A 57,671-nucleotide genomic window follows, 5' to 3' on the forward strand; every position below is an offset into this window, starting at 1 on the left:
CACGTGGCTCTTCACGGCGTCGCGATGCTGTTGCTGCTGCGGCGTTGGATGTTGCAGCTGCGTTTTCGCCGCTTCGCGACGCTGCTGTTTGGCAGGCGTCGGCGTGCTGTCGTAGCCACGGTAGCTGCTGCGCTGGGTGGCCTGCTTCAATTGTTGAGAAGCCGCCTGACGCTGCGCATCGCGAGAGGCGTTATTAGCCGCCAGCTTGCCTGCGCTGGCGGCAGGCGCGTTGGGATGCTGGAGCTGCGTCATCGCCGCTTGCCGTTGAGCATTGCGATCGACCGGCGCGTGTTGGGTCGCGCTGAGTCCGCCGGGCACATTGGTCTGATGATAGCGCTGGGCGACATTATTATTCGGATAAGGCACGTTGCCGCGATAGGCGGGGTTATGCTGCCAGTTAACATGGTTACCCGGCAGATTCTGCCCGGTAATGCGGTTGAAATTATTCACATTAATATTGATGTTATCGCCATTGTGCTGGTAGCCGCCGTGATGGTAATCGTCATCATGATGATGGTCATCATCATCCCAGTCGATGCTGCTGAAAAGTGCCCAGGTGGTGGCGACGCCAAGGCTGTAACCAAAACCTTTGACGAAGCTATCGGTGAACTGCTCTCCCGGAGGCGGCGGCAGATAAACCGGGGGATAGGCGCTATTCGGCCAACTGCCGTAGACGGTCGAAGGGTTATAGCTCGGAACGTATACCACTTGCGGGTTAGTCGGTTCAATTTTGATAATCTGCGAAGGCGCTGGCGATGCCGTTGAGCTTGTCGAGGATGATACCGTGCTATTGCTATTCGATGACCTCGAAGAGGCGGGTGCCGAGGCCGTGACGGTCACTTTCTGTTGCGGCGTGGATTTCAATGTTCCAGTTTGTTGGGCAATGGCGCGCAGACGCTGTACGGAATCCATCACATCGTGCGGCTGGGCTAAAAATGCGTCGCCAAGGTTTTCCACCCACGGCGGATTTTCGCCCATCATTGCCAGCAGGGCGGGAAAAGCGACGAGGGATTTGACGCTCGGATCCCACGGTTGGCTGGCAACGGCCTGAACGGCCGCGTCGCCTTTCATCGATGGGTTATCCTGCGACCACTGCACCGCCTGCATAACGTTGTCCGGATAGGTGGAGGCCATCAATACCTGCGAGAGTAAACTGTCCGGGTAGAGCGCAATAGGCGCGACCCATTGGTCGATTTGCGCCTGGGTATAGGTGGCCACGACCGGTTGTCCCGCCGCCGGTGCAGTCGGGGATGCTGGTGCTGGTTCCGTTGTGGGCTGCGCCGTCACCGGCGCTTCAGCGATAGTCTCTGGGGTACGGCTTTTAACATATAGCGTTCCCGCCGCCGCGAGTAAGCCTGCGCTGCAGAGCAGGGCGATAATATGGGGTTTGAACGGTAGTGACATGGAAGCTCCTGACACAGAAATGTTACCCATCTCGCTAAAGTATCGGCGAAAACGGTACGTTACGGGAGTATATGAAGACGATATTGTTTTTTTTGATTTTTGTTGGGATCCTGACATTAAATCTGTAACAGAAATAAATTTATCTACCAGCATTTGAACAGAAAGCCTGCAATATCCTGCCCTTAACGATTCAGCTAAATTTTAATGTTGCTTTTTTGTAAACAGATTAACACCCTTCAAAAATCCTGCTATGCTGCCGTCGCGGTATCGGGCATTTACCCTACAAACTGCTGTCTCACAGGAGCGTGAAGAAAATCGCCTACCGCATTTTACAATGAGAGCGAGGAGAACCGTCGTGCTAGAAGAATACCGTAAGCACGTAGCTGAGCGTGCAGCCATGGGGATTGTTGCCAAACCCTTAGACGCAACCCAAATGGCCGCGCTGGTAGAACTGCTGAAAAACCCGCCAGCGGGTGAAGATGAATTCCTGTTAGATCTGCTTACCAACCGTGTACCGCCGGGCGTCGATGAAGCCGCCTATGTTAAAGCCGGATTCCTTGCCGCTATCGCCAAAGGCGAAGCGACCTCCCCACTGGTTACCCCTGAAAAAGCCGTTGAACTGCTGGGCACCATGCAGGGCGGTTACAATATTCACCCCCTGATTGAAGCGCTGGACGATGCCAAACTGGCGCCGATTGCCGCGAAAGCGCTGTCCCATACCCTGCTGATGTTCGATAACTTCTATGACGTAGAAGAGAAAGCCAAAGCGGGTAATGAGTACGCTAAACAGGTTATGCAATCCTGGGCTGATGCCGAGTGGTTCCTGAACCGTCCGCAACTGGCGGAAAAAATCACCGTTACCGTCTTCAAAGTTACCGGCGAAACCAATACCGATGACTTGTCTCCGGCGCCTGATGCCTGGTCCCGTCCGGATATCCCACTGCACGCTCTGGCGATGCTGAAGAACGCTCGCGAAGGAATTGAACCGGATCAGCCGGGCGCGGTCGGTCCGATTAAACAAATTGAAGCGCTGCAGCAGAAAGGCTTCCCGCTGGCCTACGTTGGCGACGTTGTCGGTACCGGTTCTTCGCGTAAATCCGCCACCAACTCGGTGCTGTGGTTCATGGGCGACGATATCCCGAACGTACCGAACAAGCGCGGCGGCGGCCTGTGCCTGGGCGGCAAAATCGCGCCTATCTTCTTCAACACCATGGAAGATGCGGGCGCGCTGCCTATTGAAGTGGACGTGAGCAACCTCAACATGGGCGACGTCATTGACGTTTACCCGTTCAAAGGTGAAGTGTGTAACCACGAAACCAACGAGCTGTTGGCAAGCTTCGAACTGAAAACCGATGTACTGATCGACGAAGTGCGCGCCGGTGGCCGTATTCCGCTGATCATTGGTCGCGGACTGACGACCAAAGCGCGCGAAGCGCTGGGTCTGCCGCACAGCGACGTCTTCCGTCATGCGAAAGATGTGGCGGAAAGCAACCGCGGCTTCTCTCTGGCGCAGAAAATGGTTGGCCGCGCCTGCGGCGTTGCCGGTATCCGTCCGGGCGCTTATTGCGAGCCGAAAATGACCTCCGTCGGTTCTCAGGACACCACCGGTCCAATGACCCGCGATGAGCTGAAAGACCTGGCGTGCCTGGGCTTCTCCGCTGACCTGGTGATGCAGTCCTTCTGTCACACTGCAGCCTATCCGAAGCCGGTTGACGTCACCACGCACCACACTCTGCCGGACTTCATCATGAACCGCGGCGGTGTTTCACTGCGTCCGGGCGATGGCGTTATCCACTCCTGGCTGAACCGTATGCTGCTGCCTGATACCGTAGGTACCGGCGGCGACTCCCATACCCGATTCCCGATTGGTATCTCATTCCCGGCGGGCTCAGGTCTGGTGGCCTTCGCCGCCGCGACCGGCGTGATGCCGCTGGATATGCCGGAATCAGTACTGGTGCGCTTCAAAGGTAAAATGCAGCCGGGCATTACCCTGCGCGACCTGGTTCACGCCATTCCGCTGTATGCTATCAAGCAGGGCCTGCTGACCGTTGAGAAGAAAGGGAAGAAAAACATCTTCTCTGGCCGCATCCTTGAAATCGAAGGTCTGCCGGATCTGAAAGTCGAGCAGGCATTTGAACTGACCGATGCTTCCGCCGAGCGTTCAGCTGCAGGTTGTACCATCAAGCTGAACAAAGAGCCGATCGTTGAGTATCTGAACTCCAACATCGTCCTGCTGAAGTGGATGATCGCAGAAGGTTACGGCGATCGTCGTACGCTGGAGCGCCGTATCCAGGGCATGGAAAAATGGCTGGCGGATCCGCAACTGCTGGAAGCCGACGCTGATGCGGAATACGCGGCAGTGATCGACATCGATCTGGCGGATATCAAAGAGCCAATCCTGTGCGCACCGAACGATCCGGACGATGCGCGTCTGCTGTCAGACGTGCAGGGCGAGAAGATCGACGAAGTGTTTATCGGTTCCTGCATGACCAACATTGGCCACTTCCGTGCTGCCGGTAAACTGCTGGACAGCCACAAAGGCCAACTGCCGACTCGCCTGTGGGTGGCGCCGCCAACCCGTATGGATGCCGCGCAGTTGACAGAAGAAGGCTACTACAGCGTGTTTGGTAAGAGCGGCGCGCGTATCGAAATCCCTGGCTGTTCCCTGTGTATGGGCAACCAGGCGCGCGTGGCTGACGGCGCGACGGTCGTGTCGACCTCTACTCGTAACTTCCCGAACCGTTTAGGTACCGGCGCCAACGTCTATCTGGCCTCTGCCGAACTGGCGGCGGTTGCTTCTCTGCTGGGCAAACTGCCGACGCCGGAAGAGTATCAGACCTTCGTCGCTCAGGTTGATAAGACGGCGGAAGATACCTATCGCTACCTGAACTTTAACCAGCTGGATCAGTACACTGAAAAAGCTGACGGCGTGATCTTCCAGACCGCCGTGTAATCCGTTCGGTCAGCCCGGCTGACCGTTTGGCTACAAACTCTCCAATGCCCGCTGAACATTGCATCAGCGGGCATTTTTATTTTTAAACCTCCCACCCGTTGCGCTTTTTTTCTTCCTGTCTGCTGCGATAATTAGGTTATGGGTACAGTGCAGCGGTGACGCATTGCCCTTGCAGAGGAAAAGATTATGGATTACGAATTTCTGCGCGATATTACCGGTGTGGTAAAGGTGCGAATGTCGATGGACCACGAGGCGATTGGTCACTGGTTCAACGAAGAGGTGAAAGATAACCTGGCCCTTCTGGATGAAGTGGAACAGGCAGCGCGCACCGTGAAAGGCAGTGAACGTTCCTGGCAGCGGGCCGGCCATGAATATACGTTGTGGCTGGATGGCGAAGAAGTGATGATCCGCGCCAACCAACTGGAATTTTCCGGCGATGAAATGGAAGAGGGGATGAATTACTACGACGAAGAGAGCCTCTCTCTTTGCGGCGTGGAGGATTTCCTGCAGGTGGTTGCCGCATACCGTGAATTTATGCAGCAGCGTTAATCATTCGTTCGGTGCCGGGCGGCGCGGAACCCCGTAGGCCCGGCAAGCAAAAGCGCCGCCGGGCATTTCAGTCATTACACCGTAGGGATATTGCGGGCGTAATAAATTTCCCGCATCTCTTTCCACAGCAGGTCGGTAATCACCTTGCGCTCTTGTTCGCTTAACTCTTCCGGTTTGGTGTGGAACATGTAGTGTTTCAGATCGAACTCTTTCAGCATCATTTTGGTATGGAACATATTTTCCTGATAGACGTTCACGTCCACCATGTCATAGAGCGACTTCATATCTTCTGACATGAAGTTCTGAATAGAGTTGATTTCATGATCGATAAAATGCTTCATGCCGTTGATATCACGGGTGAAACCACGCACGCGATAATCAATGGTTACGATATCGGATTCCAGCTGGTGAATCAGGTAGTTCAGCGCCTTCAGCGGTGAAATCACTCCACAGGTGGAGACTTCAATATCGGCGCGGAAGGTGCACAGACCGCCTTCCGGATGGCTTTCCGGATAGGTATGCACGCAGATATGGCTTTTATCGAGATGTGCGACCACGGTCTCAGGCAGCGGGCCCGGATGCTCGCTCTGATCGATAAGCTGCGGATCGATAGGCTCTTCGCTAACCAAAATGGTGACGCTTGCGCCCTGCGGTTCATAATCCTGGCGTGCGATGTTGAGTATGTTGGCGCCAATGATTGAACAGGTCTCGGAGAGGATTTCCGTCAGGCGGTTGGCATTATAGAGTTCATCGATATAGGCGATATAGCCATCGCGCTCTTCGGCGGTTTTAGCGTAGCAGATATCGTAAATACAAAAACTCAGGCTTTTAGTCAGGTTGTTGAAGCCGTGCAGCTTAAGCTTTTTCAATTTGGTTCACCTCCTCGTTTCAGGTTAGCTGGCGGTCAGCGCATCCAGCAGGTATTGCGGTAGCGCGAAAGCCGCGGTATGAATTGCCGGGTTGTAATAACGGCATTTCAGCCCGGCGCTATGGAAGCGGGCCTGAATAATTTCCGTCGACAAATGACGCAGGGCTTCATTATCGGTCGCCCAGGCAAAGGTCATGATGCCGCCATAGTAGGTCGGGATCGCCGCCTGGTAGAAGCTGACATCGGTGAAATAGTGGCTGAGTTTGCGATGGCTGCCTACCGCTTCATCCTGCTGCAGGAAGCTTACGCCGTTCTGGGCAACGAAAATTCCGCCGGGGTTCAGGCAACGTTTACAGCCAGCATAAAACGCCGAGGTAAACAGGCTCTCACCGGGGCCGATCGGGTCAGTACAGTCGGAGATAATGACATCAAAAGTTTGTGACGTTTGGTTGACGAAGTTCACGCCGTCATCAATCACCAGCGTAAAGCGCGGGTCGTCATAGGCGCCGGCGTTATGGTTTGGGAGGTACTGGCGGCAGAACGATACCACTCCGGCGTCGATTTCCACCATGGTAATGGTTTCGATATGTTGGTGGCGGGAGACTTCACGCAGCATCGCGCCATCGCCGCCGCCGATGATCAGCACGTGCTTTGCGTGACCATGGGCCAGCAGCGGAACGTGGGTCATCATTTCATGGTAAATAAACTCATCGCGCTCGGTGGTTTGCACCACGCCATCAAGCGCCATCACGCGGCCAAATGCCGCATTTTCGAAGATGATTAAATCCTGATGATCGGTCTTCTCATGGTACAGCACGTTATCAACGGTAAAATATTGACCAAAATGGTCGTGCAGCGTCTCATGCCACTGATTACTCTCGGCCATGGCTTACTCCTCCTTTGTTAACTTCTGTGGTGCCCACAAAGCGGGCACCCCATCATAGCCAACTATAGATAGAGATTGATATGGCGAATAGTGAACCTTCTACTGTTTGGCTGAACTCTCGCTAGCGTGAGGTTTTCGGCGCAGGTGTTTTGGGTTGTTGATCGCTGTTGGGCCTGACGTCAACAATTCGCACGGTATACACCATCGTCGCGCCCGGCGGAATTTTTCCAGGGATCCCTTTGCTGCCGTAGGCGCGCTCCGATGGAACCACGATAGTGATGGCGCCATGGTTATTCAGGCGTTTAAGCGGTTCACGGAAGGTCACGGGATACTGACTTAGCGCCTGTGACCAGACCTTATCTTCGGCTTCCATATCGTTTATCACGGTACCGTCGATCAAGCTTTCTTTGATAACGACGGTGACGATATCGTTATCATCAATTTCACCTTTGCCGGGGTAGTCAATGCGGCTATAGATCCCGCCTTTGAGTAGAACGCCTTTCTGCGCGGCAAATTGCTGCTGATACTCTTTACCTTCGCGGAGGGTTTGCTGCTCAATTTTATCAATGTTTTTGTATAACCGCTGCGACACGTCGAAAAGCGCCTTATTGCGCGCTTGTTCATCCAGCGCCAGCTTACCGGCAAAAACATCGTTAATGCCCTTAATAACGGTCTCCTGTTGCAGATTTAACCCTTTCGCTGCCTGGCTGGACAGCGTTTTAAGCGCATCTTGCCCTATTGATACACCGACGGAGTATGCCTGCTGCTGTGGGGCATTACTGAGGTTTAGCGCGGGTGATTTGGTTGCCGCGGTGGTGGTTTTTACTGCGGCGAGTTCGGCGCTCAGCTTCTGCTTCTCCGCTATTGCCGCAGCCAGCTTATCGCTCAGGGCCTGCTTGTCTGTCTCCAGCGCGTTGAGCTTTACCGTTTGCGCCTGCAGAGCGGCGGCAGAGTGTTTGAGATTATCTGCGCCCTCGGTTTTTTCCTGCTGGAAGGTGCGGGCTTGCTGAACAAGCCGCTTGTTTTCCGTATCCAGCGCGGTTATCCGGCCCTGAAGCTGTGCGATGGTTTTATTCAACGCTGAATTATCTACCGGCGCTGGCGTGACGGCGGGAGATTGTGATTTTAGCTGTGCCTGCAGCTGGCGGATGGTCTTATCTTTGTCGGCAATGAGACTTTTTTGCGCGGCCAGTTTTTTTTGCAGCGCTGCCGTGTTGTTGTCGCGGGCCCTGACGGGTTTACTGGCCTCCGGCGCCGGAGGTATTTCTTTCTTCTCTTTTTTCTCCTGCTGCTGGACATAGTTGAGAAACGCAGGCGCGCCGTCATCCGCTTGCGCATGACCAATAAAAAGGGACGCCAGCAAAAGGAAGGCCAGCGTCATTATATTAAGGCGAATTATCATAGCGCCTGTCACTTCACCGCATTATCGCCGCGCATGACCAGACTATCGATCAGCGACTTTTCAATATCGGCGCAAAGCTTGATGGATTTAAATTGATACATGGAATCGATGCCCTGACGGGTGGGATCGGCGACTTTCGTACGCACTGAATTATATTGCGACGCCGCACCTATCAGCGCGGTGAATTCACTACCCAGTCTTGAGGCTTCTTTCGGATTAACCTCTTTTAACGAATCTAAAGCCTGGCGACAGGCATTAAGCCGCTCCTGTTCAGCGGCCAGCCGCAGCTTTTCATTCTGTTGCGCATCGGTGGCGATGGCGATTGGTGGCGTTATGGATGTGTTAGCCTGACGATGTGCCTGGCAGCCAGCTAGCATGATAAACGCGAACGGAAGTAAGCGAAAAAAAGGTGAGATATTCAAAATGTCATTCCATTGCAATAAGAGAGGTTACTGGCGATTTTAATTCGCTTGATGGCCTTTGCAATAAATGACGAGTTGAATTGTTTGCTCTTGAATGTGATTTTTACTGATAAATTAAGCTAACGGTTAATTAATAAAACTAAATAGTATCAGGGGGCGTCAAATATAAATACTGGTTAATGAATTCATATTTCGTCAATGTTGGTGGAGAGGGGGAGGCGTGAATACACAGATGCAGCCGCATCGCCGCGGCTGCAGATAGGCTTACTTCACATAGGCCAGCAGGCTGAGGGAGTCTCGGGCCAGAGCTTTGCATTTTTTGGCTGTTGGGATTTTGATACCGCTGAGATCGCGATAGCTGTCCTCACCTAATGCTTTCATATTAAAGCTGTCGTAGTTGCTGAGGTCCCATTGGTTTTGCTGGGCAAAAAAGACCAACGCGCGGCGAATTTGCGTATTTGGCAAATTTTGATAGCCGCAATCGTTTTTCAGGAATACAAATACCGCCGTTAAATCAGCCATATCTTCCGCTTCGGATTCACTTAATGCATAGCTATTGGCGGAGAGGGCGAGCAGGCTGCCAAACAGCATTGTTCTGAAAAACGTCTTCATTTTTTCTACCATTGAAACACGGACAATCAAAGTTAGCATACTTCTTTACACCACGCAGAGCTTTATTCACAAGCTTCTGCTTGACCTTCCCGTTGCGGGAGGGTTTAAGCTTAAATATTCACCAGCAGAATAAAAGGATGTGAAAATGCAACGTCGTGAGTTTATCAAATTAAGCGCCGCGCTTGGCGCGGTCAGCGCCTTACCGCTCTGGAGCCGTTCGGTATTCGCTGCTGGCCGTCCGGCTTTGCCGGTCCCGGATTTATTGACCGCCGACGCGCGCAATCGCATTACGCTGACGATTCAAGCCGGAAAGACGCAGTTTGGCCCGCATCTTGCGACGACCTGGGGTTATAACGGCAACCTCCTCGGGCCTGCGTTGAAGCTGAAGCAAGGTGAAGCGGTGACGGTAGATATTCATAACCGCCTGGCGGAGGAGACCACGGTCCACTGGCATGGGCTGGAAGTGCCTGGCGAAGTCGATGGCGGCCCGCAGGGCGTCATCGCCGCAGGAGCCTCAAGGACGGTGAGTTTTACGCCGACGCAGCGAGCGGCGACCTGCTGGTTCCATCCCCATCAGCATGGTAAAACCGGCCGTCAGGTCGCGATGGGGCTGGCGGGTTTGGTGCTGATTGAAGATGTCGAGAGCGGGCAATTACTGCTGCCGAAGCAGTGGGGAATTGATGATATTCCGGTGATCGTGCAGGACAAAAGATTCAATGCCAATGGAGAAATAGATTATCAGCTCGATATCATGAGCGCCGCCGTTGGCTGGTTTGGCGATACCCTGTTGACGAACGGCGCGCTGTATCCCGAACACGCTCCACCGCGCGGTTGGCTGCGCCTGCGTCTGCTTAATGGTTGTAATGCCCGCTCGCTGAATTTCGCTACCAGCGATCGCCGCCCAATGTATGTAGTAGCAAGCGACGGCGGCCTGTTGGCGGAACCGGTCAAAGTGAGCGAACTGCCGGTACTGATGGGTGAGCGCTTTGAGGTATTGATTGATACCCGCGACGGAAAGGCATTTGATCTCCTGACGCTGCCGGTGAGCCAGATGGGGATGGCGATTGCGCCATTTGATAAGCCGCAGCCGGTGCTCCGTATACAGCCGCTATTGATCCCGGCATCCGGTAAGCTACCCGATACTTTGGCGGCGATGCCCGCGCTGCCGTCACTGGAGGGACTGACGCAGCGCACGCTGCAGCTGTCGATGGATCCGATGCTCGATATGATGGGAATGCAGGCGCTGATGAAGAAATATGGCGACCAGGCGATGTCCGGTATGAACCATGGGATGATGATGGATCATGGCGACATGGGCAATATGAATCACGGTCAGATGAAGAATATGAACCATGGTGGCGGAATGGGACATGGCGCTTCATCTGATAAGGGCTTCGATTTCCATAACGCCAACCGTATCAACGGTAAAGCCTTTGATATGAATGTGCCGATGTTCGCCGCGGCCAGGGGGCAGTACGAGCGCTGGCTGATCTCCGGCAAGGGTGACATGATGCTGCATCCTTTCCATATTCATGGCACGCAATTCCGCATTCTGAGTGAAAATGGCCAGGCGCCAGCGGCGCATCGTCGCGGCTGGAAGGATACGGTAAGAGTGGAGGGCGGGGTGAGTGAAGTGCTGGTGAAGTTCGATCATCAGGCGCCCAGGGAGTTTGCCTATATGGCGCACTGTCATCTACTGGAGCATGAAGACACCGGGATGATGTTGGGGTTCACCGTTTAGGGCTGTGCGACCTGCCGCCTTCTCCTGTGAGGGGGGCAAATAAAAAAACGGCAACTTTCGTTGCCGTTTTGCATTTTACTTCGCGTCATCCGGTAGCGCGTAGGCAACGATGTAGTCACCCATCTTGGTACCGAACGAGCCATGACCGCCTGCAGAGATGACAACGTACTGCTTGCCATTCACTTCATAGGTCATCGGCGTCGCCTGGCCACCTGCCGGCAGACGCGCCTGCCACAGTTTTTCGCCATTGCTCATGTTGTAAGCGCGCAGGTAGTTATCGGCGGTGGCGGCGATAAACAGCACGTTACCGGCGGTTGAGATCGGACCGCCCAGCATCGGCATACCCATATTGAACGGCAGCGGGACAGGCAGCGGGAACGGCAGACTATCCTGCGGCGTCCCGATGCGTTTTTTCCACACCACTTCATTGGTCTTCAGATCCAGCGCCGAGATATAACCCCATGCCGGTTGTTTACACGGCAGGCCAAACGGCGACAGGAACGGGTTCAGGGTGACGCCGAACGGGACGCCATACTGCGGCTGAACGCCGGACTCGGTACCAGAGCCTTTCGCGTCTTTTGGCGGTTCCATCGGGTTGCCCGGGCCGCGCGGGATTAATTTAGAGACGAAAGGCAGCGCCATCGGGTTGGCGATAGCCACCTGACGGTTTGGATCGACGGAGATACCGCCCCATTCAAACATCCCCAGGTTACCAGGGAACACCAGCGTGCCCTGTTCAGACGGCGGAGTGAAGATACCTTCATAGCGCATCTGATGGAAGATAACGCGGCACACCAGCTGGTCAAACATGGTGGCGCCCCACATGTCTGCGCCGGTCAGGTCTTTCTTCGGACGGAAACTCAGCTCGGAGAACGGCTGGGTTTTAGCGACATAATCGCCTTTCGCCGCACCTTGCGGAACCGGTTTTTCCGGCGCCGGGACCACCAGTTCGCCATTACGGCGATCCAGCACGAAGATGTTGCCGGTCTTGGCCGGAGCGTAAATCACCGGTACGGTTTTACCGTTCACATCAATGTCGGCCAGCGTCGGCTGCGACGGCATATCCATATCCCACAGATCGTGGTGTACGGTTTGGTAGCTCCACGCCAGTTTACCGGTGGTTGCGTTCAGCGCCACGATAGAGCTGGCGTAACGTTCCTGTTCCGGCGTGCGGTTGCCGCCCCAGATATCCGGCGTGGTAACGCCCATCGGCAGATAGACTAAATCCAGCTTAGCGTCATAGGCGGCAGGCGCCCAGGAGTTAGGTGAATTGAGTGTGAAGTGATGCTCATCGCTCGGGATCGCATTAGGGTCTTTCGCGCCCGGGTCGAAGGCCCACAGCAGTTTACCGGTATTCACATCAAAGCCGCGGATCACGCCTGATGGCTCGCGGGTTGAGAAGTTATCGGTTACCGCGCCGGCAATGACGATAGTCTTGTCGGTGATAATCGGCGGCGACGTCGGTTCATACATGCCCGGCGTGGTCACCGGCATGTTGGTCTGCAGGTTGAGAATGCCTTTGTTGGCAAAGGTTTCGCACAGCTTACCGTTGTCGGCGTTCACCGCGAACAGGCGGCCATCGTTGACCGGCAGAATAATACGGCGCGGGCAGTCGGCGACGACGTCGGCAGGGGCGTTATCTACTTTGGCTTCATGATAGGAAACGCCACGGCAGGTCACGTGCTGGAACGACGGATCGGCGTTCAGCTGCGGGTCAAAATGCCACTTCTCTTTACCGGTGGCCGCGTCAAGCGCGAACAGACGCTGGTGCGCGGTACACAGATACAGCGTGTCGCCAACTTTAATCGGCGTCACTTCGTTAGTGATTTCACCCGGATCGTTCGGCTGCTTCAGGTCGCCGGTGCGGAATACCCAGGCTTCCTTCAGGTTCTTCACGTTGTCGGCGTTAATTTGCTTCAGCGGCGAAAAACGCTGGCCTTCCTGGTTACGGCCATAGGCCGGCCAGTCGCTATCGGCGACGGTAGAAATCGGCGCGGCCGGCGTCGCGTCAGCGCTCAGCGTACCGTTCACTTCCTGCGGGTCGTTGAAACCGGCCCAGGTCAGGATCCCGCCGCTAATCAGCAGGGCGATAACCAGACCGCCAACGGCGCCGGCGGAAGGGACCGGCAGACGACGCCAGACAAATGGCAGAATCAGCCAGATGCCAAAGAAGACCAGGATGTCGCTACGCGGCGTCAGCGCCCAGAAGTCGAAACCGACTTCCCATACCCCCCAAATCATGGTTGCCAGCAACAGGGCGGCATACAGCCACAGCGCTGAGCGCTTGCCGCGGAACAGCAGGACGGTGACGGCCAGCATCACCAGGCCTGCGATAGGGTAGTACCATGAACCGCCGATAGCGGCCAGCCATACCCCACCGATTAACAGATACAGGCCACAGAAGGCGGCAAACAGCGCCGTCAGCGTGACAAGTAACCGTGATTGTTGAGATTTTGTTTCTGCCATAGAAAGACACTCTTCAGTTGTTAATTTTTTAACTGCAATTAATTATAGGATTTAACAACTGTGATCGGAATCACAAATATGGCTTTATTATTCACTGCACCGAAGATTTCGTTTTGCTGGTATACTGTATCGCTTGCCGGTCAACGTCGGTGTGAAAGCAGCGGCTTTGAAGATTTATCCTAAGAATCAAATGGTTAGTTTAATGAAACATACTGTAGAAGTGATGATCCCGGAAGCCGAGATCAAAGCGCGTATCGCCGAACTGGGTCGTCAAATTAATGAACGCTACAAAGACAGCGGCAGCGAAATGGTGCTGGTGGGTTTGTTGCGCGGTTCATTTATGTTTATGGCTGACCTGTGCCGTGAGGTTCAGGTACCGCATGAAGTCGACTTTATGACCGCCTCCAGCTATGGCAGCGGCATGTCCACCACACGTGATGTCAAAATCCTTAAAGACCTGGATGAAGACATTCGCGGTAAGGACGTACTGATCGTCGAAGACATCATCGATTCCGGCAACACCCTGTCTAAAGTGCGCGAAATCCTCAGCCTGCGCGAGCCGAAATCGCTGGCTATCTGTACGCTGCTGGATAAACCAAGCCGTCGTGAAGTGAACGTCCCGGTTGAGTTTGTAGGTTTTGCGATTCCGGATGAGTTCGTGGTGGGCTACGGCATCGACTACGCTCAGCGCTATCGCCACCTGCCGTACGTCGGTAAAGTGATCCTGCTGGACGAGTAATTATTGTTGCGGTCCCGGATAGGGTGAGCGCCTTATCCGGGGCGGTGAGCGCGGCGGCTATTTATGGTTGGCGTGCTTGCTCTTGAGATTGGAAATCCCGTGGCGATAGCGCTGCTCGAGGGTTTCCCGGCTGACGGCGGTGACATCAAGATCGCGCAGTAGTCCGTCGTGAATACCATAAGCCCAGCCGTGGATCGTCACTTTTTGTCCACGTTTCCACGCCGACTGCATGATCGTCGAGTGTCCCAGGTTGTATACCTGCTCCATCACGTTCAGTTCGCAAAGTGTATCCAGACGCCGCTCTTCCGGCATTTCACCGAGCAGCGAACTGTGTTTAAACCAGATATCGCGAATGTGTAGCAGCCAGTTATCAATAAGCCCCAATTCCGGGTTTTCGACCGCCGCCTGTACACCGCCGCAGCCGTAGTGGCCGCAGATAATAATGTGTTCGACTTCCAGCACGTCAACGGCGTATTGCACCACCGACAGACAGTTCAGGTCGGTGTGGATCACCAGATTGGCAACGTTACGGTGCACGAACAACTCACCGGGTTCCAGGCCGGTTAAGCGCTCTGCGGGGACGCGGCTATCGGAACAGCCAATCCACAGAAAACGCGGTTTCTGCGCCTGCGACAATTTCGCAAAGAAGCCGGGGTCCTCTTCCACCAGCATTTTTGACCATAGTGCATTATTGCTGATGAGTGTATCTATATCATTCATGGACGTTTACGGCCTGTAACCAAGTAAGTGCGTTGCGCTAATATAGGGTAAGCTCACCTTTTTGAAAACAATCTTTACCCGTCATACTTCATGCTGCAGGTGCGTTGGCTGCACTCGTTCACCCCAGTCACTTACTTATGTAAGCTCCTGGGGATTCGCTCATTTGCCGCCTTCCTGCAACATGAATTATTTGGGTAAATTAGATGTGAAGACACGAGAAGAGACATTTAATGACCATTGCTCTGGAATTAAAACAGCTCAAGAAAACCTATCCCGGCGGGGTTCAGGCGCTGAAAGGCATCGACCTGCAGGTTGAAGCCGGCGACTTTTATGCGCTGCTGGGCCCGAACGGCGCGGGGAAATCCACGACTATCGGTATCATTAGTTCGCTGGTTAATAAAACCTCCGGCCAGGTTAATGTATTTGGCTACGACCTGGAAAAAGATGTGGTGAACGCCAAGCGCCAGCTCGGGCTGGTGCCGCAGGAGTTCAACTTCAACCCATTCGAAACCGTACAGCAAATCGTGGTTAACCAGGCGGGTTACTACGGCGTTGAGCGTAAAGAAGCAATTTTGCGTAGCGAAAAGTATTTGAAACAGCTCGATCTGTGGGAAAAACGCAATGAACGCGCGCGTATGCTCTCCGGCGGGATGAAGCGCCGCCTGATGATTGCCCGCGCGCTGATGCATGAGCCGAAGCTGCTCATTCTTGATGAACCCACCGCTGGCGTTGATATCGAGCTACGTCGCTCGATGTGGGGTTTCCTCAAAGATCTCAACGATAAAGGCACCACCATTATCCTCACGACCCACTATCTGGAAGAAGCGGAAATGCTGTGTCGTAATATCGGCATTATCCAGAGCGGCGAGCTGGTGGAAAATACCTCGATGAAGGCGCTGCTGGCTAAGCTGAAATCTGAAACCTTTATCCTCGATCTGGCGCCGAAAAGCCCGCTGCCAACCCTCGACGGGTATCAGTACCGGCTGGTTGATACCTCGACGCTGGAAGTTGAAGTGCTGCGCGAGCAGGGGATTAACAGCGTTTTCGCCCAGCTAAGCGCCCAGGGCGTGCAGGTATTAAGTATGCGTAACAAGGCCAACCGTCTGGAAGAGCTGTTTGTCACGCTGGTGCACGACAAAAAAGGAGAATCAGCATGATGCAGCTTTACTGGGTCGCGCTGAAAAGCATCTGGACCAAAGAGATCCACCGGTTTATGCGTATCTGGGTACAGACGCTGGTGCCGCCGGTGATCACCATGACCCTCTATTTCGTCATCTTTGGCAATCTGATCGGCTCGCGGATCGGCGAGATGCACGGTTTTACCTATATGCAGTTTATCGTGCCGGGGCTAATTATGATGGCGGTGATCACCAACGCCTACGCCAACGTCGCTTCGTCGTTCTTTAGCGCCAAGTTCCAACGTAACATTGAGGAACTGCTGGTGGCGCCGGTGCCAACCCACGTGGTGATCGCCGGTTACGTCGGCGGCGGGGTGGCGCGTGGGCTGTGTGTCGGCATTCTGGTGACGGCTATCTCGCTGTTCTTCGTCCCGTTCCAGGTTCATTCCTGGCTGTTTGTCGCCCTGACGCTGATTTTGACGGCAATTCTGTTCTCGCTGGCGGGCCTGCTCAATGCGGTGTTTGCGAAAACCTTCGACGACATCAGCCTGATCCCGACTTTCGTGCTGACGCCGCTGACCTACCTGGGCGGGGTGTTCTATTCGCTGACGTTGCTGCCGCCGTTCTGGCAGGCGCTGTCGCATCTCAACCCTATCGTCTACATGATTAGCGGCTTCCGTTTTGGCTTCCTCGGCATTCATGACGTCCCGCTGGCGACCACCTTTGGTGTGCTGGTGGTGTTTATCGTGGCCTTCTATATTCTGTGCTGGTACCTGATCCAGCGTGGGCGTGGCCTGCGTAGCTAATCCTCTCTACAAGCGCCCCCGCTAATTTCACCTTGCCGGGGCGCTAAGCGGTAATTTTTGATACCCATCACCCCACCTCAACGCTTGCCCTGCTAAATTGTTTGCCTGCTAAGGAGGTAGGCGATGTTAGGTTGGGTAATTACCTGCCATGATGAGCTGGCGCAGGAGATGCTGGATCGTCTGGAGAAAAAGTTTGGCCCGCTGGCGCAGTGCCGGGCGGTGAATTACTGGCGTAATCTGAGCGTCAATATGCTGAGCCGCATGATGTGCGATGCGCTACATGCCACGGACTGCGGCGATGGCGTGATTTTTCTCACCGATAAAACCGGTGCCGCGCCATATCGCGCCGCCGCGCTGATGAGTCACAAACACACCCACTGTGAAGTTATTTCCGGCATTCGCTATCCATTGCTGGAGGAAATGTATTTACAGCGCTATACCCTCAGCAGTGATGCCTTCCGTAATGCTATCGTTAGCGCTGGAGGCCCGACGGTGAGCAGTCTTTGGCATCAACAGCAAAAGAATCCGCCTTTTCGTCTACTGCATGATACGTTCGGAAATTAGGCATTAGCATTGATGCCGCTTTTGTTACAATGGCGGCATTCAGGTTTACCGGTTCGATGCGCATGTTTGCCCGAGTCATAACATTATTCCTTTTGCTGACGTCAGTCAGCGTTTCCGCTAGCCTGCTCAGCCAACAGGGCGTCCCCGCACGCTATATGCAAATCACAGAAGATGCCGATATCTGGGCGCAGGTCGGCAACCATGTAGTGAGCGTCGGCAACGTTCGCGCCGGGCAGATCCTCGCCGTGGTGCCGACCACGGCAGACTATTATGAATTCAATTTCGGCTTCGGTACTGGCTTTATTGATAAAGGGCATCTGGGGCCGGTGCAGGGCGCGAAACGGGTTGAGGATAATCTGGGTGATTTACATCAGCCGTTGAGCAACCAGAACCTGCTGACCTGGAAAGACACGCCGGTTTACGATGCGCCGTCAGTGGGCAGCCCGCCGTTTGGCACCCTGGCCAATAACCTGCGCTATCCCATTATCAGCAAGCTGAAAGACCGCCTTAATCAAACCTGGTATCAGATTCGTATCGGTAACCGGTTGGCGTGGGTAAGCAGCCTGGACGCGCAGGAGGATAACGGCATTCCGGTACTGACTTATCACCATATTCTGCGTGATGAAGAAAATAGCCGTTTCCGCCATACCTCGACCACCACCTCGGTGCGCGCTTTCAGTAACCAGATGACCTGGCTGCGTGACCAGGGCTATACCACGCTGACGATGTATCAACTGGAAGGGTATTTACGTAACAAGGTTAATCTGCCTGCGCGCTCGGTGGTGATTACCTTTGATGACGGCCTCAAGTCGGTGAATCGCTACGCTTATCCGATCCTCAAGCAGTACGGCTTCCACGCTACGGCATTTATTATCTCATCGCGGATCAAACGTCATCCGCAAAAGTGGGATCCGAAATCGCTGCAGTTTATGAGTATCTCTGAGCTCAGACAGATTCAGGACGTGTTTGATGTGCAGTCGCATACCCATTTTCTGCACCGGGTCGATGCCGCCCGTCACCCGATATTACTCAGCCGGAATTATCACAACATTCTCTTTGATTTCGAGCGTTCCCGGCGAGCGCTGAGCCAGTTTAATCCGCACGTGCTGTATCTTTCGTATCCGTTCGGCGGCTATAACGCCACGGCGGTTAAGGCGGCGAACGATGCCGGTTTTCATCTGGCGGTAACGACGGTGAGAGGGAAGGTGAAACCGGGGGATAATCCGTTCCTGCTGAAGCGGTTGTATATCCTGCGTACCGATTCGCTGGAGACGATGTCGCGGCTTATCAGCAATCAGCCGCAAGGGTAAACCGGCGCTGCGGCTGAGCGCAGCGCCGTAAGAATCAGGCGACCTGCACCGGAATAGCTTTCGCCTGGCGCTTCATTTCGTTATCGCCTTCGAAATAGGCGATCTTCGGCTGCCAGGTGCGGGCTTCTTCGTCAGACATGGTCACGAAGCTGGCGATAATGAGGATATCGCCGACGCTTGCGCAGTGCGCCGCAGCGCCGTTGACGGAGATAATCTTCGAACCACGCTCGGCGGCGATCGCATAAGTCGAGAAACGGTTACCGTTGGTCACGTTCCACAAATGAATGGCTTCATTTTCCAGAATACCGGCCGCTTCGAGGAAATCCTGGTCAATGGCGCAGGACCCTTCGTAATGCAGGTCAGCCTGCGTGACTTTAACGCGGTGGAGCTTGCCCTGCAGCATATTACGCATCATAACTTCTACCTTCCAACCTTTATGTAGCAAAGCGGACACGGCATCCGCTTTGAGAAAATAACCCGATTTTTCGTTCCAGGCTACTGGCCCAGCTTGACGATTTTGTTATCAATCAGACGCGCCTGGCCCAGCCATGCCGCCATCAGGATCACCGCGCGTTTGCTGGCATCCGTGAGCTCCAGCAGGGTGTCGGCATCACGGATCTGGATATCGTCGGCGCGAAAACCTGATTCGTTGAGCTCCTGCTCGGCGATGGCAATGATTTCCTCGAGGTTACGCTCGCCAGCGGCAAGTTTATCCGCCACCGAACTCAGCACTTTGTACAGACCCGGGGCGATTTTACGCTGCTCGGCGGTCAGATAACCGTTGCGCGAACTTAGCGCCAGGCCGTCTTTCGCGCGGATAATCGGCACGCCGACGATCTCGATGTCGTAGCCCATATCGGCGACCATTTTGCGGATCAGCGCCAGCTGCTGGAAATCTTTCTCGCCGAAGCAGGCGACATCCGGCTGCACCAGGTTGAACAGCTTGCTGACAATGGTCGAGACGCCGCGGAAGTGGCCAGGGCGGCTGGCGCCTTCCAGCATGGTCGACAGGCCAGGAACGTCAACGAAAGTCTGTCCTTCAGTACCCTGCGGATAAATTTCCGCCGGCGCCGGTGCAAAGACAAAATCGACCTTGCGCTTGTTCAGCTTTTCGCAATCTTCCTGCAACGTACGCGGGTAGCGCGCCAGATCGTCCGGGCGGTCAAATTGCATCGGATTCACGAAGATACTGACCACCACGACATCCGCGCAGGCTTTGGCTTCATCGACCAGCTTCATATGGCCATCGTGCAGGTTGCCCATGGTGGGAACCAGCGCAATGCGCTTGCCTTCCTGGCGTAAACGACGGATATGCTGGCGCAGCAGCGGCAGGGTTTCAATTATCAGCACAACAAGACTCCTTAATGGAAACTATGTTCTTCGCCCGGATAGGCCCCGGATTCGACTTCGGCAATATACTGCCGTACCGCGGCGCGGATGTCGCCCGCTTCTGCGAGGAAATTCTTCGCGAATTTAGGAATATGGCCGCCGGTGATCCCGAAAGCGTCATGCATCACCAGGATTTGCCCGTCGGTGACGTTACCTGCGCCGATGCCGATAACCGGGATCGTCAGCGCTTCGGTAATGCGTTTTGCCAGCTCTACCGGCACGCACTCCAGCACCAGCAGCTGCGCGCCAGCCGCTTCCAGGGCTAACGCGTCATCGAACAGCGCCTGCGCCGCATCGCCGCGCCCCTGAACTTTATAGCCGCCAAAAACGTTCACCGACTGCGGCGTCAGGCCGAGATGACCACAAACTGGCACCGCGCGTTCCGCCAGCATCCTGACGGTATCAGCCAGCCACGCGCCGCCTTCAAGTTTGACCATATTGGCGCCGGCGCGCATCACGACGGCGGCATTTTCGAAAGTTTGCTGCGGCGTGGCGTAGGCCATAAACGGCAGGTCGGCGAGCAGCAGACTGTTCGGCGCGCCGCGACGAACCGCGCGGGTGTGGTAAGCGATATCGTCAACGGTCACCGGCAGCGTGGAGTCGTGGCCCTGTACCGTCATCCCCAGCGAATCGCCCACCAGCAGGACGTTAATGCCTTCATCGGCAAAAAGCTTAGCGAAGCTGTAGTCGTAGGCGGTGATAGTGGCGAAGCGCTTTTTCTCCTGTTTGCATTTCTGCAGCAGGGCAATGGTGGTCGGTTTCATAACGTTTCCTGATGATGAAAGTCATATTAACCGGCATTCTAACAGCAGCATTCAGGGGGGCAATGATTTTGGGCAACCGATTACCACTATCGCCGTAAATGCTAAAAAAGGGAGTAGGGGTTACCAGAGAGCGGGTTTTTCGGCGCCCAGATTTTCCAGCGCGGCGCGAAGGGCGAGGCCATCGGGGAAGTGGAGCTGTGGGGCGATTTCAAACAGCGGCCAGAGCATAAAACCGCGATTTTTCATATCGTAGTGCGGCACCGTCAGACGCTCGCTGTTAATGACCGCATCGCCAAACAGCATGATGTCGAGGTCCAGCGTACGCGGCCCCCAGCGTTCGGCTTTGCGCTCCCGTCCCTGCTGCAGCTCAATGCGCTGAGTGTGATCGAGCAGCGCTTCTGGCGCGAGCGAGGTTTCAAGCGCGACGGCGGCATTGAGATAGTCGGGCTGATCCTGCGGCCCCAGCGGCGGCGTACGGTAGAGCGAAGACACGCTCGCCACGCGGCTGTCCGGAATGTCGGCCAGCGCGCGGATAGCGGCATTCACCTGCTCGAGCGGCGAGGCAAGATTACTGCCAATGGCGATATAGACCAGGGTCATGCGTTACCCTGACGCGGCGCGCGTTTACGCGGGCGGCGATGGCGACGGCGCGGAGCGGGATCGTCGCCGAGATCGTTGAGCATATCTTTCTGTTCCGGCGGCGCGGCCACCTGGAACTCACCCCACCATTTGGTCAGGCGCTGCAGTTCGTGGTTGTTCTCGGCGCCTGCGCGCAGTTCAAGCAGGTCATAGGCGGCGCGGAACTTCGGATGCTCCATGAGTTTCCACGCGCGTTTGCCCTGACGGCGGGACATACGTAGCTGCAACTGCCAGATGTCGCGCACCAGGGTGGTGATGCGTTTAGGGATTGCCAGCGTCCGGCAGGCTTCATCCAGTACATCGTTCATCGCCAGCGCGAAGGCGTCGTAATAGGCCAGCCCGCTCTCCTGCGCGATTTTCTGCGCCATTTCCAGCAACGGATACCAGAACATGACCGCGAACAGGAACGCTGGATTGACGCGCATATCGTTATGCAGGCGGTTATCGGTATTCTTCAGCACCTGGATAATGATACGTTCCATCGGGCTATCGCCACGCTCGGTGAAGTAGCGGGTGATTGTCGGGAACAGCGGCTGGAACAGGCTGTATTCGCGCAGCAGTTGATAGGTTTCATAACCATAACCTGCCTGCAGCAACTTCAGCACTTCTTCAAACAGACGCGCTGGCGGTACGTCGTGTAGCAGGGCGGCCAGACGTGGAATTGGCTCGGCGCTTTCGGCGCTGATGCGCATATGGAGTTTGGCGGCGAAGCGTACCGCGCGCAGCATACGCACCGGATCTTCACGGTAACGGGTTTCCGGGTCGCCAATCAGGCGAATTACCCCTTCCTGCAGATCGCGCATTCCACCAACGTAGTCACGTACGGTGAAATCCGCCACGCTGTAATAAAGGCTGTTGATGGTGAAGTCGCGGCGCTGGGCATCTTCTTCGATAGAGCCGAAGATGTTATCGCGCAGCAGCATGCCGTTCTGGCCGCGCTGGGAGGTGACGCGGTCGTTGGTGTGGCCTTCGTGATGGCCGCGGAAGGTAGCGACTTCAATGATTTCCGGCCCGAACATCACGTGCGCCAGGCGGAAGCGACGGCCGACCAGGCGGCAGTTGCGGAACAGTTTACGTACCTGATCCGGGGTCGCGCTGGTGGTGACGTCAAAATCTTTTGGCTTCTTGCCCAGCAGCAGGTCGCGAACGCCGCCGCCGACCAGGTAAGCTTCGTAGCCCGCCTTGTTCAGTCGATAGAGCACCTTGAGCGCGTTTTCACTGATATCTTTGCGGGAAATTGCATGCTGTTCACGCGGGATCACCGTCATATGCGTTTGTTCGACGGCGGCAGCCTCTGCCTCGCGCTCTTCACGGCTTAGCACCTTGCGGCAAAAATTAGCGACTCGGGTAAAAATGGTGCACCTCGTAGTGTCAGACGAACTTCGGATAAAACATTACTCTATGGGCTTCAGGTTGCATTTAAACGGCAAATTCAGGGGCAACCTGAAGGGCGACGAGCAAAAATAGCGGCTAATCATAGCTCAGCGGGAGCCATTTGAGAATGCTGGATTTTTGCAGGCTGCCAGTTGGCTACCGCTTGTTTGAGTAAATCTTCAATACTCAGCGCTTGCCAATCCTCGACGACATCCTGATTCAAAAATGTTAATGCCCGCACAATTTCCGGTCGCGGATCGCCCTCCGGCAGGGCCGGGGCGTGGTTCTGTTTTGAGAGCTTATTACCTTCGGCATTCAGCGCCAGCGGCAGGTGTACGTAATCAGGTACAGGCCAGCCAAAGTGTTGATACAGCGAAATTTGTCGTACCGTTGGCTCGATAAGATCGGCGCCGCGAACGATTTCGCTGACCCCCTGAAAATGGTCGTCAACCACTACCGCCAGGTTATAGGCGAACAGCCCGTCGCGACGATGGATGATGAAATCTTCCCGCGCCAGCGGTTCGTCGGCGACGAGGGTCCCGCGCAACTGGTCATAAAATTCCAGTACCGGACGGGTCTGGCGCAGGCGCAGCGCGGCGTTTTCGGCGCCAAGGCGCAAATCGCGACAGTGACCGTCGTAGATCCCCCCGACGCTGTGAATGCGCGCGCGGGTGCAGGTGCAGTAGTAGCAAAGATCCCGATCGCGCAGCCAGGCGAGGCGTTCGCGATAAGCATCGTGCCGCTGGGATTGCCACAGTACTTCGCCGTCCCAGTGCAGACCGTAGCGATCGAGCTGTCGCAAAATGGTGTCGGCGGCGCCAGGAACTTCCCGCGGCGGGTCGATATCTTCAATGCGTACGCGCCAGATACCGCCTTTCGCCCGCGCTTGTAGATAGCTGCCAAGGGCGGCGATTAATGAGCCGAAGTGGAGTTCGCCGGAAGGTGAGGGAGCAAAGCGCCCTATATAGTCTGAGTCGGTCATGTTAAACACAAGGGGAATCAGGCGGGAGAAACTCCCGCCAGAGAGTGAGGTAGCTGGGATTAACCCGCCATCTGTTTTTCGCGAATTTCCGCCAGCGTCTTGCAGTCGATGCACAGGTCAGCTGTTGGACGCGCTTCCAGACGGCGAATGCCAATCTCCACGCCACAGGATTCGCAGAAGCCGAAGTCTTCGTCTTCGACTTTTTTCAGTGTTTTCTCAATCTTCTTGATGAGTTTACGTTCGCGGTCGCGGTTACGCAGCTCCAGGCTGAACTCTTCTTCCTGCGCGGCACGGTCGACCGGGTCCGGGAAGTTAGCTGCTTCATCCTGCATATGCGTTACGGTGCGATCCACTTCATCCCTGAGTTGATTACGCCATGCTTCAAGAATGCGCTTGAAGTGCGCCAGCTGGGCTTCGTTCATATACTCTTCGCCCGGCTTCTCTTGGTACGGCTCCACCCCAGCGATGGCGAGAATACTCAGGGACGATGTTTTACGGTTTTGCCCTTCTTGCATGTTGCTTCTCCTTAACACGCACTATCGATCCCCATGTGGGGGAAAAATCAGGCCGCTATAAATAGCAGATGCTTTTCCGGATAGCAATTATCTAAACGTTACACTTGACAACGCTGTGAAGAAAAGCGTATTTGCGCTCGCGAACCGGACACAATTTAGCCTTTTAATTACCGGGGGTTAACGCCACGGCAATCGGCTTATTCAGAGTCATCATTTTGGTAGAAAGTTCCGCTTTCCAGGCGAGAATTTCTACCCCCTTTTCCTGCGCCTCTATCAACAGCTGTGCGTATTTGGCATCAATATGATGCGCGGGTGAGAAACGGTCTATCGCCGAATGCAGCACGGCGAATAAAATCACGGCCCGATGGCCCGCGGCCGCGACGCTCATGAGTTCCCGCAGGTGCTTCTGACCGCGTGCGGTAACGGCATCGGGAAAATAACCGTACTCTTTTTCCGCCAACGTAACCGATTTCACTTCAATATAGCAGTTACGGCGGCCTTCTGCCTGTAACATAAGGTCGATTCGGCTATTTTCTTCGCCATATTTTACTTCGCTTTTCAGAATGTTATACCCGGCAAGCTCAGGGATATTTCCGGCGAGTACCGCCTCTTTCGCGAGGGTATTGGCCCGCAGCGTGTTGACGCAGATGACCGCGCCCTGTTGGGTTTCAGTTAATTCCCAGGTATGCGCATATTTACGTTTAGGATTATCGGAAGTGGAATACCAGACGGTATCGCCCGGCGCGGCGCAGCCGGTCATGGCGCCGGTATTCGGGCAGTGCAGCGTCAGCTCCTGGCCCTCCGGCGTGACGACATCGGCCAGAAACCGTTTGTAACGTTTAATTAAAGTGGCGGACTGCAAAGGCGGAGTGAACAGCATCAGAGTTCCCTGGTAAATGGATAACGTTCCAGCACGTTGTAGCGGGTGCGTCCGCGGAGAAAGCTGGACTCATAAAGCACAAATTCGTTGATCGGCACCTGCCAGCAAAAACCCGGCGGCGGGATTGGCACCGCGTGGCGGGCGTCGCGCAGGAGGGTGATATGGGGATGAAACGGCTGCGGGCTTTGATAGCAGCCGCTGCGCGCTGCCTGAGCGCGCAGCATATTTGCCAGCTGCAGCATGCCGCGCGGCGGCTGGCGGGTACCGAGCCACACTACGCGCGAACGCAGCCACTGGCCGGCGTCGTCGAGCGTCAGGGTAAATGGCGGTTGTTGAATGCGTCCGGCCATTGCCGACAGCGCGCGCTGTTTTTCAGCGCTGACGTCGCCGAGAAACGCCAGCGTCAGATGTAGGTTATCGGCGGCGACCGGCCTTCCGGCATCGTCGGCAAAATGGGCGGCGCGCCAGTGAATAATCTGTTTCTGTATTGCTTTCGGCAGTTCAAGAGCGAAAAACAGCCGTTTCGGCTCGGACATGATAGAGACTCGGTAATGAATTACGGGGATGCTACAATGCTTGCCCTCGAATGTTAACCTCCGGAGCCTTTCGTGTCCTCATTGCCGGTTGCCGCAATTCTTCCCGAACTTCTTTCCGCCCTGCAGCAGGCGCCGCAGGTGCTGCTTAACGCGCCTACCGGCGCGGGTAAATCAACCTGGCTGCCGCTACAGATCCTCGCCGATGGCAACATTGATGGCCGGATTATTCTGCTGGAGCCGCGGCGGCTGGCGGCGCGTAACGTCGCTCAGCGTCTGGCGGAGCTGCTGGGAGAAAAACCGGGAGAAACGGTAGGCTACCGGATGCGCGCCGAAAGCTGCATAGGGCCAAATACCCGTCTGGAAGTGGTTACTGAAGGGATCCTAACCCGCACTCTGCAGCACGATCCGGAACTTTCCGGCGTGGGGCTGGTGATCCTCGATGAATTTCATGAACGTAGCCTGCAGGCCGACCTGGCGCTGGCGTTGTTGTTGGACGTTCAGCAGGGGCTGCGTGACGATCTCAAGTTATTGATCATGTCGGCGACGTTGGATAACGATCGTCTGCAGCGCCTGTTGCCGGAAGCGCCGGTGGTAGTTTCCGAAGGGCGTGCATTCCCGGTTGAACGTCGCTTTACGCCGCTGGCGAGCCATCAGCGTTTTGCCGAAGCGGTAGCGATCGCCGCCGCGGATCTGCTGCGTGAGGAGCAGGGATCGATGCTGTTATTCCTGCCGGGCGTTGGCGAAATTCAGCGCGTACAGGAACAATTGAGCGAGCGCGTAGCCAGCGATGTGCTGTTATGCCCGCTGTACGGCGCGCTGCCGCTGAGCGAACAGCGCAAAGCGATTCTCCCGGCGCCCGCCGGGATGCGCAAAGTGGTGCTGGCGACCAATATCGCTGAAACCAGTTTGACGATCGAAGGCATTCGTCTGGTGGTCGACAGCGCTCAGGAACGGGTCGCGCGCTTCGATCCGCGCACCGGCCTGACCCGGCTAATCACCCAGCGGATAAGCCAGGCGTCAATGACCCAGCGCGCCGGTCGCGCCGGGCGTCTGGAGCCGGGGATCTGCTTGCATTTGCTGGCGAAAGAGCAGGCGGAGCGCGCGGCGGCGCAGAGCGATCCGGAAATTCTGCAAAGCGATCTGTCGGGTCTGCTGCTGGAGTTGCTGCAGTGGGGCTGCCGCGATCCGGCCGAGCTTCGCTGGCTGGATCTACCGCCGGCGATAAATCTGGCGGCGGCGCGGCGTCTGTTGACGGCGTTATCGGCGCTGGAGGGCGAACGCCTTTCGGCTCACGGGCGCAAAATGGCGATGCTGGGTAATGACCCGCGTCTGGCGGCCATGTTGACGGCGGCCGATTCCGCGGATGACGCGGCGACGGCGGCGAAACTGGCGGCTATTCTTGAGGAGCCGCCGCGCGGCGGCAGCAGCGATTTAGGCGCCGCGTTTGCCCGCCAGCAGGGCAACTGGCAGCAGCGGGCGCAGCAGTTATTGAAGCGGCTGGCCAGCCGAGGCGGTCAGCCTGATGCTGAGCGGATGGCGGCGTTGCTGGCTCCAGCCTTTGCCGACCGTATCGCCCGTCGACGCGGCCAGGAGGGACGCTATCAGTTGGCTAACGGCATGGGCGCGATGCTGGATGCCGATGATGCGCTCGGCCGTCACGAATGGTTAATTGCGCCGCTGCTGCTGCAGGGCAGTTCGGCGCCCGATGCGCGAATTTTGCTGGCGCTGCCGCTGAACATTGACCAACTCGTCGCGCAGCGCCCTGAGCTGATACAGCGCTCCGATACCGTGGAATGGGATGAAGCGCAGGGGATGTTAAAAGCCTGGCGGCGTAACTGTATTGGCCAACTGGTGATAAAAACCCAGCCGTTGGCGAAGCCGTCGGAAGCGGAGCTGCATCAGGCAATGCTCAACGGTATTCGCGATAAAGGGCTCAGGGTGTTGAACTGGACGCCGGAGGCTGAACAACTGCGCCTGCGTCTGCATTGCGCCGCGCAGTGGTTGCCGGAAGCAGGCTGGCCAGCCGTTGATGATGCATCGCTGTTGGCTGCGCTGGAGGCATGGCTGTTGCCGCAGATGACCGGCGTGCATTCGCTTCGGGCGCTTAACGCGGTGGACCTGCGGCAGGCGCTGCAAAACTGGCTGCCGTGGACGTTACGCCAGAAGCTGGATAGCGAGCTGCCGACCCATTACACGGTGCCGACCGGTAGTCGTATCGCCATTCGCTATCATGAAGATAACCCGCCGGCGCTGGCGGTACGGATGCAGGAGATGTTTGGCGAGGCGACGACGCCGCGCATTGCCGAAGGGCGGGTTCCCTTGGTGCTGGAATTACTTTCGCCGGCGCAGCGACCATTACAAATTACCCGGGATTTAAGCGCCTTCTGGCAGGGGGCATACCGCGAGGTGCAAAAAGAGATGAAGGGGCGCTACCCGAAACATGTCTGGCCGGATGACCCGGCGAATACCGCGCCGACCCGGCGGACGAAAAAATACAGCTGAGGCGCCGCGCCCTTGCTGTGGGCGCGGTTCCGAAAATCGCTGGCCGCAGTCACACGGCGCAATATTTATGTTATTAAAAAACATCATATTTTACCGTTTATCGCGTTTTGCGGTTGTAAAATGCTGGTTAAGAATGTCGCGGATTAGTGCTATTCTCTGTGGCCTGGACAATTCGTGCTATGTCCGGAGATATTCTTCAGCTTAAACAGATAATTATATGATTTGTTTAATGAATTATTCTTCGAAGATGATATGAAAGACGTCGGCCGCGGCAGCGCGGCGGGTGTGAAATTGAGAGATATCTTCTTCCTCCTAAAGGGGGAAGTATTGAGAATCAGGCCTTTACGCCTGAAAGTTGCGGAGAAAAAGCATGGCGGGAGATGACCGCGAGCCTATCGGACGTAAAGGGAGACCTTCACGCCCGGCAAAACAAAAAGTCACCCGTCGCCGGGTCCGGGATGAGGACTACGACGATGATTACGATGACGATTATGAGGATGAACGACCGATGCCGAAGAAAGGAAAGGGCAAAGGCAATAAGCCTCGTCGTAAGCGCAGCTGGCTGTGGCTGCTGGTCAAGCTGGGGATTGTCTTTGCGGTAATTATCGCCGCCTATGGCGTCTACCTCGACCAGAAAATTCGCAGCCGCATTGACGGTAAAGTCTGGGAACTGCCGGCGGCAGTGTATGGCCGGATGGTCAACCTTGAGCCGGATATGCAGATCAGCAAAAACGAGATGGTGCGCCTGCTTAATGCGACCCAGTACCGTCAGGTCAGCGCAATGACGCGTCCTGGCGAATACACCGTACAGGCTAACAGCATCGAGATGATCCGTCGTCCGTTCGATTTCCCGGATAGCAAAGAGGGGCAGGTGCGCGCGCGTCTGACCTTTGATGGCGATCATCTGGATACCATCGAGAATATGGATAACAACCGTCAGTTCGGTTTCTTCCGTCTCGATCCGCGCCTGATCACCATGCTGCAGTCGGCGAACGGCGAGCAGCGCCTGTTCGTTAAGCGTAGCGGTTTCCCGGATCTGCTGGTGGATACCCTGCTGGCGACCGAAGACCGCCACTTCTACGAGCATGACGGCATCAGCCTGTACTCAATGGGCCGCGCGGTGCTGGCAAACCTGACGGCGGGGCGTACGGTGCAGGGGGCGAGTACCCTGACCCAGCAGCTGGTGAAGAACTTGTTCCTTTCCAGCGAGCGTTCCTACTGGCGTAAAGCCAACGAAGCCTATATGGCGCTGATCGTCGATGCCCGCTACAGCAAGGATCGTATCCTTGAGCTGTATATGAACGAAGTGTATCTCGGCCAGAGCGGCGATAACGAAATCCGCGGTTTCCCGCTGGCGAGCCTTTACTACTTTGGCCGCCCGGTGGAAGAGCTGAGCCTTGACCAGCAGGCGCTGCTGGTCGGGATGGTCAAAGGCGCGTCAATCTACAACCCGTGGCGTAACCCGAAACTGGCGCTGGAGCGGCGTAACCTGGTGCTGCGTCTGCTGCAGCAGCAGAATGTTATCGACCAGGAGCTGTACGATATGCTGAGCGCGCGTCCGCTGGGCGTGCAGCCGCGCGGCGGGGTGATTTCTCCGCAGCCGGCGTTCATGCAGATGGTGCGTCAGGAGCTGCAGGCGAAACTGGGCGATAAAGTGAAAGATCTCTCCGGCGTGAAGATCTTTACCACCTTTGACCCGGTGGCTCAGGAGGCGGCGGAAAAAGCGGCCATTGAAGGGATCCCGGTACTGAAGAAACAGCGTAAGCTGCCGGATCTGGAAACCGCCATGGTGGTGGTCGACCGCTTTACCGGTGAAGTCCGGGCGATGGTCGGCGGCGCGGAGCCGCAGTTTGCCGGCTACAACCGCGCGATGCAGGCGCGTCGTTCGATTGGTTCGTTAGCGAAACCGGCCACTTATCTGACCGCGCTGAGCCAGCCGAACCAGTACCGCCTGAATACATGGATTGCCGATGCGCCGGTGACGATCCGCCTGGCTAACGGCCAGACCTGGTCGCCGCAGAACGACGATCGTCGCTTTAGCGGTCAGGTGATGCTGGTGGATGCGCTGACCCGTTCGATGAACGTGCCGACGGTTAACCTCGGGATGTCGCTGGGTCTGCCGGCGATCACCGATACCTGGCAGAAGCTGGGCGTACCGAAAGACCAGCTGAATGCGGTTCCAGCGATGATCCTTGGCGCCCTTAACCTGACGCCAATCGAAGTGGCGCAGGCATTCCAGACCATCGCCAGCGGCGGTAACCGCGCGACGCTGTCGGCGCTGCGTTCCGTGATTGCTGAAGATGGTACGGTGCTGTACCAGAGCTACCCGCAGGCGGAACGCGCCGTTCCGGCGCAGGCGGCCTATATGACCCTGTGGACCATGCAGCAGGTGGTGCAGCGCGGTACCGGCCGTCAGCTTGGCGCCAAGTATCCTGGCCTGCATCTGGCGGGTAAAACCGGGACCACCAACAACAACGTGGATACCTGGTTTGCCGGTATCGATGGCAGCCAGGTGACGATTACCTGGGTTGGCCGCGATAACAACCAGCCAACCAAGCTGTACGGGGCCAGCGGCGCGATGTCGATTTATCAGCGCTATCTGGCTAACCAGACCCCGACGCCGCTGGCGCTAACGCCGCCGGAAGACGTGGTGGATATGGGCGTGGACAGTAATGGTTACTTCCAGTGCAGCGGCGGTATGCGTACCCTGCCGGTGTGGACCACCTCGCCGGATGCGCTGTGCCGTCAGGGCGAAGCCCTGCAGCAGCAACAGCAGCAACAACAGGAAGCCAATAACCCGTTCAACCAATCCGGGCAGCAGCAGCCTGCTAACCAACCGCAGCAGCAACAGCAGCAACCTGCGAAGCAGGAGAAGAGCGATGGCGTGGCCGGTTGGATTAAAGATATGTTTGGCGGCAACTAAAACCGTTTAAGCTGAACGTCTGAACAGCCCCTTAATACGAAACTATTAAGGGGCTTTTTTATTGTGGGCATCTGCGTAACACCGTGATAACTCCCTAGTAACCGTCTGGTTATTTATTAATCCCTTGGCATTTCGTTCCCGGCATAGCGCTTGCCTTAGATTCCGCGTTTCGCCTATTATGTCACCCGTCATAATAATAATTCTCGTTTACGTTATCATTCACTTTCATCAGAGATATACCAATGGCGCGTCTTAAAACTGCTCAGCCAAATCACTCGCTGCGTAAAATCGCAGTCGTAGTAGCCACGGCGGTTAGCGGCATGTCTGTCTATGCACAGGCTGCGGAACAACCGAAAGAAGAAACCCTCGTCGTTACCGCGGCGCCCGCCAGCCAGGAAAGCGCCTGGGGACCGGCTCCGACTATCGCGGCGAAGCGTTCCGCCACGGCGACCAAAACCGATACTCCCATTGAAAAAACGCCGCAGTCTATCTCCGTGGTGACCCGCGAAGAGATGGACATGAAGCAGCCGACAACGGTTAAAGAAGCGCTCTCATACACCCCGAGCGTATTCTCTACCCGCGGTAGCTCGACCACCTATGATGTAGTCACCATTCGTGGATTCACCACATCCAGCACGGTGAACACCAACCAGTATCTGGATGGCATGAAGCTGCAGGGTAACAACTACTCTGAAGTCTCCATGGATCCGTATTTCCTGGAACGCGTGGAAGTGATGCGCGGGCCAACTTCGGTGCTGTACGGCAACAGCAACCCGGGCGGTATCGTCAGCATGGTCAGCAAGCGTCCGACCACCGAGCCGCTGAAAGAAGTACAGTTTAAGATGGGCACCGATAACCTGTGGCAAACCGGTTTCGACTTCAGCGACGCCATCGATGATGACGGCGTGTGGTCTTACCGCCTGACCGGATTAGGCCGCAGCCAGGATGCGCAGCAGCAGATGGCGAAATCGACCCGTTACGCCGTCGCTCCGTCTTTCAGCTGGCGTCCGGATGATAAAACCGATTTCACCTTCCTCAGCAACTTCCAGAATGACCCGTATGCCGGCTATTACGGTTGGCTGCCGCGTGAAGGCACCGTGGTGCCGTATTACGATGCCAACGGTAAGGCCCACAAGCTGCCGACCGATTTCAACGAAGGCGAGTCCGATAACAAGATGGCGCGTCGCCAGCAGATGGTTGGCTATAGTTTCTCCCACCAGTTCGATGACACCTTTACCGTGCGTCAGAACCTGCGCTATGCCGACGTGCATACGCTGTATCGTTCGGTCTACGGCAATGGTTACCAGGAGCCGGGAAAAATCAATCGTGCCTACGTGCGTTCCGATGAGCACCTGAATACCTTTACCGTTGATACGCAACTGCAGTCTGATTTCGCCACCGGCGCGGTGAATCACACGCTGCTGACCGGCGTCGACTACTCGCGGATGCGTAACGACGTTGATGCAGATTACGGTACGGCCGATGCCATTAGCATGACCAATCCGCAGTACGGCAATCCAAACGTGAACGTCAACTTCCCGTATGCGGTCCTTAACCGTATGGAGCAGACGGGGCTGTACGCGCAGGATCAGATGGAGTGGGATAAGTGGGTGATGACCTTAGGCGGTCGTTACGATTACGCCACCACGTCTACCTTCACCCGTTCCACCAGCAGCATGGCGGAGAATCACGACCAGCAGTTCAGCTGGCGCGGCGGTATCAACTATCTATTTGATAACGGCATCTCCCCGTACTTCAGCTACAGCGAATCGTTCGAACCGGTATCGGGTTCCAATAGCACCGGCAAGCCGTTCGATCCGTCGCGCGGAAAGCAGTATGAAGCCGGCGTGAAGTATGTGCCGAAAGATATGCCGGTGGTGGTAACCGCGGCGGTCTATCAGCTGACTAAAGATAAGAACCTGACGGCAGACCCGAACGATCCGACCGGACTGTTCAGCGTACAAACCGGTGAAATCCGCTCCCGCGGCTTTGAGCTGGAGGCGAAAGCGGCGGTCAATGCCAATATCAACCTGACCGCGGCGTATAGCTACACCGATGCCGAGTACACCCACGACACCGTCTTCGAAGGCAAGCGCCCGGCGGAAGTGCCGCGTAATATGGCCTCGCTGTGGGCGGATTACACCTTCCACGAAACTGCGCTCAGCGGGTTGACCATTGGCGCGGGCGCGCGTTATATCGGTTCGACGGTCAGCTACTACAAAAATGACACCAGCACCGGTAAGAAAAATGACTCCTTCAATGTGGCCGGTTATGCGCTGATGGATGCGACGGTGAAATACGATCTGGCGCGCTTTGGTCTGCCGGGGTCTTCGGTCGGCGTCAACGTCAACAACCTGTTTGACCGCGAATATGTCTCCAGCTGCTATAGCGAGTACGCATGCTACTGGGGAGCGGAACGTCAGGTTGTTGCTACCGCAACCTTCCGCTTCTAACTACTCACGGGCGCGGTTCGCCGCGCCCAATATCAGGTTGTTGCTATGCAGGAACAGACTCCGCACTCTGAGACGACGTTTGCGTTAAATCGCGTGACCTTTCGCGTGCCTGGCCGCACGCTGCTTCATCCCCTTTCGTTGACCTTCCCGGCAGGAAAAGTCACTGGCCTGATAGGCCATAACGGTTCCGGCAAATCCACGTTACTGAAAATGCTTGGCCGCCATCAGCCGCCTTCCGAAGGCGATGTGCTGCTGGACGGCCAGCCGCTGGACAGCTGGAGCAGCAAGGCGTTTGCCCGCAAAGTGGCCTATCTGCCGCAACAACTGCCGGCGGCGGAAGGGATGACGGTGCGCGAGCTGGTGGCGATTGGCCGCTATCCGTGGCACGGCGCGCTGGGGCGCTTCGGCGTGGCGGATCGCGAAAAAGTAGAAGAGGCGATTGCGCTGGTGGGGCTGAAACCGCTGGCGCATCGGCTGGTGGACAGTCTTTCCGGCGGCGAGCGCCAGCGCGCGTGGATCGCCATGCTGGTGGCGCAGGACAGCCGCTGTTTGCTGCTTGATGAACCGACGTCGGCGCTGGATATCGCCCACCAGGTCGATGTGCTGGCGCTGGTGCATCGTCTCAGCCAGCAGCGCGGCCTGACGGTGATCGCGGTCCTGCACGATATTAATATGGCCGCCCGCTATTGCGATTATCTGGTCGCGCTGCGCGGCGGTGAAATGATCGCCCAGGGGACGCCCGCGGAGCTGATGCGCAGCGAAACGCTGGAGCAAATCTACGGCATCCCGATGGGGATCCTGCCGCACCCGGCGGGCGCAGCGCCGGTAAGTTTTGTCTATTGATGGAAAATTCGAACTTCTTCTCACGCCGGCGCCTGTTGACGGCAATGGCGCTGTCGCCGCTGCTGTGGCAGATGCGCGGCGCGCAGGCGGCGAACGTTGACCCGCAGCGCGTCGTCGCGCTGGAGTGGCTGCCGGCCGAACTGCTGCTGGCGCTCGGCGTTACGCCCTACGGCGTGGCAGACATTCCCAACTATAACCTGTGGGTCAATGAGCCGGCGTTACCCGCCTCGGTGATTGATGTCGGCCTGCGCACTGAACCCAATCTTGAATTACTGACGCAGATGAAACCGTCGTTTATCGTCTGGTCGGCAGGCTATGGCCCGTCGCCGGAAAAGCTGGCGCGTATCGCGCCCGGTCGCGGTTTCACCTTCAGCGACGGCAAACGGCCGCTGGCGATGGCTCAGCGTTCGCTGCTGGAAATGGCCGATCTGCTGGGTAAACAGCAGCAGGCGAAGCGCCATCTGGCGGAGTTCGACGCGTTGATGGAAAGCCTGCGTCCGCGATTTGCCGACCGTGGCGATCGCCCGCTGCTGATGATTTCGCTACTTGATGCCCGACATGTGCTGGTATTCGGCGAGAACTGCCTGTTCCAGGAAGTGCTCGATCGTTTTGGCATCAAAAACGCCTGGCGCGGTGAAGCGGCATTCTGGGGCAGTATCACCGTAGGCATCGATCGGCTGGCGGAATTTAAAGAGGCCGATGTTATCTGTTTCGATCACGGCAACGAACGGGAGATGGCCCAACTGATGGCGACCCCGCTGTGGCAGGCGATGCCTTTCGTGCGCGCGGGGCGTTTCCAGCGTCTTCCAGCGGTGTGGTTCTATGGCGCGACGCTGTCGGCGATGCATTTCGCCCGCGTACTGGCCGATGCGCAGGGGAGGGCGGTATGAAGGCGCGTTTCTCGCCGTTAGCCATTATCCTGTTGGTCGTGTTGCTGGTTGCCGCTTTCGCGCTGAGCATCATCAACCTTCAGGTTGCTTTACCTTACGCGCAGTGGCGTCAGGCGCTGTGGCAGCCGGATAGCGATAATATCGCCCAGATGCTGTTCCATTACAGCTTGCTGCCGAGGCTGGCTGTATCGCTGCTGGTCGGCGCCGGACTGGGGCTCGTTGGCGTACTGTTCCAGCAGGTGCTGCGTAACCCGCTGGCGGAGCCGACCACGCTCGGCGTCGCCACCGGCGCGCAGCTTGGAATGACGGTGACGACGCTATGGGCGATCCCCGGCGTGCTGGCGTCGCAGTTTGCCGCGCTGGCAGGCGCTTGCCTGGTCGGCGCGCTGGTGTTCGGCGTCTCGTGGGGCAAACGTCTGTCGCCGGTGACGCTGATTCTGGCCGGCCTGGTGGTGAGTCTCTATTGCGGCGCGGTCAATCAGCTGATGGTGATTTTCCATCACGACCAGCTGCAAAGCATGTTCCTGTGGAGTACCGGTACGCTGACGCAGACCGACTGGAGCGTGGCGCAGCGCCTGTGGCCGCAGCTGCTTGGCGGCGCGATGTTGACGCTGCTGTTGCTACGCCCGTTAACGTTGATGGGGCTGGATGATGGCGTGGCGCGGAATCTCGGGCTGGCGCTCTCTCTGGCACGCCTTGGCGTCTTGACCCTGGCGATAGTAATAAGCGCGCTGCTGGTCAACGCGGTCGGTATTATCGGCTTTATCGGTCTGTTCGCGCCGCTGCTGGCGAAAATGCTCGGCGCCCGCCGCCTGCTATCGCGGCTGGTGCTGGCGGCGCTACTTGGCGCGTTGATCCTGTGGCTTTCCGACCAAATTATTCTCTGGCTCAGCCGGGTATGGCGGGAGGTGTCGACCGGGTCAGTCACCGCGCTGATTGGCGCGCCTTTATTACTGTGGCTGCTGCCGCGGCTGCGTAGCATCAGCGCGCCGGTTATGAATGGCGGCGATAAAGCGCTGGTTGAGCGCCGCAACGTGCAGTGGTTCGCGCTGGGCGGATTGGCGCTGATGTTGTTGGCGGTAACCGCCGCGCTGACCTTTGGCCGCGATGCGCAGGGGTGGCAGTGGGCCAGCGGCGATCTGCTGGAGCAATTGATGCCCTGGCGCTGGCCGCGGGTGTTCTCGGCGCTGTTCGCCGGGGTGATGCTGGCCGTCGCGGGTTGCATTATTCAACGCCTGACCGGTAACCCGATGGCCAGCCCGGAAGTGCTGGGTATCAGTTCTGGCGCGGCGTTTGGCGTGGTATTGATGCTGTTCTTTGTGCCGGGCAACGCCTTTATCTGGCTGCTGCCAGCCGGCAGTCTTGGCGCGGCGGCGACGCTGCTGGTTATCCTGGTTGCCGCCGGGCGCGGCGGATTCTCGCCGCACCGGATGTTGCTGGCGGGGATGGCGTTGAGTACCGCCTTCACCATGCTATTGATGATGTTGCAGGCCAGCGGCGATCCGCGAATGGCGCAGATCCTGACGTGGATGTCCGGTTCGACCTATAGCGCGACGCCGGAGATGGTGCTGCGTAGCGGGGTGGTAATGCTGGCGCTATTGGCGCTGACGCCGCTCTGCCGCCGCTGGCTGACCATCCTGCCGCTCGGCGGCGAGGCGGCGCGAGCGGTGGGAATGGCGTTGACGCCATCGCGTATTGGGTTGCTGCTGCTGGCGGCGAGCCTGACGGCAACGGCGACGCTAACCATTGGGCCGTTAAGTTTCGTTGGTTTAATGGCGCCGCACATTGCGAGGATGATGGGATTCCGCCGGACGATGCCGCATATGGTGATTTCAGGGCTGATTGGCGGGATGCTGCTGGTGTTCGCCGACTGGTGCGGGCGAATGATAATGTTCCCCTACCAAATCCCGGCAGGTTTGTTATCGACGTTTATCGGCGCGCCGTATTTTATCTATTTGCTGAGAAAGCAGAGCCGCTAACGATCCCGATAGCCTCAACATCCCCGGTGGCGCTAGCGCCACCGGGGCTACAGTGCTGCTCGATTTGCTAGCCCGGACAAGGCGCAATGCGCCGCCTCCGGGAAAATCCCCGGTGGCGCTAGCGCTTACCGGGGCTACGGCTCTGTGCGATTTGGTAGCCCGGACAAGGCGCAATGCGCCGCCTTCGGGAAAATCCCTGCCCCACCAGGTATTCAAGTACCTTACAGCTTGGCAAACACCCGACGCGCGGCGTCGATAGTGTTGTTGATATCCTCTTCGCTATGGGCGACGGACATAAAGCCGGCTTCAAACGCCGACGGGGCGAGGTAAACCCCTTCTTCCAGCATCAGGTGGAAGAAACGCTTGAAACGTTCAACATCGCACTTCACCACGTCCTGATAGCAGGTGACGGTTTCGGCATCGGTAAAGAAGATACCGAACATGCCGCCGACATTATTCACCACCAGCGGGATCCCGGTTTCGCGCGCCGCGTTCAGCAGGCCATCCGCCAGTTGATTGGTCAGCTCGGTCAGGGTTTCATGCACGCCCGGCTGCGCCACTTCGCTTAAGCAGGCGAAGCCTGCGGCCATGGCGATAGGGTTGCCTGACAGCGTACCGGCCTGGTATACCGGACCGGTCGGCGCCAGCGCGTCCATGACCTCGCGGCGGCCGCCGAAAGCGCCCACCGGCATACCGCCGCCGATGATTTTACCCAGACAGGTCAGATCCGGCTCCACGCCGTAATAAGACTGGGCGCCGGCCAGCGCGACGCGGAAGCCGGTCATCACTTCGTCAATAATCAGCAACGCGCCGAATTCGTCACACAGCGCGCGCAGGCCTGGCAGGAACTCCGGCTGCGGCGGAATGCAGTTCATATTGCCGGCCACCGGTTCAACGATGATACAGGCGATATCCTGCGGATACTGTTCAAACGCCGCGCGAACCGAAGCAAGATCGTTATAGGTGCAGGTCAGGGTATGCTTCGCGAAATCGGCCGGTACGCCCGGCGAGTTCGGCTGGCCGAGGGTCAGCGCACCGGAGCCGGCTTTCACCAGCAGGCAGTCGGCATGGCCGTGGTAGCATCCTTCAAACTTGATGATTTTGTCGCGGCCGGTGAAGCCGCGCGCCAGGCGAATGGCGCTCATGGTGGCTTCGGTGCCGGAGTTTACCATGCGCACCATATCCATGGTCGGTACCAGTTCAGTAACCAGTTCCGCCATTTTGACTTCCATTTCGGTTGGCGCGCCGAAGCTTAACCCGCGCTCTGCCGCTTCAATCACCGCGTTACGAATGGCCGGGTGGTTGTGACCCAGCACCATTGGGCCCCAGGAACCGACATAATCGATATAAGCTTTACCATCGACATCGTACAGGTAGGCGCCATCCGCACGTTCAATAAACAGCGGGGTGCCGCCGACGCCAGTAAAGGCGCGGACCGGCGAGTTGACGCCGCCGGGGATAAGTTCGCGGGCGGCGTTATACAGATTTTCAGATTTGCTCATGGCCAGGATCCTGGTTCGTGAATAAAGTTATCGGGCTATTCTAAGTTATTCCATGAAGGTTATGAAAGTTTTGCCCAATTGAAACATTAAGTAGACGAAACAATTTTTTGGCGACGCGCGGCGCGGAGGCGGCTAGAATGCCTCTCTTCTCATTTGTATTACCAATAAATGATAATGGCATGAAAGCAGAAACTCCCTCTTTTGAAGCACATCAGTTTGTTCGCGTGCGCCGTAGCGATGCGGTCCGCCGGTTAATTCAACGCGACAAAACGCCGTTGGCGGTATTGTTGATGGCGGCGGTAGTCGGCACGCTGGCCGGACTGGTGGGCGTGGCGTTTGAAAAGAGCGTGAACTGGGTACAGAACCAGCGAATTGGCGCCCTGGTGCAGGTGGCGGACCACTGGTACCTCGTCTGGCCGCTGGCCTTTATCCTGTCGGCGCTGCTGGCGATGGTCGGTTATTTTCTGGTGCGCCGCTTTGCGCCGGAAGCCGGCGGTTCCGGGATCCCGGAAATCGAAGGCGCGCTGGAAGAGTTGCGCCCGGTACGCTGGTGGCGCGTGCTACCGGTAAAATTCATCGGCGGCATGGGAACCCTGGGCGCCGGGATGGTGCTGGGGCGCGAAGGGCCGATGGTGCAGCTTGGTGGTAATATTGGGCGCATGGTGGTGGATGTGTTTCGTCTGCGCAGCCCGGAAGCGCGGCACACGCTGTTGGCTACCGGTGCGGCATCGGGCCTCTCCGCGGCCTTCAACGCGCCGCTGGCGGGGATCCTGTTTATCATCGAAGAGATGCGCCCGCAGTTCCGCTACAATCTGATTTCGATTAAAGCCGTGTTTACCGGCGTGATCATGTCGAGCATTGTATTTCGCATTTTTAACGGCGAAGGGGCGATTATCGAAGTCGGCAAACTCAGCAATGCGCCGGTGAATACCCTGTGGTTGTATCTGGTGCTGGGCATGATTTTCGGCTGTTTCGGGCCATTGTTTAATACCCTGGTGCTGCGAACGCAGGATATGTTCCAGCGCCTCCATGGCGGCAATATCAAAAAATGGGTGTTGATTGGCGGGCTTATCGGCGGGCTGTGCGGTCTGCTGGGCCTGATGCAGCCGACCGCGGTGGGCGGCGGTTTTAACCTTATCCCGATCGCCGCTGCCGGCAACTTCTCGGTTGGGCTGCTGCTGTTCATTTTTATTGCGCGTGTCATCACCACGTTGCTGTGCTTCTCTTCCGGCGCGCCGGGGGGGATTTTCGCTCCGATGCTGGCGCTCGGCACGCTGCTGGGGACGGCATTCGGCATGGCTGCCATCCCGCTGTTTCCGTCCTATCATCTGGATGCCGGTACCTTCGCTATCGCCGGGATGGGGGCGTTGCTGGCGGCTTCGGTACGCGCCCCGCTTACCGGGATTGTGCTGGTGCTGGAGATGACCGATAACTATCAGCTCATTTTGCCAATGATTATTACTTGCCTTGGGGCAACACTATTGGCGCAGTTCCTCGGCGGTAAACCTTTGTATTCGACCATTCTGCAGCGTACTCTGGCGAAACAGAAGGCCGAAGAGGCGGCGAAAGCGCAGCAGGTACCCCGGGAGAATACTTGAACGATTTACCAGGGTATTAGATAATGGCTCAAAAGGTCCGGTTATTCTTTAATCGGCCGGAAGTATTAATGGGAGCAAAAAATGAGTGATGACGTAGCGTTGCCGCTGGAGTTCACCGAAGCCGCAGCGAACAAAGTAAAACATCTGATTGCGGATGAAGACAATCCGAACCTGAAACTGCGCGTGTACATCACCGGCGGCGGTTGCAGCGGTTTCCAGTATGGCTTCACCTTTGACGATCAGGTCAACGAAGGCGATATGACTATCGAGAAACAGGGTGTCGGCCTGGTGGTTGACCCAATGAGCCTGCAGTATCTGGTTGGCGGCGCCGTCGACTATACCGAAGGTCTGGAAGGTTCGCGTTTCATCGTGACCAACCCGAATGCGAAAAGCACCTGCGGCTGCGGCTCCTCGTTCAGCGTTTAAAGGTAGTCACACTAGCTCTTTGCCACAGAGAGCAACGAATACGAAAAACGGTAACCATGAGGTTACCGTTTTGCTTTTATTACCGTCCGTTATCATCCAACGCAAAGGTCGGCAGCTTGAGGTGCCAGCGAATCGCCGCCAGGCGTATTACCAGCGTCACCACCATCCCTAACATCGCCGAGTTTTCCAGCGACAGCTGAAAGGTGTAGTGCGCCGTCGCGTGCACGATACCGCCGACAATGCAGGCGGTGGCATAGATTTCGGTGCGCAGAATCATCGGAATTTCTCGCGCCAGCACGTCGCGGATAATCCCGCCGCCGACGCCGGTGACCACGCCCATGCAAATAGCTACCAGCGGGCCGGTATGGGCAATAAAGGCTTTATTCACGCCGATGCCGACAAACACCGCCAGGCCGACGGCATCTAATACCGGCAGTACCCATTTCGGCATGCGCCGTGGCTGGCGTACCAGCAGAATCGTTAACATACTGGTGACCATCGCCACGACCAGATCGGTAGGGTCCTTAACCCAGAACACCGGGCCATTGGCCAGCGCCATATCGCGGATCGTCCCGCCGCCCACGGCGGTAACCACGCCTAATACCAGCACGCCGAAAGGGTCCATGCGTAATTTTCCCGCCAGCAATACGCCGGAGATAGCAAATACGGCTGTGCCAATAATATCCAGCCAATAGACAAGCATCGTCAGTTCCCGCTATAAGCCTGCTGCCAGGCGGTTATTTTACCTGCTCAAGCGCAGTACAGAGTTGTTTTGCGGCAAGGATAATACGTGGGCCCGCGCGTTCAAACCAGTCGCTATGTAAGGCGATGAGCGAAATTGTGAGCTGATTTTGCCAATAGCGATCCACGGCGGGGATTTTACTGGCGTCGCCGGTGATGACGATAGCCTGCGGATGCCGTGACAGCACCTGTTCGCGGCTGACCTGCGGCCAGGGAACGCGGCTGGCGGCAAAAATATTTTCTCCGCCGCACAGGCTCAATACTTGATTCTGGATCGAGGCGCTATTGCTGGTGAACAGCGGGTTGGCGCCGAACTGTAAAAATACGCGCTTTTTCGGCACGGTGGCATAGCGGGCTTTTAGCGCCTGGTAATCGTCTTGCATCGCCTGCGCGGCCTGACGGGCTTTTTCCGGCTGCGGGCTCCACGGCGCCAGCATCCGCAGAGCGCTAATGATTTGCTCAATCGAACCCGTTTCGACCCAGATAACCTTGATTCCCAGTGAACTGAGCTGATTGACCTGGCGTTCGGCATTGCCGCCGCGCCACGCCAGCACCAGATCGGGCTTCAGAGCGACAATACGTTCAAGGTTCATTCCCTGCCAGCTGGCGACTTGTTCGATTTTAGCCGCGGCGGGAGGGTAGTCGGAATAACTGCTGACGCCGACCGGCGTAATGCCGGCAGCAAAGGCCAATTCGGTGTTGGCCGGGGAGAGCGTCACCACCCGCGGCGCGGCGAAAAGCCACGCCGGGGCGAGTAACAGCAGGGCGGTTAACGCCTTCTGTAGCGACTTAGCCACGCGCCAGGTTCTGCACCAGATTTTCCACCATCAGGGTGGACTGCTTGGCGGCAACGGCGAGGAACTCGTCGAAGCTGAGATGCGACTGCTGGTCAGCGACGTCAGAGATTGCTCGTACCACCACAAATGGAATACTGAAGTTATGGCAGACGTGGGCGATGGCGGTCGCTTCCATCTCTACGGCAACGGCCTGCGGGAAGTTGTGGCGGATTTTCGCCAGCCCTACCGAGCCGTTGATGAATGCGTCACCGCTGACGATCAACCCGCGAACGGCGTTGAGATTCAGCGCTTTGATGCAGGTTTCCGCGGCGGCAATCAGTTTGTCATCAGCTTTGAAACCCGCCGGACAGCCCGGCAGTTGGCCGTATTCATAGCCAAACGCGGTGACGTCGGCATCGTGATAACGCGCTTCGTCAGAGACCACGATGTCGCCGACTTTCAGCGTCGGCGCCAGACCGCCCGCGGAACCGGTATTGATAATCACATCCGGCTTGCAGCGCTCCAGCAACAGGGTCGCACCCATGGCGGCTGCCACTTTACCAATGCCGGATTTCAGCAGAGCAACCTCGGTACCGTGAAGTTGGCCGGTGTAGATTTCGCTACCGCCGATAGAGATAGTCTGGCGGTTCTCGATTTTGTCGCGCAGAAGAGTAACTTCCTCTTCCATGGCGCCAATAATGCCAATTTTCATAGATTTACTCGCGATATGTCAGGATTAGCTGCATAGTCTATCATGCGCTTAAGGGGAAGCGTATTGCTCGCGCGGGAGAGGCTATGGCAAATATTGATTTTCGCAACAAGATTCACTGGCGTCGGCGCTACCGTTCGCCGCAGGGGGTAGAGACGGAACGCGAGATCCTGCGGGTGTTTGAAAGCGATCGCGGGCGCATTATCAATTCTCCGGCTATCCGGCGGCTGCAGCAAAAAACCCAGGTCTTTCCACTTGAGCGCAACGCGGCGGTCCGCACACGTCTCACCCATTCGCTCGAAGTCCAGCAGGTCGGGCGCTACATCGCCAAAGAGGTGCTAAGCCGCCTGAAGGAGCAAAAGCTGCTGGAACGCTACGGTCTGGATGAACTGAGCGGCCCGTTTGAAAGCGTGGTGGAGATGGCCTGCCTGATGCACGATATCGGCAATCCACCATTTGGCCATTTTGGCGAAGCGGCAATTAACGATTGGTTCAGCAAACGGCTAGCGCCGAAAGATGCCGCCAGCCAGCCGTTAAGCCAGGATCGCTGCCAGGTTGACGCGCTGCGTCTGCACGACGGCGAAGGGTTGCTCAATGAACTGCGGCGTAAAGTGCGTCAGGATTTGTGCTGCTTTGAAGGTAATGCGCAAGGGATCCGGCTGGTGCACACGCTGATGCGTATGAATCTGACCTGGACCCAGGTCGGCTGTATCCTCAAATATACGCGACCGGCGTGGTGGCGGGGAGAGACGCCAGCCAGCCATAGCTATTTAATGAAAAAGCCTGGTTATTATTTAGCCGAAGAAGAGTATATCGCACGGCTGCGTAAAGAATTGGATCTGGCGCCTTACAATCGTTTCCCATTAACGTGGATTATGGAAGCTGCCGATGATATCTCATATTGTGTTGCTGACCTCGAAGATGCGGTGGAAAAAAGGATATTCAGCGCGGAGCAATTGTATCAGCATCTGTATGACGCATGGGGCGTTCATGAAAAAGGATCGCTGTTCGCACAAGTCGTAGAAAACGCGTGGGAGAAATCGCGTGCTAATTCACTCAGCCGCAGCACTGAAGATCAGTTCTTTATGTATTTACGGGTCAATACGCTGAATAAACTGGTGCCTTATGCGGCGCATCGATTTATCGAAAACTTACCGGCAATTTTTAGCGGCGACTTTAATCATGCGCTGTTAGAGGACGATAGCGATTGTAGTCAGCTACTTGAACTTTATAAAAACGTCGCCATAAAACAGGTGTTTAGCCATCCTGATGTTGAACAGCTGGAATTACAGGGCTACCGCGTTATCAGCGGGCTGTTGGATATCTACGAGCCACTGCTGAAATTATCGCTGGAGGAGTTCAGCCAATTGGTGGAACAAGAGCGGGTACGCAGTTTGCCTATTGCTTCGAGATTGTTCCAGAAACTCTCAACCCGACATCGGTTGGCTTATGTGGAGGCGGTAAATAAGCTTTCGCGCGATACCGAAGAATATCCCGTGCTGGAGTATTATTACCGTTGTCGATTGATTCAGGACTATATCAGCGGAATGACGGATTTGTATGCGTGGGATGAATATCGTCGTCTGATGGCGGTGGAATAAGTCTGAGTTTTGTAAAGACGGACAATAAATTTTTACTTTTACCGAAACTTAACTCTGGAACTTCGCGCTATAAAATGACTCTGAGAGTGCGTACACAGCAACTTTTTCGTTATCCGAAATTTGAAATTGAGATTGAAACCTATGAAAAAAACCACGTTAGCAATGAGTGCTCTGGCTCTGAGTTTAGGTCTGGCGTTGTCCCCGCTCTCTGCGAGCGCGGCTGAAACGGCTTCCTCGGCGACCACTGCGCAGCAGATGCCGAGCCTGGCGCCGATGCTGGAAAAAGTGATGCCGTCTGTGGTGAGCATCAACGTTGAAGGCAGCACGACTGTTAACACGCCGCGGATGCCGCGTAACTTCCAGCAGTTCTTCGGTGACAACTCGCCGTTCTGCCAGGACGGTTCGCCATTCCAGAGCTCCCCATTCTGTCAGGGCGGCGGCCAGGGCGCGCCTGGCGATAACGCGCAGCAGCAGAAATTTATGGCGCTCGGTTCCGGGGTCATCATTGATGCGGCCAAAGGCTATGTGGTGACCAACAACCATGTGGTCGATAATGCCACCACGATTAAAGTTCAGTTGAGCGATGGCCGTAAATTCGATGCGAAAGTCGTTGGTAAAGATCCGCGCTCCGACATCGCGCTGATTCAAATTCAGGATCCGAAGAACCTGACGGCGATTAAGCTTGCCGACTCTGACGCGCTGCGCGTCGGCGATTACACCGTGGCTATCGGTAACCCGTTTGGCCTCGGCGAAACCGTGACCTCCGGTATCGTCTCCGCATTGGGCCGTAGCGGCCTGAACGTGGAAAACTATGAAAACTTCATCCAGACCGATGCGGCTATTAACCGCGGTAACTCCGGCGGCGCGCTGGTGAATCTCAACGGTGAGCTGATCGGTATCAACACCGCGATCCTTGCACCGGACGGCGGCAACATCGGTATCGGCTTTGCTATCCCGAGCAACATGGTGAAAAACCTGACCGAGCAGATGGTCAAGTTTGGCCAGGTGAAACGCGGCGAACTGGGGATCATGGGTACCGAGCTGAACTCCGAGCTGGCGAAGGCGATGAAAGTTGATGCCCAGCGCGGCGCGTTCGTAAGCCAGGTGATGCCGGGCTCTGCGGCGGCGAAAGCGGGTATTAAAGCCGGCGACGTGATTACTACCCTGAACGGCAAGCCGATCAGCAGCTTCGCGGCGCTGCGTGCGCAGGTCGGTACGATGCCTATCGGCAGCAAAGTCGAGCTGGGCCTGCTGCGCGACGGCAAGCCGGTCAACGTTACCGTTGAACTCCAGCAGAGCAACCAGAACCAGGTTGACTCCAGCAGCATCTTTAACGGTATTGAAGGCGCGGAAATGAGCAACAAGGGCCAGGATAAAGGCGTGGTGGTGAGCAACGTGAAAGCGGGCACCCCGGCGGCGCAGATTGGTCTGAAGAAAGGCGACATCATTGTCGGCGCTAACCAGCAGCCGGTGAAAAACATCGCCGACCTGCGCAAAATCTTCGACGCGAAACCGTCTGTTCTGGCGCTCAATATTCAGCGTGGTGATACCTCTATCTACCTGCTGATGCAGTAACTGATACTAGCGTGAATGCCCCTTTCCCGGTAAGGGAAGGGGGCTTTTTTATTCTGCCCGCCGGTTCTGTGATTCCCGCCACAACTCCATACTTCTTTGTCATGCTTTGTGCATATGCACAGTGCGTCCTCTTCGTCACTCTTTTATGCTGATGCCCTGCTCAGGGGAGGGTTACATGGCTGGCTGGCATCTTGATACCAAAATGGCGCAGGATATCGTGGCGCGAACGATGCGCATCATTGATACCAATATTAACGTAATGGATGCCCGCGGGCGCATTATCGGCAGCGGCGATCGCGAGCGTATTGGTGAATTGCACGAAGGCGCGCTGCTGGTGCTATCGCAGGGACGGGTGGTTGATATTGATGATGCGGTTGCTCGCCATCTGCACGGCGTACGTCAGGGGATTAATTTGCCGCTGCGTCTTGAAGGGGAGATCGTCGGCGTAATTGGATTAACCGGCGAGCCCGAATCGCTGCGCAAGTATGGTGAGCTGGTGTGTATGACCGCGGAGATGATGCTCGAACAGTCGCGACTGATGCATTTGCTGGCGCAGGACAGCCGCCTGCGTGAAGAACTGGTCATGAACCTGATTCAGGCGGAAGAAAATACCCCGGCGCTCAACGAGTGGGCGCAGCGACTGGGCATCGACCTCAATCAGCCGCGGGTGGTGGCGATGATTGAAGTTGATAGCGGCCAGCTTGGCGTCGATAGCGCGATGGCGGAATTGCAGCAGCTGCAGACGGCGCTGACCACGCCGGATCGCAACAACCTGGTGGCGATTGTTTCGCTGACCGAGATGGTGGTATTGAAACCAGCGTTAAATGCCTTTGGCCGCTGGGACGCCGATGACCACTGCAGGCGCGTTGAGCAACTAATTGCCCGTATGAAAGAGAATGGCCAGCTGCAATTCCGCGTTGCGTTAGGTAACTTCTTTACCGGACCCGGCAGTATCGCACGTTCTTATCGGACCGCGCGCACGACGATGATGGTGGGTAAGCAGCGAATGCCGGAGAGCCGCAGCTATTTTTATCAGGATCTGATGCTGCCGGTGCTGCTGGATAGCCTGCGCGGCGGCTGGCAGGCCAATGAGCTGGCGCGCCCGCTGACGCGGCTGAAGGCGATGGATAACAACGGCCTGCTGCGCCGCACCCTGCAGGCATGGTTTCGTCATAACGTGCAGCCGCTGGCCACGTCAAAGGCGCTGTTTATTCATCGTAATACCCTGGAATATCGGCTCAATCGGATTTCGGAATTGACCGGGTTGGATCTCGGGAGTTTTGACGACCGTCTGCTGTTGTACATTGCATTGCAGCTGGATGAACAACGCTAAAAACACTCCCGCCTGAGGCGGGAGTGGAAATGACGGACTACAGGCGCTGTAGCCCGCGAGCGGTCACTTGCCAGGTGACGGTATTGGACTGTTGCCAGCTATTGCCATTGAGCGGGTTAATAATAACGGAACGATTTCCCGCTTCGGCATGGAAGACTTCAATGGTATAGCCTTCCTCCAGCATAGCGGTATCAACATAGTCGCCCAGCTGCGACGATCCTTTGATCGACTGACGATACACCACCGAACCGCGCGTATTGTAGACATTGACCGTGGCGTATGTGGTCGTAAAGTGCTTGTTCGGCACCACTGGACTCGCGGTAAAGGTTAGCAGACTGTTACCAATATCCAGCTCCATCGCGGCAAAGCATACGTCATCATCGCCAAGCAGCTGCCAGCTGAAGCAATCGCCATACAGCGCGGTGGCCTCCTGAGTTTCCTCTTCTGTACCAGCGGCTTCCTCATCCGGCACATCATGTGCGAGCGCAAAGGCTTCGAGACCCGTTTTCACCACGCGCCAGCGGTTATGTTGCTTAAGGGGGACGGCGTTTTGGGTTGTGCCATTCGTGGCGCTGGAGCGGAATGCTTCATCATGGAAAATATCGATGATCATCCCTTCCGCGAGAGCGATAGTTTCACTGTTTGCCAGATTGTTAGTTGCGCCGGCATAGCTGCGTTGATAAACGACCGTATCGTTCTCGTCGCTGACCGTAATGCTGGCATAAGTATGGGCGACGTAATACGAGTGCGGCGTACCGGCCCGCGTGGCGACCGTCATCGCGCGCTGTTTATTATCAATAACGATCTGGCAAAACTCGTTATTGCCCTGACCGCGGAGATTGAGCGTCACGCTTTTGCCCGTCAGCTCGCCAGGATCGTCATTAGCCAGGGGCAGGACATCGGCATAGGCTTTCAGCAAGCGGCTGCGTTGGGGTTCTTCAATATGAGGGAGCATCAGCCAGAGGTCGTTTTTACAGACGCACTCTTCCTGCGCTAGCAGCGAGGGCTGGCTCCGGATCGCCTGGGCGTTGTGCTCGAAAATAGCCTGTAAATCATCCGCCGGATTATTATTGAGGATAAAGTTATACAGACCATTATCATCAATGCGTATCAGCTGGTATTTCTCGCGTGCGACCAGCGTTAAATATCCGAGAGAAGCTTTCAGCCGCCCAGGTTCCACGTGAGTAATGTACAGGTGATAGTGAGGACTGAATGGAATAACGACTTTTCCGGTGGCGCAATTGGTACCGGTCATGTTGCGTTCGAATACTTTTTCCCCACTGGCGGAAAGTACGTTTACCGCAGCATACAATGCCCCAGGGTAGTAGCTGTGCGGCGTAGAGCTGGTGACATTAAGAATAAGCTGCTGATTTTCGTAATCGATATCAAGGCGGGCGAAAGGCGCGTCACTAAGCCCTAAAAAGGTTATTCTCACGTTACGTTCGCTGGTATCGTTTTGTGGAATGTAGTTAACGGTAACCGCGTTGGCGCCTTCTTTTACGGTGAGATAGCTGATGTCCGGGCGATATTTTTGTGACCGACCTTTTGGAAGCTCAATCTGATACACGCCAATTGGCATCTCTTTCAGGGTCAGGGCGTCCCCATCAATAACCAGTGAATAATGGTTACCGCAATTATCCTTGATAGTCAGCGTCTGACCGTAAATTTGCTCCGGATGATCGATATTCAGCGTCAGGGTTAGCGTCCCCGTTTTACCTAATATTGCCAGCTCGCTGTTATCCACCAGCCAGAAGAAGGAATCCAGCCCTAACTGCTGGCGCGCGCTATCCCACTCGCTTTGCGGCAGAAAACGATACAGTGGATAGAGCGGTTTTGTCGCCAGTGAAACGATATTTTCCCGGGTGGCGTGCTTCAGCGTTAAACCGCAGAGATCGATAAACGGCGTCACATCATATCCCGCAGAGGTAGCAATGGCGGTTGCCAGCATATCGGCAAGCTGATGATCGGTCGGCTGGAAGCCATCGCTGTTGGCGAATTGGCGATAATTCTGGTTAAAGACGCGGAAAGCGTTGGCGCCTGCTTTGAATAACATCAGCATCAGGAATTGCAGGCGAGGACGCAAACCCCAACTGGTGACCGGCGTCTTATCGGTAATATAGTTTATCAGCTGTGCTTCCTGCACGGCCAGCTGCCCATAGTTGTATAACCAGCCATCGGTATAGAGATGATTATCCTGACTCAGCGTGAGCTGTTGATAAAAGGAGGCGTAAATATTGTTCCACACTTCGCTGACGGACAGCGTGGGATCTTGCATAAATTTACCCTGATAGCCGTGGCCAATTTCATGCAGGATAACCCACTGCGTGGCGACGTTATCCAGCCAGCCTTCGCCCACCGTTGCGGCGGTTTGCGCGCACCAGCTGCTATTATAATAGGCCGCGCCGACGCCATGTTTATCCGCCCGCAGAAAATAGCGGTTAGCAACATCCTGATTCCATTGTGAATCTGGATTATTGCTTAGCCCGGCCCACTCGTTATAGCAGGTGAAAAGGTGATTATAGAAACGGTGTAATGCCGCTAATCCCGCTTTCAGCGCATTATCGCGGTCGGCATAGGGTAGCAGCAGGTTGATAACATCCAAATCAATCAGCGCGAAGGATGATTTATTATTCTCCCAGCCAAGGAAAAACGCCTCTTCAGATTGCCCTGATTTCCAGCTGGGGAGCGGTTTCGTCGTCGCGGGTTGCTGGTAAACCACGGAGAACTCGCAGGGGCTGTCGGTAAATAATGTATCGATAAAAGGGACGGAATCGACGGTGGTGCTGATCGTTTTCCAATTGGTGGTCAGGGCGCAGGTTTTCTCCAGCGCGGTATCGTCGCAGAGCAGGAGCAGGGTCGAGATGCCGTTGCTGAGATCGGTTTGTCGAATTTGCAGTACGGTATTGGCGGGTAGAATAAACCCCAGCGCCTGACGATCGTGCTGCCGCCCTTTTTCAAAACCGGCTTTATCCAGCCAGGGGGCCGATGGCAGGGTATAACATTTTTGTTCAATTTCCTGTGTCATAGAGCTATCTCCTTTTAAGCGGAAACTGAACATAAACGAAATGAAATTTTAAGTAATTCATATGGATAGGGTTGTGATGTGAAATGATGTCAGTGAGGGATAACTGAGGTTTGCTGATGGCGAAGATGATCTACGGCTAAGGAAACAGGGGATGGGGCAGGGGAAGAGGGCCAGTCGCTGGCCCTATCAGGCTGATTTATTTACGCGTCAGCTTTTCCAGATCGGCTTCAATTTCGCTGATCTTATTGGTGACCACGCTTTCCAGATGGCGTAAATCGTCAAGGATCTTACGCTTGAGGTCGATTTCTGTGCGATCGCGCTGGCAGAGCTGGTCCAGCTCGTCGATCACATATCGCAGGTTCGGGCTTATCTCCTGCACCTCTTTGTAGCCCTGACCGACGCCGTCGGCGACCACGGTTTTACGCTGGCGTGGGTATTTAAACTTCACGCTTTTGGCGAAGAATTCGCCTTTATCTTTCTGGAAATAGATCTTCAGGATGTCGTTGTTAGCTTCCTGGCGCAGGCTATAGCGATCGATTTCATCAGGATTGGTAATGCCAAGACTTTTCAGATTATCGTACATAACGGTACCTTTGATATCATCATAACCATTGAATAATTAACGAAAAAATCCATCTTCGCCAGCGTCAGATATAAAAAAAGCGGGATATCTCCCGCTTTTTGTTCTGCTTAGTCGATGGTGCGCAGCAGTTCGTTGATGCCGACCTTACCGCGGGTCTTCGCATCAACCTTTTTCACGATCACCGCACAGTACAGGCTGTATTTGCCATCTTTCGACGGCAGGTTGCCGGAAACGACAACCGAGCCCGCCGGCACGCGGCCGTAATGGACTTCACCGGTTTCACGGTCGTAGATTTTGGTGCTCTGGCCGATGTACACGCCCATGGAGATTACCGCGCCTTCTTCAACGATAACGCCTTCAACGATTTCAGAACGCGCGCCGATGAAGCAGTTATCTTCGATGATGGTCGGGTTAGCCTGCAGCGGTTCGAGAACGCCGCCGATGCCAACGCCGCCGGACAGGTGAACGTTTTTACCGATCTGCGCGCAAGAGCCGACGGTGGCCCAGGTATCAACCATGGTGCCTTCATCAACGTAAGCGCCGATGTTGACGTAGGACGGCATCAGCACGGTATTGCGTGCGATGAACGCGCCCTGGCGGACGGCCGCTGGCGGCACTACGCGGAAGCCTTCTTTCTGGAAGCGCGCTTCGTCGTAGTCGGCGAATTTCATCGGAACTTTATCGAAGTAGCGGCTTTCCGCACCATCGATAACCTGGTTATCGTTAATACGGAAAGAGAGCAGTACCGCTTTCTTCAGCCATTGATGCGTTACCCACTGACCATCGATCTTCTCAGCGACGCGCAGCGCACCGGAATCCAGCAGGGCAATAACCTGGTTAACCGCTTCGCGGGTTACGGTATCCACATTTGCCGGCGTGATGTCGGCGCGACGCTCAAAGGCGGACTCAATAACGTTCTGTAACTGCTGCATTGTTTCTTTCCATTCACTTAAAAAAAATACGTTACCCTTTATCGTTTGGATTGAGGGCCTCTGTCAACCGTTGTTGCACTTCTTGTTGCAGCTCATTATTAAGGGCACGCCGGTCGGCGGTGGCGATTATAAATAAATCTTCTACTCGCTCACCAATTGTCGTAATTCGCGCTCCGTGAAGCGATATTCCGAGGTCGGCAAACACCTGGCCGACGCGGGCGAGCAGCCCTGGCTGATCGAGCGCAATGAGCTCAAGAAATGATTTTCTGTCGGTATGGGTCGGCAGAAAGTTCACTTCAGTGGCGACGGAAAAGTGGCGTAGTTTCGCCGCCTGACGACGCGGGGCCGGCGGCTCCCAGCTGCGTTGGGTTATCGTCTGCTCCAGACCGTGACGAATCGCTTCGTGGCGATCGGCGGAAAGCGGGCTGCCGTCGGGTTCGAGGACGATAAAGGTATCCATCGCCATGCCATCGCGGGTGGTGAAGATCTGCGCATCGTGAACGCTGAGGTTGCGCCGATCCAGCTCGCCGCAGACGGCGGCGAACAGGTAAGGGCGGTCCGGACTCCAGATGAAGATCTCGGTGCCGCCGCGGGTGGCCCGTGAACTCAGCAGGATCATCGGCTTATTGAGATCGTGCTTCAGCAGGTTGCGGGCGTGCCAGGCGAGCTGATTCGGCGTGTGCCGCACAAAGTAGTTCGCCCGGCAGCGGTTCCAGATTTGGTGTAGCGCCTCTTCATTGATATTGTCCATGCGCAACAGCGCCAGCGCCTGCAGCTGATGGTGGCGTACCCGTTCGCGCATATCCGGCGTACTTTGCATACCGCGGCGCAGCTGTTTTTCGGTGGCGAAATAGAGCTCGCGTAGCAGGCTTTGCTTCCAGCTATTCCACAGCGTTTCGTTGGTGGCGCAGATATCGGCGACGGTCAGGCATACCAGATAGCGCAGTCGGTTTTCTGTCTGCACTTCTTCGGCAAACTGTTTAATGACCTCCGGGTCCTGAATATCGCGGCGCTGGGCGGTTACCGACATCAAGAGATGCTGGCGTACCAGCCAGGCGACCAGCTGCGTCTCCCGTGAATTGAGCCCGTGGAGCTCGGCGAATTTCAGCACGTCTTCGGCGCCGAGAATCGAATGGTCGCCGCCGCGGCCTTTAGCGATATCGTGAAACAGGGCGGCGATGAGGATAAGTTCAGGATGGGCCAGCCGCGGCCACAACTCTACGCACAGCGGATGGCGGCTGCGGGTCTCTTCTTTCGCGAAGCTTTCCAGCTTTAACAAGACGCGTATGGTGTGTTCGTCGACGGTATAGGCGTGAAACAGGTCGAACTGCATCTGGCCGACAATATGCGACCACTGCGGCATATAGGCCCACAGCACGCTGTGGCGATGCATCGGCAGCAGACCGCGACTCACCGCGCCCTGATGGCGCAGCATGCTGAGGAAGAGGGTTCGCGCCTCCGGGATATAGCACAGCGGCTGCGTCAGGTGGCGGCGCGCGTGGCGCAGATGACGCAGGGTGGTGGAGTAAATACCGGTGATGCTGCTGTTACGCACCATAATAAAGAACATCCGCAGAATCGCCTGCGGCTCGCGCATAAACAGGGTATCGTCACGCAGGTCTATCAGGGTGCCGCGCAGTTGGAAATCATCATCAATAGGCCGCGGCTTTTCGTTCTCGGTTAGCGCGAGGATCGCCTCGTCAAACAGCTGCAGCAGCATGTTGTTGAGTTCGCTCACCCGGCGCGTAACGCGGAAGAAATCTTTCATCATGTGTTCGATCGGCTGATTACCTTCGCCTTCATAGCCGAGGCGGTGGGCGACATTCAGCTGGCGATCGAAAAGCAGGCGGTTATCGTAGCGATTCACTTCAAGGTGCAAAGCAAAACGGATGCGCCAGAGCTGGTGCAGGCACTCGTTAAGCTCGTTGCGCTCGGCTTCGGTGAGGAAGCCGAAACCGACCATTTCATCAAGCGAGGTAGCGCCGAAGTGGCGGCGGGCCACCCACTGCAGGGTATGTATATCGCGCAGGCCGCCGGGGCTGCTTTTGACGTCAGGCTCCAGGTTGTAACTGGTGCCGTGGTAGCGCTGATGACGGACATTCTGCTCGTCAACCTTGGCGGCGAAGAACTTTTCCGACGGCCAGAAGCCGTCGCTAAAAATATGTTTTTGCAGTTCAAGGAACAGCGCGACGTCGCCGATCAGCAGGCGGGATTCAATTAAATTGGTGGCGACGGTGAGATCCGAAAGTCCTTCCAGCAAACACTCTTCGAGAGTGCGCACGCTGTGACCCACCTCCAGCTTGACGTCCCACAATAGCGTCAGCAGTTCGCCGACCTTTTGCGCCTGGTCGTCCGGCAGCTTTTTACGGCTGAGGATCAGTAGATCGACATCGGAGAGCGGATGCAACTCGCCGCGACCATAGCCGCCGACGGCCACCAGCGCCAGGTCGCAGACGGAGTCAAAACCGTAGTCGACCCACAGCCGCTGCAGCAACTGGTCGATAAACTCGGTGCGCGCCGCGATGAGCCGCTCTGCGGCGATGCCGTTATCAAACGCCTCTCCGAGCCAGTGCTGGAAGGTATCGATGTGCGCCTTGATTGCGGCACAGTTCAGATCGCCCTGCGGCCAGCTCACGGGATGTTCCGGCGGGATGGGCAGAAGGGGGGAAGCTGTGTCAGGGAAAGAGTTGCTCATCGCGTCACCATAAGAAAAAGCTATCTAATAAAAAAGCCGGCGGGCGCCGGCTTTTCATTATGCATCGTGCGAGATTATCGCCGGGATGGTGTCATCCTTGCGTAGCGTCAGAATTTCGCAGCCGTTATCGGTTACCACAATAGTATGCTCGTACTGCGCAGACAAGCTACGGTCTTTGGTTTTCACCGTCCAGCCGTCCTTCATGCTGCGGATCTCTTTCTTACCGGCATTGACCATCGGTTCGATAGTGAAGGTCATACCCGGCTTGAGCACCACGTCGGTTTCCGGCGAGTCATAGTGCAGTACCTGTGGTTCCTCGTGGAAGCCGCGGCCGATACCGTGCCCGCAGTATTCACGTACCACGGAGAAACCTTCCGCTTCGACGAATTTCTGGATCGCCGCGCCGATCGCGCGCAGGTTAATACCCGGTTTGACCATCTTCAGCGCCAGATAGAGGCTTTCCTGAGTGATGCGGCACAGGCGCTCGCCGAGGATAGTCGGCTTGCCGACGATGAACATTTTTGAGGTATCGCCGTGGAACTCATCTTTAATCACGGTCACGTCGATATTGACGATGTCGCCGTCTTTCAGCAGCTTGCCGTCATCCGGGATGCCGTGGCACACCACTTCATTAATAGAGATACAGACCGATTTCGGGAAGCCGTGATAGCCGAGGCAGGCGGAGACCGCTTTCTGTTCATTAACAATGTAGTCGTTGCAGATGCGATCCAGTTCGCCGGTGCTGACGCCCGGTTTGACGTAGGGTTCGATCATTTCCAGCACTTCGGCGGCCAGACGGCCGGCAACGCGCATTTTTTCGATGTCTTCAGATGTCTTGATAGAGATAGCCATGGAATATGTCCAGCAGTGTCGATTTTTTCGACAATAATAGATTAAGTCCTGTCAATGGTAACAGTCCGGGTACGTTGGCGCCAAATTGAGAATCATTAACAGCACGCGACGTCAACAAGAGTTGGTGTCTGGCCAGGTTTTGTGGTATAAAGCGCGCCGGACTTCCGTTCCATCTCAGATACACAAGGATGGGCGTAAGCGACATACTCATATTGTGTAAATAACACACACGTATCGGCACATATTCCGGGGTGCCCTTTGGGGTCGGTAATATGGGATACGTGGAGGCATAACCCCAATTTAATCTATAGAGGTTTTAAACATGGCAACTGTTTCCATGCGCGACATGCTCAAGGCTGGTGTTCACTTTGGTCACCAGACCCGTTACTGGAACCCGAAAATGAAGCCTTTCATCTTCGGCGCGCGTAACAAAGTTCACATCATCAACCTTGAGAAAACTGTACCGATGTTCAACGAAGCTCTGGCTGAGCTGAACAAAATCTCTGCCCGTAAAGGCAAGATCCTGTTCGTTGGTACTAAGCGCGCTGCAAGCGAAGCGGTAAAAGAAGCTGCTAACAGCTGCGACCAGTTCTTCGTGAACCATCGCTGGCTGGGCGGTATGCTGACTAACTGGAAAACCGTTCGTCAGTCCATCAAACGTCTGAAAGACCTGGAAACTCAGTCCCAGGACGGTACTTTCGAGAAGCTGACCAAGAAAGAAGCGCTGATGCGCACTCGTGAGCTGGACAAGCTGGAAAACAGCCTGGGCGGTATCAAAGACATGGGCGGCCTGCCGGACGCACTGTTCGTTATCGACGCTGACCACGAGCACATCGCTATCAAAGAAGCAAACAACCTGGGTATCCCGGTATTTGCTATCGTTGATACCAACTCTGATCCGGACGGCGTAGACTTCGTTATCCCGGGTAACGACGATGCAATCCGCGCAGTTAGCCTGTACCTGGGCGCTGTTGCAGCTACCGTTCGTGAAGGTCGCTCTCAGGACCTGGCTTCTCAGGCGGAAGAAAGCTTCGTAGAAGCTGAATAATAAGGTTTAAGCCCTTATTAGTACCGTGTATGAATAGGGGCCAATTTTAGGCCCCTTTTTTCAATTTATGCTGTTTGGCCGCAGGCCGGGCAGTTTCCACATCTCCCGAGGATTTTAGAATGGCTGAAATTACCGCTTCCCTGGTAAAAGAGCTGCGCGAACGTACTGGCGCAGGCATGATGGATTGCAAAAAAGCACTGACTGAAGCTAATGGCGACATCGAGCTGGCAATCGAAAACATGCGTAAATCCGGCGCGATCAAAGCGGCGAAAAAAGCAGGCAACGTTGCTGCTGACGGCGTGATCAAAACCAAAATCGACGGCAACTACGGTTACATTCTGGAAGTTAACTGCCAGACTGACTTCGTTGCTAAAGATGGTGGTTTCCAGGCATTTGCTGACAAAGTACTGGACGCCGCTGTTGCTGGTAAAATCTCCGACGTTGAAGTTCTGAAAGCGCAGTTCGAAGAAGAACGTGTTGCCCTGGTTGCTAAAATCGGCGAGAACATCAACATCCGTCGTATCGCTATCCTGGAAGGCGACGTTCTGGGCAGCTACCAGCACGGTGCTCGCATCGGCGTTCTGGTTGCCGCTAAAGGCGCTGACGAAGAGCTGGTTAAGCAGCTGGCAATGCACGTTGCTGCAAGCAAGCCGGAATTCGTTAAGCCGGAAGACGTTTCTGCTGAAGTAGTAGAAAAAGAGTACCAGGTTCAGCTGGACATCGCGATGCAGTCCGGTAAGCCGAAAGAAATCGCAGAGAAAATGGTTGAAGGCCGCATGAAGAAATTCACCGGCGAAGTTTCTCTGACTGGTCAGCCTTTCGTTATGGAACCGAGCAAATCTGTTGGTCAGCTGCTGAAAGAGCACAACGCCGACGTTACTGGCTTCATCCGCTTTGAAGTGGGCGAAGGCATCGAGAAAGTTGAGACTGACTTTGCAGCAGAAGTTGCTGCGATGTCCAAGCAGTCTTAATTTTTAAAAAAAGGAGCCGCCTGAGGGCGGCTTCTTTTTGCGCCTCTCTTGTAAAATCAGCCAATCGCTTATAGT

General features: G+C 56.1%; 48 protein-coding genes (1 of these 48 only partly in view). 22 read left to right on the forward strand and 26 right to left on the reverse strand.

Translation table 11 applies throughout. The features are described from left to right. On the reverse strand, positions 1 to 1,404 hold the 5' portion of the coding sequence (locus PGQ95_RS16755) for a DUF3300 domain-containing protein (RefSeq protein ID WP_430918790.1). Its footprint begins 246 nt before the window's first position; 1,404 of the gene's 1,650 nt are visible here — the first part of the coding sequence; the start codon lies at positions 1,402 to 1,404; its stop codon lies off the left edge, out of view. Positions 1,405 to 1,759: 355 nt separating this feature from the next. Here PGQ95_RS16755 and acnB point away from each other — a divergent pair, with 355 nt between their 5' ends. Together acnB and yacL are read left to right on the forward strand one after the other, a co-directional pair. Next, positions 1,760 to 4,357: a bifunctional aconitate hydratase 2/2-methylisocitrate dehydratase gene (gene acnB / locus PGQ95_RS16760; protein ID WP_430918792.1), complete on the forward strand. Its 2,598-nt coding sequence runs from the start codon at positions 1,760 to 1,762 to the stop codon at positions 4,355 to 4,357. A 186-nt stretch (positions 4,358 to 4,543) separates the two neighbouring features. Further along, on the forward strand, positions 4,544 to 4,906 hold the full coding sequence (gene yacL, locus PGQ95_RS16765; RefSeq protein WP_015368214.1) for a protein YacL: 363 nt from the start codon (positions 4,544 to 4,546) through the stop codon (positions 4,904 to 4,906). 74 nt (positions 4,907 to 4,980) lie between these two features. On the opposite strand, the gene speD is transcribed toward yacL, so the two are convergent. From speD to PGQ95_RS16790, 5 genes are all read right to left on the reverse strand, one after another. Then, on the reverse strand, positions 4,981 to 5,775 hold the full coding sequence (speD, locus tag PGQ95_RS16770) for an adenosylmethionine decarboxylase (RefSeq protein WP_032709898.1): 795 nt from the start codon (positions 5,773 to 5,775) through the stop codon (positions 4,981 to 4,983). A gap of 24 nt (positions 5,776 to 5,799) precedes the next feature. Next, positions 5,800 to 6,660, reverse strand: coding sequence for a polyamine aminopropyltransferase (gene speE, locus PGQ95_RS16775; protein ID WP_032716034.1), 861 nt, complete (start codon positions 6,658 to 6,660; stop codon positions 5,800 to 5,802). Positions 6,661 to 6,781: 121 nt separating this feature from the next. Then, complete coding sequence (locus PGQ95_RS16780) at positions 6,782 to 8,062, reverse strand: FKBP-type peptidyl-prolyl cis-trans isomerase N-terminal domain-containing protein (protein ID WP_045359057.1); 1,281 nt, start codon at positions 8,060 to 8,062, stop codon at positions 6,782 to 6,784. Positions 8,063 to 8,070: 8 nt separating this feature from the next. Further along, entirely contained in the window at positions 8,071 to 8,484 is a 414-nt protein-coding gene (locus tag PGQ95_RS16785; protein WP_045359055.1) for a hypothetical protein, read from the reverse strand. Between the two features lie 264 nt (positions 8,485 to 8,748). Beyond that, positions 8,749 to 9,096: a YacC family pilotin-like protein gene (locus PGQ95_RS16790; RefSeq protein ID WP_015704423.1), complete on the reverse strand. Its 348-nt coding sequence runs from the start codon at positions 9,094 to 9,096 to the stop codon at positions 8,749 to 8,751. Between the two features lie 145 nt (positions 9,097 to 9,241). On the opposite strand from PGQ95_RS16790, the gene cueO reads away from it, so the two are divergent. Continuing rightward, positions 9,242 to 10,837 carry a multicopper oxidase CueO gene (gene cueO / locus PGQ95_RS16795; protein WP_032716038.1) on the forward strand — a complete coding sequence of 532 codons (1,596 nt, stop codon included), beginning with the start codon at positions 9,242 to 9,244 and terminating at the stop codon, positions 10,835 to 10,837. A gap of 75 nt (positions 10,838 to 10,912) precedes the next feature. Here cueO and PGQ95_RS16800 read toward each other — a convergent pair whose 3' ends face one another. Further along, positions 10,913 to 13,303, reverse strand: coding sequence for a glucose/quinate/shikimate family membrane-bound PQQ-dependent dehydrogenase (locus tag PGQ95_RS16800; protein WP_430918796.1), 2,391 nt, complete (start codon positions 13,301 to 13,303; stop codon positions 10,913 to 10,915). Between the two features lie 78 nt (positions 13,304 to 13,381). Between PGQ95_RS16800 and PGQ95_RS16805 the strand changes: the two genes are divergently transcribed. Together PGQ95_RS16805 and hpt are read left to right on the forward strand one after the other, a co-directional pair. Then, positions 13,382 to 13,486, forward strand: a complete 105-nt coding sequence (locus tag PGQ95_RS16805; RefSeq protein WP_161801955.1) for a hypothetical protein — start codon at positions 13,382 to 13,384, stop codon at positions 13,484 to 13,486. Between the two features lie 19 nt (positions 13,487 to 13,505). Continuing rightward, entirely contained in the window at positions 13,506 to 14,042 is a 537-nt protein-coding gene (gene hpt, locus PGQ95_RS16810) for a hypoxanthine phosphoribosyltransferase (protein WP_015368206.1), read from the forward strand. Between the two features lie 57 nt (positions 14,043 to 14,099). Here hpt and can read toward each other — a convergent pair whose 3' ends face one another. Continuing rightward, positions 14,100 to 14,762, reverse strand: a complete 663-nt coding sequence (can, locus tag PGQ95_RS16815) for a carbonate dehydratase (RefSeq protein ID WP_015368205.1) — start codon at positions 14,760 to 14,762, stop codon at positions 14,100 to 14,102. Between the two features lie 230 nt (positions 14,763 to 14,992). Between can and PGQ95_RS16820 the strand changes: the two genes are divergently transcribed. From PGQ95_RS16820 to PGQ95_RS16835, 4 genes are all read left to right on the forward strand, one after another. Beyond that, positions 14,993 to 15,919, forward strand: coding sequence for an ABC transporter ATP-binding protein (locus PGQ95_RS16820; RefSeq protein ID WP_015368204.1), 927 nt, complete (start codon positions 14,993 to 14,995; stop codon positions 15,917 to 15,919). Then, on the forward strand, positions 15,916 to 16,686 hold the full coding sequence (locus PGQ95_RS16825; protein WP_015368203.1) for an ABC transporter permease: 771 nt from the start codon (positions 15,916 to 15,918) through the stop codon (positions 16,684 to 16,686). The genes PGQ95_RS16820 and PGQ95_RS16825 overlap by 4 nt, the downstream gene beginning before the upstream one ends. 123 nt (positions 16,687 to 16,809) lie before the next feature. Next, positions 16,810 to 17,250: a PTS sugar transporter subunit IIA gene (locus PGQ95_RS16830; RefSeq protein ID WP_015368202.1), complete on the forward strand. Its 441-nt coding sequence runs from the start codon at positions 16,810 to 16,812 to the stop codon at positions 17,248 to 17,250. Between the two features lie 56 nt (positions 17,251 to 17,306). Further along, positions 17,307 to 18,560, forward strand: a complete 1,254-nt coding sequence (locus tag PGQ95_RS16835) for a polysaccharide deacetylase family protein (protein ID WP_213317268.1) — start codon at positions 17,307 to 17,309, stop codon at positions 18,558 to 18,560. A gap of 34 nt (positions 18,561 to 18,594) precedes the next feature. Here PGQ95_RS16835 and panD read toward each other — a convergent pair whose 3' ends face one another. From panD to thpR, 9 genes are all read right to left on the reverse strand, one after another. Next, a complete protein-coding gene (panD, locus tag PGQ95_RS16840; RefSeq protein WP_087860863.1) occupies positions 18,595 to 18,975 on the reverse strand; it encodes an aspartate 1-decarboxylase in 381 nt (126 codons plus the stop codon). A gap of 80 nt (positions 18,976 to 19,055) precedes the next feature. Continuing rightward, the gene (gene panC / locus PGQ95_RS16845; RefSeq protein ID WP_213794589.1) at positions 19,056 to 19,910 is read right to left on the reverse strand and encodes a pantoate--beta-alanine ligase; all 855 of its coding nucleotides are present in this window, start codon (positions 19,908 to 19,910) and stop codon (positions 19,056 to 19,058) included. A gap of 11 nt (positions 19,911 to 19,921) precedes the next feature. After that, positions 19,922 to 20,713 carry a 3-methyl-2-oxobutanoate hydroxymethyltransferase gene (gene panB, locus PGQ95_RS16850; RefSeq protein WP_087860861.1) on the reverse strand — a complete coding sequence of 264 codons (792 nt, stop codon included), beginning with the start codon at positions 20,711 to 20,713 and terminating at the stop codon, positions 19,922 to 19,924. A gap of 120 nt (positions 20,714 to 20,833) precedes the next feature. Continuing rightward, positions 20,834 to 21,313, reverse strand: coding sequence for a 2-amino-4-hydroxy-6-hydroxymethyldihydropteridine diphosphokinase (gene folK, locus PGQ95_RS16855; protein ID WP_047065193.1), 480 nt, complete (start codon positions 21,311 to 21,313; stop codon positions 20,834 to 20,836). Continuing rightward, on the reverse strand, positions 21,310 to 22,707 hold the full coding sequence (gene pcnB, locus PGQ95_RS16860; RefSeq protein ID WP_087860859.1) for a polynucleotide adenylyltransferase PcnB: 1,398 nt from the start codon (positions 22,705 to 22,707) through the stop codon (positions 21,310 to 21,312). Before pcnB ends, folK begins: the two co-directional genes overlap by 4 nt. 119 nt (positions 22,708 to 22,826) lie before the next feature. Continuing rightward, the gene (gluQRS, locus tag PGQ95_RS16865; protein ID WP_087860858.1) at positions 22,827 to 23,708 is read right to left on the reverse strand and encodes a tRNA glutamyl-Q(34) synthetase GluQRS; all 882 of its coding nucleotides are present in this window, start codon (positions 23,706 to 23,708) and stop codon (positions 22,827 to 22,829) included. A 59-nt stretch (positions 23,709 to 23,767) separates the two neighbouring features. Then, on the reverse strand, positions 23,768 to 24,223 hold the full coding sequence (gene dksA / locus PGQ95_RS16870; protein ID WP_007373199.1) for an RNA polymerase-binding protein DksA: 456 nt from the start codon (positions 24,221 to 24,223) through the stop codon (positions 23,768 to 23,770). 163 nt (positions 24,224 to 24,386) lie between these two features. Next, on the reverse strand, positions 24,387 to 25,103 hold the full coding sequence (gene sfsA / locus PGQ95_RS16875) for a DNA/RNA nuclease SfsA (protein WP_045390098.1): 717 nt from the start codon (positions 25,101 to 25,103) through the stop codon (positions 24,387 to 24,389). Next, positions 25,103 to 25,639 (reverse strand): RNA 2',3'-cyclic phosphodiesterase, encoded by a 537-nt coding sequence (gene thpR / locus PGQ95_RS16880; RefSeq protein WP_047042632.1) that lies wholly within the window; start codon positions 25,637 to 25,639, stop codon positions 25,103 to 25,105. Before thpR ends, sfsA begins: the two co-directional genes overlap by 1 nt. Before the next feature lie 72 nt (positions 25,640 to 25,711). Here thpR and hrpB point away from each other — a divergent pair, with 72 nt between their 5' ends. From hrpB to fhuB, 6 genes are all read left to right on the forward strand, one after another. Beyond that, positions 25,712 to 28,141: an ATP-dependent helicase HrpB gene (gene hrpB / locus PGQ95_RS16885; protein WP_430918800.1), complete on the forward strand. Its 2,430-nt coding sequence runs from the start codon at positions 25,712 to 25,714 to the stop codon at positions 28,139 to 28,141. Between the two features lie 370 nt (positions 28,142 to 28,511). Then, positions 28,512 to 31,064: a bifunctional glycosyl transferase/transpeptidase gene (gene mrcB, locus PGQ95_RS16890; protein ID WP_113374431.1), complete on the forward strand. Its 2,553-nt coding sequence runs from the start codon at positions 28,512 to 28,514 to the stop codon at positions 31,062 to 31,064. Between the two features lie 242 nt (positions 31,065 to 31,306). Continuing rightward, positions 31,307 to 33,517 (forward strand): ferrichrome porin FhuA, encoded by a 2,211-nt coding sequence (gene fhuA / locus PGQ95_RS16895; protein ID WP_087860853.1) that lies wholly within the window; start codon positions 31,307 to 31,309, stop codon positions 33,515 to 33,517. Positions 33,518 to 33,562: 45 nt separating this feature from the next. After that, positions 33,563 to 34,360: a Fe3+-hydroxamate ABC transporter ATP-binding protein FhuC gene (gene fhuC / locus PGQ95_RS16900; protein ID WP_045390112.1), complete on the forward strand. Its 798-nt coding sequence runs from the start codon at positions 33,563 to 33,565 to the stop codon at positions 34,358 to 34,360. After that, positions 34,360 to 35,250: a Fe(3+)-hydroxamate ABC transporter substrate-binding protein FhuD gene (gene fhuD, locus PGQ95_RS16905; RefSeq protein ID WP_213794585.1), complete on the forward strand. Its 891-nt coding sequence runs from the start codon at positions 34,360 to 34,362 to the stop codon at positions 35,248 to 35,250. Before fhuC ends, fhuD begins: the two co-directional genes overlap by 1 nt. Further along, entirely contained in the window at positions 35,247 to 37,229 is a 1,983-nt protein-coding gene (gene fhuB, locus PGQ95_RS16910) for a Fe(3+)-hydroxamate ABC transporter permease FhuB (protein ID WP_430918803.1), read from the forward strand. Before fhuD ends, fhuB begins: the two co-directional genes overlap by 4 nt. Before the next feature lie 221 nt (positions 37,230 to 37,450). Here fhuB and hemL read toward each other — a convergent pair whose 3' ends face one another. After that, on the reverse strand, positions 37,451 to 38,731 hold the full coding sequence (gene hemL, locus PGQ95_RS16915; RefSeq protein ID WP_045376565.1) for a glutamate-1-semialdehyde 2,1-aminomutase: 1,281 nt from the start codon (positions 38,729 to 38,731) through the stop codon (positions 37,451 to 37,453). Between the two features lie 179 nt (positions 38,732 to 38,910). Between hemL and clcA the strand changes: the two genes are divergently transcribed. Together clcA and erpA are read left to right on the forward strand one after the other, a co-directional pair. Beyond that, positions 38,911 to 40,329 (forward strand): H(+)/Cl(-) exchange transporter ClcA, encoded by a 1,419-nt coding sequence (gene clcA / locus PGQ95_RS16920; RefSeq protein WP_075052432.1) that lies wholly within the window; start codon positions 38,911 to 38,913, stop codon positions 40,327 to 40,329. An 81-nt stretch (positions 40,330 to 40,410) separates the two neighbouring features. Then, on the forward strand, positions 40,411 to 40,755 hold the full coding sequence (gene erpA, locus PGQ95_RS16925) for an iron-sulfur cluster insertion protein ErpA (protein ID WP_008807363.1): 345 nt from the start codon (positions 40,411 to 40,413) through the stop codon (positions 40,753 to 40,755). A gap of 79 nt (positions 40,756 to 40,834) precedes the next feature. On the opposite strand, the gene PGQ95_RS16930 is transcribed toward erpA, so the two are convergent. From PGQ95_RS16930 to mtnN, 3 genes are read right to left on the reverse strand one after another with little or no spacing between them, the layout of a single operon-like run. Then, positions 40,835 to 41,458, reverse strand: coding sequence for a TRIC cation channel family protein (locus PGQ95_RS16930; RefSeq protein ID WP_087860849.1), 624 nt, complete (start codon positions 41,456 to 41,458; stop codon positions 40,835 to 40,837). A gap of 34 nt (positions 41,459 to 41,492) precedes the next feature. Continuing rightward, on the reverse strand, positions 41,493 to 42,293 hold the full coding sequence (btuF, locus tag PGQ95_RS16935; RefSeq protein WP_087860848.1) for a vitamin B12 ABC transporter substrate-binding protein BtuF: 801 nt from the start codon (positions 42,291 to 42,293) through the stop codon (positions 41,493 to 41,495). After that, entirely contained in the window at positions 42,286 to 42,984 is a 699-nt protein-coding gene (gene mtnN, locus PGQ95_RS16940; RefSeq protein ID WP_015704439.1) for a 5'-methylthioadenosine/S-adenosylhomocysteine nucleosidase, read from the reverse strand. Before mtnN ends, btuF begins: the two co-directional genes overlap by 8 nt. 83 nt (positions 42,985 to 43,067) lie before the next feature. Here mtnN and dgt point away from each other — a divergent pair, with 83 nt between their 5' ends. The 3 genes from dgt (at position 43,068) to PGQ95_RS16955 (ending at position 47,490) form a co-directional block, all read left to right on the forward strand. Beyond that, complete coding sequence (gene dgt, locus PGQ95_RS16945) at positions 43,068 to 44,582, forward strand: dGTPase (RefSeq protein WP_113374437.1); 1,515 nt, start codon at positions 43,068 to 43,070, stop codon at positions 44,580 to 44,582. A gap of 141 nt (positions 44,583 to 44,723) precedes the next feature. Further along, positions 44,724 to 46,157: a serine endoprotease DegP gene (gene degP, locus PGQ95_RS16950; protein WP_087860846.1), complete on the forward strand. Its 1,434-nt coding sequence runs from the start codon at positions 44,724 to 44,726 to the stop codon at positions 46,155 to 46,157. 175 nt (positions 46,158 to 46,332) lie between these two features. Further along, positions 46,333 to 47,490 carry a CdaR family transcriptional regulator gene (locus PGQ95_RS16955; protein WP_087860845.1) on the forward strand — a complete coding sequence of 386 codons (1,158 nt, stop codon included), beginning with the start codon at positions 46,333 to 46,335 and terminating at the stop codon, positions 47,488 to 47,490. Between the two features lie 37 nt (positions 47,491 to 47,527). Here PGQ95_RS16955 and PGQ95_RS16960 read toward each other — a convergent pair whose 3' ends face one another. From PGQ95_RS16960 to map, 5 genes are all read right to left on the reverse strand, one after another. Further along, complete coding sequence (locus PGQ95_RS16960) at positions 47,528 to 50,515, reverse strand: putative mucin/carbohydrate-binding domain-containing protein (protein ID WP_430918806.1); 2,988 nt, start codon at positions 50,513 to 50,515, stop codon at positions 47,528 to 47,530. A 196-nt stretch (positions 50,516 to 50,711) separates the two neighbouring features. Continuing rightward, positions 50,712 to 51,098, reverse strand: a complete 387-nt coding sequence (locus PGQ95_RS16965) for a DUF3461 family protein (protein WP_015368173.1) — start codon at positions 51,096 to 51,098, stop codon at positions 50,712 to 50,714. Positions 51,099 to 51,205: 107 nt separating this feature from the next. Then, positions 51,206 to 52,030, reverse strand: coding sequence for a 2,3,4,5-tetrahydropyridine-2,6-dicarboxylate N-succinyltransferase (dapD, locus tag PGQ95_RS16970; protein WP_015368172.1), 825 nt, complete (start codon positions 52,028 to 52,030; stop codon positions 51,206 to 51,208). 31 nt (positions 52,031 to 52,061) lie between these two features. Continuing rightward, positions 52,062 to 54,725 carry a bifunctional uridylyltransferase/uridylyl-removing protein GlnD gene (gene glnD, locus PGQ95_RS16975; RefSeq protein ID WP_430918808.1) on the reverse strand — a complete coding sequence of 888 codons (2,664 nt, stop codon included), beginning with the start codon at positions 54,723 to 54,725 and terminating at the stop codon, positions 52,062 to 52,064. 57 nt (positions 54,726 to 54,782) lie between these two features. Further along, positions 54,783 to 55,577, reverse strand: coding sequence for a type I methionyl aminopeptidase (gene map / locus PGQ95_RS16980; RefSeq protein WP_045376596.1), 795 nt, complete (start codon positions 55,575 to 55,577; stop codon positions 54,783 to 54,785). A 322-nt stretch (positions 55,578 to 55,899) separates the two neighbouring features. Between map and rpsB the strand changes: the two genes are divergently transcribed. Next, positions 55,900 to 56,625, forward strand: a complete 726-nt coding sequence (gene rpsB / locus PGQ95_RS16985) for a 30S ribosomal protein S2 (protein WP_004858107.1) — start codon at positions 55,900 to 55,902, stop codon at positions 56,623 to 56,625. Positions 56,626 to 56,744: 119 nt separating this feature from the next. After that, entirely contained in the window at positions 56,745 to 57,596 is an 852-nt protein-coding gene (tsf, locus tag PGQ95_RS16990; protein ID WP_015368168.1) for a translation elongation factor Ts, read from the forward strand. Positions 57,597 to 57,671: the final 75 nt, after the last annotated feature.

The organism is Klebsiella sp. 141240, from assembly GCF_050600805.1.
Lineage (GTDB): Bacteria > Pseudomonadota > Gammaproteobacteria > Enterobacterales > Enterobacteriaceae > Klebsiella > Klebsiella aerogenes.

What these genes read in the sequence shown, in the direction of transcription:
- yacL (WP_015368214.1), top strand. Translation starts at nt 4,544, where the DNA reads ATGGATTACGAATTTCTGCGCGATATTACCGGTGTGGTAAAGGTGCGA.
- speE (WP_032716034.1), bottom strand. Translation starts at nt 6,660, where the DNA reads ATGGCCGAGAGTAATCAGTGGCATGAGACGCTGCACGACCATTTTGGT.
- PGQ95_RS16780 (WP_045359057.1), bottom strand. Translation starts at nt 8,062, where the DNA reads ATGATAATTCGCCTTAATATAATGACGCTGGCCTTCCTTTTGCTGGCG.
- PGQ95_RS16790 (WP_015704423.1), bottom strand. Translation starts at nt 9,096, where the DNA reads ATGAAGACGTTTTTCAGAACAATGCTGTTTGGCAGCCTGCTCGCCCTC.
- cueO (WP_032716038.1), top strand. Translation starts at nt 9,242, where the DNA reads ATGCAACGTCGTGAGTTTATCAAATTAAGCGCCGCGCTTGGCGCGGTC.
- PGQ95_RS16800 (WP_430918796.1), bottom strand. Translation starts at nt 13,303, where the DNA reads ATGGCAGAAACAAAATCTCAACAATCACGGTTACTTGTCACGCTGACG.
- PGQ95_RS16805 (WP_161801955.1), top strand. Translation starts at nt 13,382, where the DNA reads ATGGCTTTATTATTCACTGCACCGAAGATTTCGTTTTGCTGGTATACT.
- hpt (WP_015368206.1), top strand. Translation starts at nt 13,506, where the DNA reads ATGAAACATACTGTAGAAGTGATGATCCCGGAAGCCGAGATCAAAGCG.
- can (WP_015368205.1), bottom strand. Translation starts at nt 14,762, where the DNA reads ATGAATGATATAGATACACTCATCAGCAATAATGCACTATGGTCAAAA.
- PGQ95_RS16820 (WP_015368204.1), top strand. Translation starts at nt 14,993, where the DNA reads ATGACCATTGCTCTGGAATTAAAACAGCTCAAGAAAACCTATCCCGGC.
- PGQ95_RS16825 (WP_015368203.1), top strand. Translation starts at nt 15,916, where the DNA reads ATGATGCAGCTTTACTGGGTCGCGCTGAAAAGCATCTGGACCAAAGAG.
- PGQ95_RS16830 (WP_015368202.1), top strand. Translation starts at nt 16,810, where the DNA reads ATGTTAGGTTGGGTAATTACCTGCCATGATGAGCTGGCGCAGGAGATG.
- PGQ95_RS16835 (WP_213317268.1), top strand. Translation starts at nt 17,307, where the DNA reads ATGCGCATGTTTGCCCGAGTCATAACATTATTCCTTTTGCTGACGTCA.
- panD (WP_087860863.1), bottom strand. Translation starts at nt 18,975, where the DNA reads ATGATGCGTAATATGCTGCAGGGCAAGCTCCACCGCGTTAAAGTCACG.
- panB (WP_087860861.1), bottom strand. Translation starts at nt 20,713, where the DNA reads ATGAAACCGACCACCATTGCCCTGCTGCAGAAATGCAAACAGGAGAAA.
- folK (WP_047065193.1), bottom strand. Translation starts at nt 21,313, where the DNA reads ATGACCCTGGTCTATATCGCCATTGGCAGTAATCTTGCCTCGCCGCTC.
- gluQRS (WP_087860858.1), bottom strand. Translation starts at nt 23,708, where the DNA reads ATGACCGACTCAGACTATATAGGGCGCTTTGCTCCCTCACCTTCCGGC.
- dksA (WP_007373199.1), bottom strand. Translation starts at nt 24,223, where the DNA reads ATGCAAGAAGGGCAAAACCGTAAAACATCGTCCCTGAGTATTCTCGCC.
- sfsA (WP_045390098.1), bottom strand. Translation starts at nt 25,103, where the DNA reads ATGCTGTTCACTCCGCCTTTGCAGTCCGCCACTTTAATTAAACGTTAC.
- thpR (WP_047042632.1), bottom strand. Translation starts at nt 25,639, where the DNA reads ATGTCCGAGCCGAAACGGCTGTTTTTCGCTCTTGAACTGCCGAAAGCA.
- mrcB (WP_113374431.1), top strand. Translation starts at nt 28,512, where the DNA reads ATGGCGGGAGATGACCGCGAGCCTATCGGACGTAAAGGGAGACCTTCA.
- fhuA (WP_087860853.1), top strand. Translation starts at nt 31,307, where the DNA reads ATGGCGCGTCTTAAAACTGCTCAGCCAAATCACTCGCTGCGTAAAATC.
- fhuC (WP_045390112.1), top strand. Translation starts at nt 33,563, where the DNA reads ATGCAGGAACAGACTCCGCACTCTGAGACGACGTTTGCGTTAAATCGC.
- fhuD (WP_213794585.1), top strand. Translation starts at nt 34,360, where the DNA reads ATGGAAAATTCGAACTTCTTCTCACGCCGGCGCCTGTTGACGGCAATG.
- fhuB (WP_430918803.1), top strand. Translation starts at nt 35,247, where the DNA reads ATGAAGGCGCGTTTCTCGCCGTTAGCCATTATCCTGTTGGTCGTGTTG.
- hemL (WP_045376565.1), bottom strand. Translation starts at nt 38,731, where the DNA reads ATGAGCAAATCTGAAAATCTGTATAACGCCGCCCGCGAACTTATCCCC.
- clcA (WP_075052432.1), top strand. Translation starts at nt 38,911, where the DNA reads ATGAAAGCAGAAACTCCCTCTTTTGAAGCACATCAGTTTGTTCGCGTG.
- erpA (WP_008807363.1), top strand. Translation starts at nt 40,411, where the DNA reads ATGAGTGATGACGTAGCGTTGCCGCTGGAGTTCACCGAAGCCGCAGCG.
- PGQ95_RS16930 (WP_087860849.1), bottom strand. Translation starts at nt 41,458, where the DNA reads ATGCTTGTCTATTGGCTGGATATTATTGGCACAGCCGTATTTGCTATC.
- mtnN (WP_015704439.1), bottom strand. Translation starts at nt 42,984, where the DNA reads ATGAAAATTGGCATTATTGGCGCCATGGAAGAGGAAGTTACTCTTCTG.
- dgt (WP_113374437.1), top strand. Translation starts at nt 43,068, where the DNA reads ATGGCAAATATTGATTTTCGCAACAAGATTCACTGGCGTCGGCGCTAC.
- degP (WP_087860846.1), top strand. Translation starts at nt 44,724, where the DNA reads ATGAAAAAAACCACGTTAGCAATGAGTGCTCTGGCTCTGAGTTTAGGT.
- PGQ95_RS16955 (WP_087860845.1), top strand. Translation starts at nt 46,333, where the DNA reads ATGGCTGGCTGGCATCTTGATACCAAAATGGCGCAGGATATCGTGGCG.
- PGQ95_RS16960 (WP_430918806.1), bottom strand. Translation starts at nt 50,515, where the DNA reads ATGACACAGGAAATTGAACAAAAATGTTATACCCTGCCATCGGCCCCC.
- PGQ95_RS16965 (WP_015368173.1), bottom strand. Translation starts at nt 51,098, where the DNA reads ATGTACGATAATCTGAAAAGTCTTGGCATTACCAATCCTGATGAAATC.
- dapD (WP_015368172.1), bottom strand. Translation starts at nt 52,030, where the DNA reads ATGCAGCAGTTACAGAACGTTATTGAGTCCGCCTTTGAGCGTCGCGCC.
- glnD (WP_430918808.1), bottom strand. Translation starts at nt 54,725, where the DNA reads ATGAGCAACTCTTTCCCTGACACAGCTTCCCCCCTTCTGCCCATCCCG.
- map (WP_045376596.1), bottom strand. Translation starts at nt 55,577, where the DNA reads ATGGCTATCTCTATCAAGACATCTGAAGACATCGAAAAAATGCGCGTT.
- rpsB (WP_004858107.1), top strand. Translation starts at nt 55,900, where the DNA reads ATGGCAACTGTTTCCATGCGCGACATGCTCAAGGCTGGTGTTCACTTT.
- tsf (WP_015368168.1), top strand. Translation starts at nt 56,745, where the DNA reads ATGGCTGAAATTACCGCTTCCCTGGTAAAAGAGCTGCGCGAACGTACT.